Annotated in this window: 60 protein-coding genes, 1 tRNA gene and 2 pseudogenes (2 of these 63 only partly in view); 21 read left to right on the top strand and 42 right to left on the bottom strand. The window is 61.9% G+C overall.

Annotated elements, in window-relative coordinates; genetic code table 11:
* The 7 genes in view from NKH06_RS06025 to cpaB are tightly spaced (at most 57 nt apart) and all read right to left on the bottom strand, a layout consistent with a single transcriptional unit that may run on beyond the window.
* Positions 1–503: the 5' portion of a type II secretion system F family protein gene (locus NKH06_RS06025; protein ID WP_127322803.1), read on the bottom strand. Its footprint begins 460 nt before the window's first position; 503 of the gene's 963 nt are visible here — the first part of the coding sequence; it begins with the start codon at positions 501–503; the stop codon falls past the left edge of the window.
* 1 nt (position 504) lies between these two features.
* Positions 505–1,470, bottom strand: a complete 966-nt coding sequence (locus NKH06_RS06020; protein ID WP_352892506.1) for a type II secretion system F family protein — start codon at positions 1,468–1,470, stop codon at positions 505–507.
* A gap of 4 nt (positions 1,471–1,474) precedes the next feature.
* Positions 1,475–2,899 (bottom strand): TadA family conjugal transfer-associated ATPase, encoded by a 1,425-nt coding sequence (locus NKH06_RS06015; RefSeq protein WP_023810505.1) that lies wholly within the window; start codon positions 2,897–2,899, stop codon positions 1,475–1,477.
* A complete protein-coding gene (locus NKH06_RS06010; protein ID WP_127297210.1) occupies positions 2,896–4,110 on the bottom strand; it encodes a CpaE/TadZ family protein in 1,215 nt (404 codons plus the stop codon). Before NKH06_RS06010 ends, NKH06_RS06015 begins: the two co-directional genes overlap by 4 nt.
* Before the next feature lie 49 nt (positions 4,111–4,159).
* A complete protein-coding gene (locus NKH06_RS06005; RefSeq protein ID WP_128303365.1) occupies positions 4,160–4,429 on the bottom strand; it encodes a hypothetical protein in 270 nt (89 codons plus the stop codon).
* Between the two features lie 4 nt (positions 4,430–4,433).
* Entirely contained in the window at positions 4,434–5,852 is a 1,419-nt protein-coding gene (locus NKH06_RS06000) for a type II and III secretion system protein family protein (protein ID WP_502897886.1), read from the bottom strand.
* Between the two features lie 57 nt (positions 5,853–5,909).
* Positions 5,910–6,836, bottom strand: a complete 927-nt coding sequence (cpaB, locus tag NKH06_RS05995) for a Flp pilus assembly protein CpaB (protein ID WP_352673700.1) — start codon at positions 6,834–6,836, stop codon at positions 5,910–5,912.
* A gap of 229 nt (positions 6,837–7,065) precedes the next feature.
* Here cpaB and parE point away from each other — a divergent pair, with 229 nt between their 5' ends.
* The gene (gene parE, locus NKH06_RS05990; protein ID WP_023810500.1) at positions 7,066–9,123 is read left to right on the top strand and encodes a DNA topoisomerase IV subunit B; all 2,058 of its coding nucleotides are present in this window, start codon (positions 7,066–7,068) and stop codon (positions 9,121–9,123) included.
* A 45-nt stretch (positions 9,124–9,168) separates the two neighbouring features.
* Complete coding sequence (locus NKH06_RS05985) at positions 9,169–11,235, top strand: FUSC family protein (protein ID WP_352796817.1); 2,067 nt, start codon at positions 9,169–9,171, stop codon at positions 11,233–11,235.
* Here NKH06_RS05985 and NKH06_RS05980 read toward each other — a convergent pair.
* A complete protein-coding gene (locus NKH06_RS05980; protein WP_352440240.1) occupies positions 11,232–12,356 on the bottom strand; it encodes a DUF2336 domain-containing protein in 1,125 nt (374 codons plus the stop codon). The two genes, NKH06_RS05985 and NKH06_RS05980, sit on opposite strands and share 4 nt — an antisense overlap.
* 150 nt (positions 12,357–12,506) lie before the next feature.
* Here NKH06_RS05980 and NKH06_RS05975 point away from each other — a divergent pair, with 150 nt between their 5' ends.
* Together NKH06_RS05975 and NKH06_RS05970 are read left to right on the top strand one after the other, a co-directional pair.
* Entirely contained in the window at positions 12,507–12,959 is a 453-nt protein-coding gene (locus NKH06_RS05975; protein WP_352440239.1) for a MaoC family dehydratase, read from the top strand.
* A 3-nt stretch (positions 12,960–12,962) separates the two neighbouring features.
* Positions 12,963–13,844 carry an HpcH/HpaI aldolase/citrate lyase family protein gene (locus NKH06_RS05970; RefSeq protein WP_128303364.1) on the top strand — a complete coding sequence of 294 codons (882 nt, stop codon included), beginning with the start codon at positions 12,963–12,965 and terminating at the stop codon, positions 13,842–13,844.
* Positions 13,845–13,851: 7 nt separating this feature from the next.
* Here the strand turns inward: NKH06_RS05970 and NKH06_RS05965 are convergent.
* Positions 13,852–14,525, bottom strand: a pseudogene (locus NKH06_RS05965) (methyltransferase family protein).
* Between the two features lie 108 nt (positions 14,526–14,633).
* Here NKH06_RS05965 and NKH06_RS05960 point away from each other — a divergent pair.
* Entirely contained in the window at positions 14,634–15,365 is a 732-nt protein-coding gene (locus NKH06_RS05960; RefSeq protein ID WP_352440237.1) for a TetR/AcrR family transcriptional regulator, read from the top strand.
* Here NKH06_RS05960 and NKH06_RS05955 read toward each other — a convergent pair.
* Together NKH06_RS05955 and NKH06_RS05950 are read right to left on the bottom strand one after the other, a co-directional pair.
* Positions 15,362–15,970 carry a flavin reductase family protein gene (locus NKH06_RS05955; protein ID WP_352440236.1) on the bottom strand — a complete coding sequence of 203 codons (609 nt, stop codon included), beginning with the start codon at positions 15,968–15,970 and terminating at the stop codon, positions 15,362–15,364. The two genes, NKH06_RS05960 and NKH06_RS05955, sit on opposite strands and share 4 nt — an antisense overlap.
* Positions 15,971–16,555: a nitroreductase family protein gene (locus NKH06_RS05950; RefSeq protein ID WP_352440235.1), complete on the bottom strand. Its 585-nt coding sequence runs from the start codon at positions 16,553–16,555 to the stop codon at positions 15,971–15,973.
* 158 nt (positions 16,556–16,713) lie between these two features.
* On the opposite strand from NKH06_RS05950, the gene NKH06_RS05945 reads away from it, so the two are divergent.
* Positions 16,714–17,676: an RgsD C-terminal domain-containing protein gene (locus tag NKH06_RS05945; RefSeq protein WP_027036844.1), complete on the top strand. Its 963-nt coding sequence runs from the start codon at positions 16,714–16,716 to the stop codon at positions 17,674–17,676.
* 34 nt (positions 17,677–17,710) lie between these two features.
* On the opposite strand, the gene NKH06_RS05940 is transcribed toward NKH06_RS05945, so the two are convergent.
* The 7 genes from NKH06_RS05940 to NKH06_RS05910 all read right to left on the bottom strand — a co-directional run bounded on the left by NKH06_RS05940 (position 17,711) and on the right by NKH06_RS05910 (position 23,151).
* The gene (locus tag NKH06_RS05940) at positions 17,711–18,007 is read right to left on the bottom strand and encodes a type II toxin-antitoxin system RelE/ParE family toxin (RefSeq protein WP_352892502.1); all 297 of its coding nucleotides are present in this window, start codon (positions 18,005–18,007) and stop codon (positions 17,711–17,713) included.
* Positions 17,997–18,272: a type II toxin-antitoxin system ParD family antitoxin gene (locus tag NKH06_RS05935; protein WP_023810489.1), complete on the bottom strand. Its 276-nt coding sequence runs from the start codon at positions 18,270–18,272 to the stop codon at positions 17,997–17,999. The genes NKH06_RS05940 and NKH06_RS05935 overlap by 11 nt, the downstream gene beginning before the upstream one ends.
* Positions 18,273–18,380: 108 nt before the next feature.
* Complete coding sequence (locus NKH06_RS05930) at positions 18,381–19,319, bottom strand: lysophospholipid acyltransferase family protein (RefSeq protein WP_128303360.1); 939 nt, start codon at positions 19,317–19,319, stop codon at positions 18,381–18,383.
* Between the two features lie 86 nt (positions 19,320–19,405).
* Positions 19,406–21,382 (bottom strand): threonine--tRNA ligase, encoded by a 1,977-nt coding sequence (gene thrS / locus NKH06_RS05925; protein WP_352720254.1) that lies wholly within the window; start codon positions 21,380–21,382, stop codon positions 19,406–19,408.
* A 175-nt stretch (positions 21,383–21,557) separates the two neighbouring features.
* Positions 21,558–22,385 (bottom strand): class D beta-lactamase, encoded by an 828-nt coding sequence (gene blaOXA, locus NKH06_RS05920; RefSeq protein ID WP_352892501.1) that lies wholly within the window; start codon positions 22,383–22,385, stop codon positions 21,558–21,560.
* A gap of 147 nt (positions 22,386–22,532) precedes the next feature.
* Positions 22,533–22,907 (bottom strand): membrane protein insertion efficiency factor YidD, encoded by a 375-nt coding sequence (gene yidD / locus NKH06_RS05915; RefSeq protein WP_023810485.1) that lies wholly within the window; start codon positions 22,905–22,907, stop codon positions 22,533–22,535.
* A gap of 85 nt (positions 22,908–22,992) precedes the next feature.
* A complete protein-coding gene (locus NKH06_RS05910; RefSeq protein ID WP_081734812.1) occupies positions 22,993–23,151 on the bottom strand; it encodes a hypothetical protein in 159 nt (52 codons plus the stop codon).
* Between the two features lie 91 nt (positions 23,152–23,242).
* On the opposite strand from NKH06_RS05910, the gene NKH06_RS05905 reads away from it, so the two are divergent.
* On the top strand, positions 23,243–24,148 hold the full coding sequence (locus tag NKH06_RS05905; RefSeq protein ID WP_023810484.1) for a LysR substrate-binding domain-containing protein: 906 nt from the start codon (positions 23,243–23,245) through the stop codon (positions 24,146–24,148).
* Positions 24,149–24,166: 18 nt separating this feature from the next.
* Here the strand turns inward: NKH06_RS05905 and NKH06_RS05900 are convergent, their stop codons facing one another.
* Positions 24,167–24,604: an iron-sulfur cluster assembly scaffold protein gene (locus NKH06_RS05900; protein ID WP_352630189.1), complete on the bottom strand. Its 438-nt coding sequence runs from the start codon at positions 24,602–24,604 to the stop codon at positions 24,167–24,169.
* A gap of 239 nt (positions 24,605–24,843) precedes the next feature.
* On the opposite strand from NKH06_RS05900, the gene folE reads away from it, so the two are divergent.
* The 3 genes from folE to NKH06_RS05885 all read left to right on the top strand — a co-directional run bounded on the left by folE (position 24,844) and on the right by NKH06_RS05885 (position 27,032).
* On the top strand, positions 24,844–25,479 hold the full coding sequence (folE, locus tag NKH06_RS05895; protein ID WP_023810482.1) for a GTP cyclohydrolase I FolE: 636 nt from the start codon (positions 24,844–24,846) through the stop codon (positions 25,477–25,479).
* A 35-nt stretch (positions 25,480–25,514) separates the two neighbouring features.
* The gene (gene hisI / locus NKH06_RS05890) at positions 25,515–25,976 is read left to right on the top strand and encodes a phosphoribosyl-AMP cyclohydrolase (RefSeq protein ID WP_352440229.1); all 462 of its coding nucleotides are present in this window, start codon (positions 25,515–25,517) and stop codon (positions 25,974–25,976) included.
* An 81-nt stretch (positions 25,977–26,057) separates the two neighbouring features.
* Complete coding sequence (locus NKH06_RS05885; protein ID WP_352440228.1) at positions 26,058–27,032, top strand: patatin family protein; 975 nt, start codon at positions 26,058–26,060, stop codon at positions 27,030–27,032.
* A gap of 7 nt (positions 27,033–27,039) precedes the next feature.
* Here NKH06_RS05885 and recJ read toward each other — a convergent pair whose 3' ends face one another.
* From recJ to NKH06_RS05845, 8 genes are all read right to left on the bottom strand, one after another.
* Positions 27,040–28,824: a single-stranded-DNA-specific exonuclease RecJ gene (gene recJ, locus NKH06_RS05880; RefSeq protein WP_352720258.1), complete on the bottom strand. Its 1,785-nt coding sequence runs from the start codon at positions 28,822–28,824 to the stop codon at positions 27,040–27,042.
* A gap of 180 nt (positions 28,825–29,004) precedes the next feature.
* Positions 29,005–29,238, bottom strand: coding sequence for a DUF6434 domain-containing protein (locus NKH06_RS05875; protein ID WP_023810478.1), 234 nt, complete (start codon positions 29,236–29,238; stop codon positions 29,005–29,007).
* A gap of 73 nt (positions 29,239–29,311) precedes the next feature.
* Positions 29,312–30,295 carry a class II fructose-bisphosphatase gene (gene glpX, locus NKH06_RS05870; RefSeq protein ID WP_352892495.1) on the bottom strand — a complete coding sequence of 328 codons (984 nt, stop codon included), beginning with the start codon at positions 30,293–30,295 and terminating at the stop codon, positions 29,312–29,314.
* A 201-nt stretch (positions 30,296–30,496) separates the two neighbouring features.
* Positions 30,497–30,664, bottom strand: coding sequence for a Thivi_2564 family membrane protein (locus NKH06_RS05865; RefSeq protein ID WP_023810476.1), 168 nt, complete (start codon positions 30,662–30,664; stop codon positions 30,497–30,499).
* Between the two features lie 71 nt (positions 30,665–30,735).
* Positions 30,736–31,092, bottom strand: a complete 357-nt coding sequence (locus NKH06_RS05860; protein ID WP_352440225.1) for a hypothetical protein — start codon at positions 31,090–31,092, stop codon at positions 30,736–30,738.
* A gap of 134 nt (positions 31,093–31,226) precedes the next feature.
* Complete coding sequence (locus tag NKH06_RS05855; protein ID WP_023810474.1) at positions 31,227–32,540, bottom strand: homoserine dehydrogenase; 1,314 nt, start codon at positions 32,538–32,540, stop codon at positions 31,227–31,229.
* 47 nt (positions 32,541–32,587) lie between these two features.
* Positions 32,588–33,805 carry an LL-diaminopimelate aminotransferase gene (locus tag NKH06_RS05850; protein WP_023810473.1) on the bottom strand — a complete coding sequence of 406 codons (1,218 nt, stop codon included), beginning with the start codon at positions 33,803–33,805 and terminating at the stop codon, positions 32,588–32,590.
* 44 nt (positions 33,806–33,849) lie between these two features.
* On the bottom strand, positions 33,850–34,242 hold the full coding sequence (locus NKH06_RS05845; RefSeq protein ID WP_023810472.1) for a hypothetical protein: 393 nt from the start codon (positions 34,240–34,242) through the stop codon (positions 33,850–33,852).
* Positions 34,243–34,339: 97 nt separating this feature from the next.
* Between NKH06_RS05845 and phaC the strand changes: the two genes are divergently transcribed.
* The 4 genes from phaC to NKH06_RS05825 all read left to right on the top strand — a co-directional run bounded on the left by phaC (position 34,340) and on the right by NKH06_RS05825 (position 38,549).
* Positions 34,340–36,175: a class I poly(R)-hydroxyalkanoic acid synthase gene (gene phaC, locus NKH06_RS05840; protein WP_023810471.1), complete on the top strand. Its 1,836-nt coding sequence runs from the start codon at positions 34,340–34,342 to the stop codon at positions 36,173–36,175.
* Between the two features lie 216 nt (positions 36,176–36,391).
* Positions 36,392–37,639 (top strand): YcbK family protein, encoded by a 1,248-nt coding sequence (locus tag NKH06_RS05835; protein WP_023810470.1) that lies wholly within the window; start codon positions 36,392–36,394, stop codon positions 37,637–37,639.
* A 241-nt stretch (positions 37,640–37,880) separates the two neighbouring features.
* Positions 37,881–37,955, top strand: a tRNA-Glu gene (locus NKH06_RS05830).
* A 351-nt stretch (positions 37,956–38,306) separates the two neighbouring features.
* Positions 38,307–38,549, top strand: a complete 243-nt coding sequence (locus NKH06_RS05825; protein ID WP_023810468.1) for a DUF6894 family protein — start codon at positions 38,307–38,309, stop codon at positions 38,547–38,549.
* 155 nt (positions 38,550–38,704) lie between these two features.
* Here NKH06_RS05825 and NKH06_RS05820 read toward each other — a convergent pair.
* Positions 38,705–38,937, bottom strand: a pseudogene (locus tag NKH06_RS05820) (hypothetical protein).
* A gap of 769 nt (positions 38,938–39,706) precedes the next feature.
* Between NKH06_RS05820 and NKH06_RS05815 the strand changes: the two are divergent.
* Complete coding sequence (locus tag NKH06_RS05815; protein WP_352440221.1) at positions 39,707–39,925, top strand: hypothetical protein; 219 nt, start codon at positions 39,707–39,709, stop codon at positions 39,923–39,925.
* Between the two features lie 38 nt (positions 39,926–39,963).
* A complete protein-coding gene (locus tag NKH06_RS05810) occupies positions 39,964–40,263 on the top strand; it encodes a hypothetical protein (protein ID WP_245273186.1) in 300 nt (99 codons plus the stop codon).
* A 492-nt stretch (positions 40,264–40,755) separates the two neighbouring features.
* Here the strand turns inward: NKH06_RS05810 and NKH06_RS05805 are convergent, their stop codons facing one another.
* The 11 genes from NKH06_RS05805 to NKH06_RS05755 form a co-directional block, all read right to left on the bottom strand.
* The gene (locus NKH06_RS05805; protein WP_164892885.1) at positions 40,756–41,583 is read right to left on the bottom strand and encodes a class I SAM-dependent methyltransferase; all 828 of its coding nucleotides are present in this window, start codon (positions 41,581–41,583) and stop codon (positions 40,756–40,758) included.
* A gap of 272 nt (positions 41,584–41,855) precedes the next feature.
* On the bottom strand, positions 41,856–42,155 hold the full coding sequence (locus NKH06_RS05800) for a hypothetical protein (RefSeq protein WP_127297149.1): 300 nt from the start codon (positions 42,153–42,155) through the stop codon (positions 41,856–41,858).
* 451 nt (positions 42,156–42,606) lie between these two features.
* A complete protein-coding gene (locus NKH06_RS05795; RefSeq protein ID WP_023810464.1) occupies positions 42,607–42,909 on the bottom strand; it encodes a DUF1330 domain-containing protein in 303 nt (100 codons plus the stop codon).
* Positions 42,910–43,023: 114 nt separating this feature from the next.
* Positions 43,024–43,266, bottom strand: a complete 243-nt coding sequence (locus NKH06_RS05790) for a hypothetical protein (protein WP_081734816.1) — start codon at positions 43,264–43,266, stop codon at positions 43,024–43,026.
* Positions 43,267–43,660: 394 nt separating this feature from the next.
* Positions 43,661–44,068: a TadE/TadG family type IV pilus assembly protein gene (locus tag NKH06_RS05785; RefSeq protein WP_023810463.1), complete on the bottom strand. Its 408-nt coding sequence runs from the start codon at positions 44,066–44,068 to the stop codon at positions 43,661–43,663.
* Positions 44,058–44,483 (bottom strand): TadE/TadG family type IV pilus assembly protein, encoded by a 426-nt coding sequence (locus NKH06_RS05780; protein ID WP_050592670.1) that lies wholly within the window; start codon positions 44,481–44,483, stop codon positions 44,058–44,060. The genes NKH06_RS05785 and NKH06_RS05780 overlap by 11 nt, the downstream gene beginning before the upstream one ends.
* Before the next feature lie 20 nt (positions 44,484–44,503).
* Entirely contained in the window at positions 44,504–45,697 is a 1,194-nt protein-coding gene (locus NKH06_RS05775) for a pilus assembly protein TadG-related protein (RefSeq protein WP_502914413.1), read from the bottom strand.
* Between the two features lie 327 nt (positions 45,698–46,024).
* Positions 46,025–46,429, bottom strand: a complete 405-nt coding sequence (locus NKH06_RS05770; RefSeq protein ID WP_245486113.1) for a DUF6074 family protein — start codon at positions 46,427–46,429, stop codon at positions 46,025–46,027.
* A 70-nt stretch (positions 46,430–46,499) separates the two neighbouring features.
* Positions 46,500–46,796 (bottom strand): DUF982 domain-containing protein, encoded by a 297-nt coding sequence (locus tag NKH06_RS05765; RefSeq protein ID WP_128303352.1) that lies wholly within the window; start codon positions 46,794–46,796, stop codon positions 46,500–46,502.
* Positions 46,797–46,955: 159 nt separating this feature from the next.
* On the bottom strand, positions 46,956–47,195 hold the full coding sequence (locus NKH06_RS05760; RefSeq protein WP_128303351.1) for a hypothetical protein: 240 nt from the start codon (positions 47,193–47,195) through the stop codon (positions 46,956–46,958).
* A gap of 112 nt (positions 47,196–47,307) precedes the next feature.
* A complete protein-coding gene (locus NKH06_RS05755; RefSeq protein WP_023810457.1) occupies positions 47,308–47,730 on the bottom strand; it encodes a hypothetical protein in 423 nt (140 codons plus the stop codon).
* A 200-nt stretch (positions 47,731–47,930) separates the two neighbouring features.
* Here NKH06_RS05755 and map point away from each other — a divergent pair, with 200 nt between their 5' ends.
* Positions 47,931–48,758 carry a type I methionyl aminopeptidase gene (gene map / locus NKH06_RS05750; RefSeq protein WP_023810456.1) on the top strand — a complete coding sequence of 276 codons (828 nt, stop codon included), beginning with the start codon at positions 47,931–47,933 and terminating at the stop codon, positions 48,756–48,758.
* A gap of 26 nt (positions 48,759–48,784) precedes the next feature.
* Here map and NKH06_RS05745 read toward each other — a convergent pair whose 3' ends face one another.
* Genes NKH06_RS05745 through NKH06_RS05735 form a run of 3 tightly spaced genes read right to left on the bottom strand, consistent with a single transcriptional unit; the run spans position 48,785 to position 51,767 of the window.
* Positions 48,785–50,110, bottom strand: a complete 1,326-nt coding sequence (locus NKH06_RS05745; RefSeq protein WP_352673731.1) for a sensor histidine kinase — start codon at positions 50,108–50,110, stop codon at positions 48,785–48,787.
* Positions 50,107–50,868 carry a response regulator gene (locus NKH06_RS05740; RefSeq protein ID WP_352673733.1) on the bottom strand — a complete coding sequence of 254 codons (762 nt, stop codon included), beginning with the start codon at positions 50,866–50,868 and terminating at the stop codon, positions 50,107–50,109. The genes NKH06_RS05745 and NKH06_RS05740 overlap by 4 nt, the downstream gene beginning before the upstream one ends.
* Before the next feature lie 41 nt (positions 50,869–50,909).
* On the bottom strand, positions 50,910–51,767 hold the full coding sequence (locus NKH06_RS05735) for a MipA/OmpV family protein (RefSeq protein WP_352892484.1): 858 nt from the start codon (positions 51,765–51,767) through the stop codon (positions 50,910–50,912).
* Positions 51,768–52,018: 251 nt separating this feature from the next.
* Here NKH06_RS05735 and radC point away from each other — a divergent pair, with 251 nt between their 5' ends.
* From radC to NKH06_RS05715, 4 genes are all read left to right on the top strand, one after another.
* Positions 52,019–52,780, top strand: a complete 762-nt coding sequence (radC, locus tag NKH06_RS05730) for a RadC family protein (RefSeq protein ID WP_352892482.1) — start codon at positions 52,019–52,021, stop codon at positions 52,778–52,780.
* Positions 52,781–53,036: 256 nt separating this feature from the next.
* Positions 53,037–54,218 (top strand): carbohydrate kinase family protein, encoded by a 1,182-nt coding sequence (locus NKH06_RS05725; protein ID WP_023810451.1) that lies wholly within the window; start codon positions 53,037–53,039, stop codon positions 54,216–54,218.
* 71 nt (positions 54,219–54,289) lie between these two features.
* Complete coding sequence (locus tag NKH06_RS05720) at positions 54,290–55,063, top strand: glutamine amidotransferase (RefSeq protein ID WP_023810450.1); 774 nt, start codon at positions 54,290–54,292, stop codon at positions 55,061–55,063.
* A 28-nt stretch (positions 55,064–55,091) separates the two neighbouring features.
* Positions 55,092–55,762, top strand: partial view of an ATP-binding cassette domain-containing protein gene (locus NKH06_RS05715; RefSeq protein WP_023810449.1) — the 5' portion only. It continues 100 nt past the right edge of the window; 671 of the gene's 771 nt are visible here — the first part of the coding sequence; its start codon is at positions 55,092–55,094; its stop codon lies off the right edge, out of view.

Raw genomic sequence — 55,762 nt, 5'->3', positions numbered from 1 at the left:
CGCACTTTCTGGCTCAGCACCAGGCCGGGCAGGAAATAGCCGGCCGCTCCCGACAGGATGACGAAGGTCCAGCGGCTGGCCATCGTCGCGTCCGGGCTGGCCATCCACCGGTTGAGCACAAACACACCGATTGCCGTGCCGATCATCGCGCTGAACCGGATCAGGAAGAACGTGCCGACAGCACGCGGCTCCATGTAGCCCGCCTGGATGAGCTTCATGCGCAGCCGGGCGACATTTTCCGGATCGCTCCTGGCGTAGAATTCTTGCGCCCGCTTCACCGCCTTCTCGCGCACGACGCCGGTATTCTTCTTCTGCACCGGCTCTGGTTTGGCGGCCACGGGACCGTTGTCGACCCTGAGCCGGCGCATGACCTCGTTGCGGTCGCCCTTCGCCATGACAACAGGCCAGGCAACAGCGGCAGCACCCGCCGCCAGCAGCAGGATGGCCACCGGCATCAACGAGGTCGGTGCAAGCGAGGCGAGGAATTCGATGAAGCCCTGCATGTCAGAACTTGAAATTCGACATCTTGAACATCATCAGATTGCCCAGCATCAGCCAGGTGATAGACCCACCGAGCAGGTACCAGGTTTTCGCCTCGCCCCAGACGTCGCTGTAGAAGCCCGGCATCAGCGCCATGATGGCGGTGAACAGCAACGCCGGCACCGCCGTCAGTATGTAGGCCGACATCCGGCCTTCTGTCGCAATTGCGCGCACCTTGCGGCGCAGTTTGCCGCGCTCGCGGATCGTCGTCGCCAGGCCGTCAAGGATCTCGCGCAGATTGCCGCCCGAACTGGTCTGGATCGAGACAGCGGTGACGAACAGCGGCAGATCCTCCTGGCCGACCCGGTCGAACAGCGAGTTCAACGCCGAAACCAGATCGGAGCCATAGGTCACCTCGTCGGCGATGACGCCGAACTCGGTGCCGATCGGGTCGGGCATCTCGCGCGCCACCATGGCGATCGCCACCGGCACCGGATGGCCGGCCTTCAGGCCACGCGTGATCAGTTCCAGCGCCTCCGGCAATTGCATGCCGAACCGCTTCACCCGGCGCTTGCGCTTGAAGCGCAGCGTGATCACCGGCAGCACCGGCACAAGCACCACAAACAGCACAAGCCCCATCAGCTGCGGCAAGCCGTACCAGATGGCGACCAGGGTCATCGCCATCGCCACGCCGCAGGTGATCATCAGGAATTTCGACAGCGGCATGATCATGCCCGACTGGGTTCGCAAAGCGCGGAACCGATCCAGCGAAAACAGCGGCGTGCCTGCATCGAGGCCGCGTTCCTTGCGCAGTTGGACAAGCACCTGCTCCTGGCTGATCTTGCTTTCCTGCAGTTTCATGCGCCGGTTGATGGCGGTGCGTTTGTCGCTGCGACCGGCATAAAGCAGGTAGCAGGCCTCGGCGATCAGGATGCCGGTCAGCGCGGCCGCGGCATAAACGACATAGATCGCGCTCATTCCACCGAACACTTGGCTACTCCTGCGGCCGGCCGGGTTCGAAATATCGTCCAGGAAACTCGATGCCCATAGCGCGCAGATCCTCAAGGAAGCGCGGCCGGATGCCGGTCGCCTCGTAGTGCCCCAGAATCCTGCCGTCGGCCTCCATGCCGGTGCGCACGAAGCGGAAGATCTCCTGCATCTGGATGACATCTCCTTCCATGCCGGTCACCTCGGCGACACTGGTCACCTTGCGCTTGCCGTCGGACAGGCGCGTCAGCTGAACGATCAGGTCGAGCGCGCTGGCGATCTGGCTGCGGATCGACTGTACCGTCATCGGCATGCCGGTCATGCCAAGCATCTGCTCGAGCCGCGAAATGGCGTCGCGAGGCGTGTTGGCATGAATGGTCGCCATCGACCCTTCGTGGCCGGTGTTCATCGCCTGCAGCATGTCGAAAGCCTCCTCGCCGCGGCACTCGCCGAGAATGACGCGGTCGGGGCGCATGCGCAGTGCGTTCTTGACCAGGTCGCGCTGCTTCAGCTCGCCATGGCCTTCGATGTTGGCCGGCCGCGTCTCCATGCGCGCGACATGCGGCTGCTGCAGCTGGAGTTCGGCCGCGTCCTCGATGGTGATCAGCCGCTCATCTTCCGGAATGAAGGCCGACAGCGCATTGAGCATGGTCGTCTTGCCGGTGCCGGTACCGCCCGAAATGATCGTCGTCTTGCGGGCATGCACGGCCGCCGCCAGCACTTCGGCCATGTTCTGGGTGATGGCGCCGAATTCGACCAGTTTGTGCAGGCCGAGCTTGTTCTTGGAAAACTTGCGGATCGACACCAGCGGCCCATCGACCGCAACCGGGCGGATGGCCGCGTTGAAGCGCGAGCCGTCCAGCATGCGGGCATCGACCATCGGCTGCGATTCGTCTACGCGGCGACCGACCGCGGCGACGATCTTGTTGACGATGCGCAGGAGATGCGCCTCGTCCTTGAACGGAATGTGGACCGGCTGCAGCTTGCCCTTCTTTTCGACAAAGCAGTTCATGTGGCCGTTGATCAGGATGTCGTTGATGTCGGGGTCCTTGAGCAGCGGCTCGAGCGGACCGAGGCCGACCATCTCGTCGACGATGTCGTCGACCAGCGCGTCAAGCTCGACGGTGTTGATCGCCATCCGCTCCTGCTTGGTCTTTTCCGACACGAAATCATGCACTTGCCGGCGCATCTCTTCCTTCGGCAAACGCTCCAGCGCGACAAGATTGATCTCTTCGAGCAGCAGCCTGTGGATACGCACGCGCGCATCGAGCACCTTGTTGGCATTCTTTGCCGGCGCAGTGTCCGGCTTTGCCGGCAAAGCCTTTCGGCTGGTCGGAATGACGACGGCATGATGGGCGACCGGCGTCGTCTCAGGCGCGCGCTGCTGCGGACGCGCATCTCGGTTCTGCAGGGCGGAGAAGCGGCTGGTCATCCGGCTTTCCTCTTCAGCAATCCACGGCCCATACCAAACAGCGAGCGCGATTTCGCGCGGGTTGGGACCGCTTCTTCCGGCAGGATGATCTTCTTCAGGTCGTTGATGACATTGGCGTTCGGATCGATCTCGTGCAGCGGCACGCCGCGATCGACCGCTTCGCGCACCAGCCGGTAGTTGTTGGCGATGCCGCCGACGAAATGCTCGCCGAGAATTTCCTGGACGTCCGCCTGCTTGATGCCGTTGTCGAACATCTTCTGTTCGAAACGGTTGACGATAACGTTCGGCTTCACTTCCTTGCCGGCAGTCTCGTAGACCGCCTGGATCAGCCGCTGCGTGTGGCGCAGGCACGGCACCGTCATTTCCGCGACGATGTAGAGCTTGTTGGAACCGAGCAGCACGGTTTCCGTCCATGGAAACCAGGTGCGTGGCATGTCGATGACGACATTGTCGAAATAGGCCGAAACGAGGTCCAGCATGCGCACCACGACATCAGTCTTGAACGAGCGCATCTCTGCTGGATGCGCCGGTGCCGCCAGCACGCACAGCCCACTGGCATGCTTGGACAGCATCACGTCGAGCAGTTGCCGGTCGAGACGCTCGGGCTGGTTCTCGATCTCGGTGATGTCGAAACGCGGTTCGAGGTCGAGATATTCGGCACAGGCGCCCTGCTGGAAATTGAGATCGACGACGCAGGTCGAGGCGCCGCGCGTCACCGAGTGATGCAGCTGGAAAGCGGTCTGCAGCGCCAGCGTGGTGGTGCCGACGCCGCCCGCGGCAGGCATGAAGGTGTAGATCTGCGACTCGCTGTTTTCCTCGCGCCCGGGTCCCTGCAGTGCCCGCACGACAGAGCGCACCAGATCGGCGGTGGTGATCGGCTTGACCAGGAAATCCGCGACCTTGAGCTGCACGAGAATGCGCACCGCGGCCGCGTTGAACTCCTGGGTGACGACGACGACAGGAACCTTGTCCTCCAGCCGGCGCATGATGCGCTGCAGCGACTCGACCTCCTCCAGCCTTGCCGCATCCATGTCGACGATGATGGCGCCGAAGTCGGCTTCCTGGATCTCGCCGCGCAACTCGGTGACGTTCTTCTCCACTGTCGAGAGCTGTATGATCTCGGAGGCGGAAAACGCGGTGCGCGTGTCCTGCGCAAACGTCCTGTCGGTCGATACGAGCAGGATCTTCCTGGTCTTGATGCCGTTTGCCATTCTGTCAGCCTGTCAGGTCGATCGACCGTTGGATCAGTTGCCCGTGGGATCAATTGGTCGTGCTGGACTGCGACGCCTTGGCGCCGGCCGCCTGATCGGGTGTTACGGCCGCGGCACTGCCTCGTTGGGCCGGCACCAGGAGCCTGGTGTTCTGGACCCCGTATTTCCAGGGATCGACCATCTGCATGACGGTGTTGGCGGCCTGCGCATTTCCGGCGCCGGCCGTCGGCCCTTCGCTGCGCACATAGTCGTCGCTGGTGCAGCCAGCGGTAAAGCCGGCCAGCAGCAAGGCGACGCTCGATCCAAAGACCAGACGCATGGCTTCAATCCTTCGGCAGGTCGAGGAAATGCCCAGCCGAAGCGGCCGCTGCAGGTTGAGTGACGCGGCCGTCTGCCAGCGCCACGGTGCGACCGGTGTCGGCGCCCTTCACTTCCTCGGTGTTGTTGAGAAAATAATCGGCGTTGCTGGCCGGCTGCGTGCCATCTGTCGGCTCGACGAGCTTCTTCGACGGATCGACCGGCTTGACCAGATAGGGCGTTACGATGATGACGAGGTCGGTCTCGCGCCGCTGATAGGATTTCGACGAGAACAGCGCCCCAAGCACCGGCATCTTGCCGAGGCCGGGAATGCGCGACGTGGTGATGTCGTTCTGCGACTGCAGCAATCCGGCGATCATAAAGCTCTGGCCGTTCTTCAGGTCGACCGATGTCCTGGCACGGCGCACGATGAAACCGGGCACCGAAATGCTGCCTATGTTGTAGGAGGCAGACGCGTCGATCGAGGAGACTTCCGGCGCGATGTCCAGGCTGACCAGCCCGTCCTTCAGAACCGTCGGCGTGAAATCCAGGCTGACGCCGTACTTCTTGTAGCTGACCGAGATCTTGCCGTCGTCCTCGGAGACCGGGATCGGGAACTCGCCGCCGGCGAGGAAGCTCGCCGTCTGGCCGGACCGGGCGATCAGGTTCGGCTCGGCCAGCCGCCGCGCCAAACCGCGCTCTTCCAGCGCTTTGATGGCGATATCGATGGAGACGCCATTCGACAGCAGCTTGCCGATGATCTCGCCTGTTCCCGCGCCCTGTATCGATCCGGCCGGCAGCGTGACGTCGCGGCCACCCATGCCATAGGCGAAGTTGGCGGCGTATTTGGCGCCGAGATCCTGGCCCGCCTGGCGGTTGATTTCGACAAAGCGGACGTTGAGCTGGACCTGCTGCGACGACGAGATGTTGACCGAGTTGATCACCTCTTCAGTGCCGGAAAAGCGCGTCGCGATCTTGTTTGCCTTTTCGGCGGCGACCGCGTCATCGGCCTCGCCCGACAGCACGACCCGGCCATTGGCCGATCCGACCTTGATCCTGGCATCCGGCACGCTGGCGCGAATGGTGCTGGCCAGTTGGTCGGTGTCGAGCGTCACCTCGATGTCGACAGTGCCGACAAGCTGCTTTTTCTCATCGAACAGGGCAATGCCGGTGGTGCCGAGATTGTTGCCGAGCACATAGAAGGATTTGTCGGTCAGCGGATTGACGTTGGCGATCTCCGGATCGCCGATGACGATCTGGTAGAAGGCGGCACTGGTCATGATCGTCTTCGGCTTGCCCTTGGCGACCTTGATTGACGCATTCTTGGTCGACGACACATAGACGATCTCGTTGTCAGCCCTCGCCGAGGCGCCGAAGGCCAGCATCGCGGCAGCAGCCAGCGAAGACGCGACAGCCGCCGCACGCAAAACGCGCAACCGCCCCATGACCCGATATGTGAACAGCCCGAACATTGTCCCGTCCCTCACCCAGTCCCCACTGGCTTATTTCTGGTCCCGCGAAGGAACCTGGTATTCCTCGGCCTTTGTGCCGCGCGTTACGATGACCGTCTTGAACTTCGGCTTCTCCGGCTCTTTCACCACGGCATCGAACAGCGAGCCGGCAGCGGCCTGCACGTTCGAGGCGGCCGATCCACCGAACGAAGAGATGGTGGTGACGCCGCCCTTGCCGTCGCCGCCTTCGCTGGCCGAGCGCAGCGACAGCGACAGCGTACCGACAGTGCGGGCCAGCGCCACTTTCTGCGCGCCGTCGGTCGTCACCTCGATGGTCACCGAATTGGAAATCTGCGGCGTCGTCTGGCGCTCGTCGGCACCTTGCCCGACGCTCAGCACCTTGGCATCGGCAACGACAATCTCGGAGGTGACCGTCGATCCGGCCGCACCCTGTGCATTCTTGGCCACTTCCTGAATTTCGCCGGCATCGCGCGTCAGCACGACATCAACGCGGTCGCCCGGTGTGACGAAGCCGCCGACACCTGCTATCTCGTCGGTGCGGATGGTGACCGCCCGCATTCCGGGCGTCATCATGTTGGAGAGTGTCGCGCGGCCGTTCGGACCGGACAGCTTGGTCAGCAGTACCGGTTCGTTGACCTCGATCGGCGACAGCACCACGCGGCTGCCATCGGCAAGCAACGCATTGATGGTGGTGAAGGCGCCCTGCGGCACGGCCTCTTGCGACCACGGGATTTCGCTGAGCTGCGCGCGGTCGAGCGCCATGCCGTAGCGCAATGGGGCATTCGCCACCACGATGGTCTTGAACTCGACCTTCGGCACGACAGCTGCCGGAATAGACGACGTCTTCTCTTCGGAATCGGCCTTGGCCTGGCTTTTGACCCAGAAATCCGCGGCAAAGATCGAGATCGCCCCGAAAACGGCGGCGATGCCGATCATCGATATGGCCTTGCCCCTCACGCCGAAACCCCTGATGCCCGCAGTTTCTTGTTTTGTTGGGCTTAACCCTAGGCGGCATTGTTAAAGAATCAGGAATCCTGCACCGCGGTATCGGACCTATTTCCGCCGGCTTGGTTATCGAATGGTTTTGGAGTAAGAGGGGCCATATCCCCGAACGGAACAGGAACCTCGGTCGCTTGGCGCTGAAAAGCGTGGCAGTATCGCGAGGTGATTCGCAGCATCGGACTCTATGGCAGGCATGGACGATCTTTTCGGCAATGACGACAACAAGCCGCAGCCGGTTCGCGCGCCAGCGCGCCCTGCGGATCCACTGGTGGTGCAAGCCACCAAGCGTCCTGCCTCGACCAAGGACGGCAGCGAGGGCTATAGCGCCGCCGACATCGAGGTGCTGGAAGGGCTGGAGCCGGTGCGCCGACGGCCAGGCATGTATATCGGCGGCACCGACGACAAGGCGATGCACCATCTGTTCGCCGAGGTCATCGACAATTCGATGGACGAAGCGGTGGCCGGCCATGCCACCTTCATCGATGTCGAGCTCTCGGCCGATGGCTATCTCGCCGTGACCGACAATGGCCGCGGCATCCCGATCGATCCGCACCCGAAGTTCAAGAAGCCGGCGCTTGAAGTGATCATGACGACGCTGCATTCGGGCGGCAAGTTCGACTCCAAGGTTTACGAGACATCAGGCGGCCTGCATGGCGTCGGCGTGTCCGTGGTCAACGCGCTGTCGGACCATCTCGAGGTCGAGGTCGCGCGGGGACGGCAACTCTATCGGCAAAAATTCTCGCGCGGCGTTCCCGTGACCGGGCTGGAACAGTTGGGCGAGGTCCACAACCGGCGCGGCACAAAGATCCGCTTCCACCCCGACGAGCAGATTTTCGGCAAGGGCGCGGCGTTCGAACCGGCGCGGCTCTACCGCATGACGCGCTCGAAAGCCTATCTGTTCGGTGGTGTCGAGATCCGCTGGACCTGCGATCCGTCGCTGATCAAGGAAAAGGACCAGACACCGGCCAAGGCGGAATTCCATTTTCCCGGCGGCCTGAAGGACTATCTCAAGGCATCGCTCGGCGACGACTTCCAGGTGACGCGCGAAATCTTCGCCGGCAAGAGCGAGAAACAAGGCGGCCATGGGTCGCTGGAATGGGCGGTGACCTGGTTCGGCGGCGACGGCTTCATCAATTCCTACTGCAACACCATCCCGACCGGCGAAGGCGGCACACACGAGGCCGGCTTCCGCAACGTGCTGACGCGGGGCCTGCGCGCCTATGCCGATCTCGTCGGCAACAAGCGCGCCTCGATCGTCACCTCGGAAGACGTCATGATCTCGGCGGCGGGCATGCTGTCGGTGTTCATCCGCGAGCCGGAATTCGTCGGCCAGACCAAGGACAGGCTGGCGACGATCGAGGCGATCCGCATCGTCGAGACCGCGATCCGCGACCCGTTCGACCATTGGCTGGCCGACAATCCGCAGGAAGCCTCGAAGCTGCTCGAATGGGTGATCGCACGCGCCGACGAGCGCGTGCGCCGGCGCCAGGAAAAGGAAGTGTCGCGCAAGAGCGCGGTGCGCAAATTGCGGCTGCCGGGCAAGCTCGCCGACTGTACGCAGAATGCCGCGGCCGGCGCTGAACTGTTCATCGTCGAAGGCGACTCGGCCGGCGGCTCGGCCAAGCAGGCGCGCGATCGCGCCAGCCAAGCGGTGTTGCCATTGCGCGGAAAAATCCTCAACGTTGCCAGCGCCGGCAACGACAAGCTTGCCGGCAACCAGCAGATCTCGGACCTGATCCAGGCGCTCGGCTGCGGCACGCGGTCGAAATACCGCGACGAGGATTTGCGCTACGATCGCGTGATCATCATGACCGACGCCGACGTCGACGGCGCCCACATCGCCTCGCTGCTGATCACCTTCTTCTACCAGGAGATGCCGGCACTGGTGCGTGGTGGCCACCTCTATCTGGCGGTACCGCCGCTTTACTCGATCAGGCAAGGCGGCAAGGTCGCCTATGCCCGGGATGACGCGCACAAGGACGAGCTTATGCGCACCGAATTTACCGGGCGCGGCAAGGTCGAGCTTGGCCGCTTCAAGGGTCTGGGCGAGATGATGGCGGCCCAACTCAAGGAAACCACCATGGATCCGAGGAAGCGCACGCTGCTTCGGATCGATGTGATCGACGCCGAGGCGGCGACCAAGGACGCCGTCGATGCATTGATGGGCACCAAGCCGGAGGCCCGCTTCCGCTTCATCCAGGAACGCGCCGAATTCGCCGAGACGGAAGTGCTGGATATCTAGCCACCAGCCGGTCCATAACAAGGCTCCAGTTGCGGAGACGAGCATGTGACCTGGGCGCGGCTGAAAGGCTATTTCGAGACGAGTTTAGCCGGCTTGACGCAACCGACGCGTTCGGACTGGATTTTCTCGTTGCGCACTGTTTCGGCTGGCCTGATCGCTCTGCTAGCCGCCTATGCGCTGAAGCTCGACCATCCGCAATGGGCCATGATGACGGTGTTCATCGTCGCCCAGCCGGTTGCCGGCATGGTACTGGCGAAGGGCTTCTACCGGCTGCTCGGCACGCTGGTCGGCGGCATCGCCGCGATCGGCATCACCACCGTTTGCGGCACCAACCCCTGGGTGCTGGTAACGGTGCTTGCCGTCTGGATCGGCATCTGCACCTTCGTCTCGTCGCTGCTGCGCAATCCGGAAGCCTATGGCGCCGCCCTCGCGGGCTACACCGCAATGATCATCGGCCTGCCCGCTTTCGGACAGCCGCATCTCGTCGTCGACCTCGCGGTCGCGCGCTGTGCCGAGATCGTGCTTGGCATTGTCTGCGCCGGCCTGACCAGCCGCCTGATCCTGCCAAAACTGGCCAGCGACGCCATCGTCTCGCGCCTGAAACGCTGCATCCTTGATCTTGCCACCTATGCCGGCGGTGCGTTCTCCGGCGGCGACCCGGGAACGCTGTCCGCGCTGCACCGAAAGCTGATCACTGATGCCCAGACGCTCGGCGAGACGCGCGCCTATGCCAGGCTCGAAGCGCCAAGCTTCGCGCCGCGCGCCCATCCAGTCCGGCGCACCATCGGACAGCTGCTCTCCGCGCTCTCGGCGGCACGCGCGCTGCATTCGCACGCCGCCCCGAAGAATGCGGCGCTCATTCCGGTGCGCTCGGAATTACAATCGCTGGTCAGCGAGCTGGCGACCAAGCCCGGCGCGCTGGACGATACGGCGCTGTGGGTGGCTCGGCTCGATGCGATTGCCGGAAACGCCCGGCAAATGCCCGATACCTCGACCGACCAGGGCAACGACAGGATCGGCACTATCACCCGCCTGACCATCGCCGCCGATTTCGCCGATGCGCTCAAGCAGGTGCTGCGCGGCCTCGACGCCCTGCGCGCGCCTGCCACACGTCCGGCCCGGGGCAGCAGGCAGCCTGCGCTGGTGGTGCATCGCGATTACGCCGGCGCATCGCGTAACGCCTTGCGTGCTGCCCTTGCCACGCTGCTGGTCGCGGCCTTCTGGCTGACGACGAAATGGTCGGAAGCGGCCGGTACGGTCATTCTCGTTGCTGTCGTATCGAGCCTGTTTGCTGCTCGCCCCGACCCTGTGCAGGTCGCCTGGGGTTTCTTCAAGGGAACGCTTCTGGCGCTGCCGTTTGCCTTTCTCGTCGGCCAGATCGCATTGCCTGCCCTGCCCGGCTTCGGCTGGTTCATGCTGTTTGTCGTGCCCATCCTTGTACCGACGGCGCTGGCCATGGCCAATCCACGCTATGTCGGCGTGGCGACGGCCTTCGCCATCAACTTCCTTGCCTTCCTGAGCCCGCACCAGGCGATGACCTACGATCCCGGACCCTTCTTCGCCGGTTCGGCGTCGATCCTGGTCGGCATCCTGCTGGCGATCGGTGTCTTCATCGTCGTGCTGCCCGCCGATCCGTGGCTCGCGGCCAACCGCATCGTGCGCGCCATGCGCGAGGATCTGGCGCGGCTTTGCCTGCATGAGCGCGTGCCGAGACGTTCGGCCTTCGAGAGCCTCGCCTACGACCGCATCAACCAGCTGATGCCGCTGGTGCAGAATGCCGGTCAGAAGGGCGATGCGGTTCTGGGCGGCGGAGTCGCCGCCGTCACCGTCGGCCTGGAGGTCCTTCGGCTGCGCGATGCAAGCCAAAGCCATGCCATTCCATCCGAGACCGCGCTTTCGATCGCCAACTTCCTGAGGGGACTGGCGCGCGAACTGCTTTTCCGCGCCCCCAGCGATCCGCAGACCTCGACCGTCGCCGTCGCCCGGCAGTACGCAGCGAACATCGCCGAGCGAAACGGCACCAGCGAATTGCTGCAGATCGCGGCATCGCTGCGCATCATCGCCGCCGCGATGGAGGATTTCCCCGACTTTTTCGCGAGGGATAAAGGTTAAGCTGCCGCTATCGCCAGCGCGTGGCCTCGCGCGTTCTCGCGCAGCGCATCGAGATGGATCGACTTGATCAAGGCGGCAAGATCGCCTTCGGCGGATTGCCCACCCACTTCCTTGAGCATCAGCCAGCTGACCTCCTGCACACCGGCGATGCGCTTGCCGTTGGCAACCTCGCGCCAGATCTTCAGCGCACGCAGGATGATGGCATGGGTGACTGCGGCGAGTCCGGCGCTGCGGAACAGCGCCTGCAAGGCCACGTCGTGCCCACCGGCCAGCAGCGCCCTTACCCTTTGTTCGGACTGCTGGCTGAGCGCGACCAGCGCCGAGCCGAAGAAATCCACCTTGCCATGCGCGATGGTGCGGATCAGAAAGCTCGCGGTAAGGTCGCCACGCAGCCTGAGATGCTCGATCAGGGCCGCATGTTCTTCCTGGCGCGTGCCTTCGATCAGCGTCACGGAAGCCTTAACGCAGGCGTCGCGCATGACGCGGTCGGCTCGCGCCGCGCCCATCATCGCCATCACCAGTGGCGACGTTTTCAACATTTCGCCAAGCTTGACGAGCAGCATATGCCGGCAGTCGGCCGGCAGCCTGATATCCGATATCAGCGCCTCGCGCACCAACGGCAGGTGCCCATGCCGTTCGGCCATGCGGCGGAAGCTGAGCGAGGCGATGTCGGCGCCGCTGTTGGCGAGCAGCACGGCGCAGGCGTCCGCCTCGCCGATCTCGGCGATGGCCGCCGACAGCGCCATCGAGACGAGTGGCCGGTCGGCGATCAATTTCTGTGTCGCCTTCGGACTTGAAGCCACGCGGTTGATCAGGTCGGCGTCGGTGAGCAGCGGCGAGCGCGCCAACACCACGCCGGCGACTTCCGGCTGGTCGGAGGCCAGCACGCTGATGATCTGCATTGGCGCGTGGTGGCTCATCGACAGCGCCTCGGCCATCGCCAGCCGCACCTTCGACGAGGCATCGTCGAGCAACAGCGTCAGCGCCGCCTCGGCGGCGCAACGGTCCTCGAAAGGCAATTCGGAATTGATATAGGCCCGGGCCAGAGCGCTCGCCGCCGCGGCGCGCTCCGACACCCTGGCCGTGTAGATCCATTTCAGGAAATGCGAAACAACAACCATGCCCGCCTGCTTACGCCCCTTGTCAGAAGCTTCTGACCCCACTGACGACCGTAGGCAGAATTGGTTTACGAACCGTTCACCATGTTCATTAACTGGCTTGCGAGGCTGATTTGCAGCGCCTATCACCGTCAAGCACCTGAGGAGAAAGAAATGGCCGGGCTTTATCTCCAAGAGTTCGTTGTCGGCCATGTCTTCCAGCACACGCTGCGCAAGACCATTACCGAAAGCGACAACATGCTGTTTTCGGTAATGACGCTGAACCCGCAGCCGCTGCACATCGACTTCGATTTCGCCGCCAAGAGCGAATGGGGCAAGCCGCTGGTCAACTCGCTGTTCACGCTCGGCCTGATGATCGGCATTTCGGTCAATGACATCACAGTCGGCACTACGGTCGCCAATCTCGGCATGAAGGAGACCGTGTTTCCGCATCCGGTCTTCCATGGCGACACCATTCGCGTTGAGACGACAGTCATCTCGGTGCGCGAGTCCAGGTCGAAACCCGATCGCGGCATCGTCGAATTCGAGCATCGCGCCTACAACCAGCATGGCGATCTCGTCGCCAAATGCACCAGGCAAGCGATGATGCTGAAGAAGGCGATCTGACGCATGCGTTCGCTGCTGTTCATCCCTGGCGATTCCCAGAGGAAACTGGAAAAGGGTTTTGGTGTCGGCGCCGACGTGGTCATCGTCGACCTCGAGGATTCCGTGGCACCGCACAACAAGGCGCTGGCACGCGAGGTGGCGGCGCGCTTCATCCTGGAACGCAGGGCGCAAACCGGTTCAGCCATCTATGTCAGGGTCAACGACCTGTCGACCGCGCTGACGGACGACGATCTCGCCGCACTGGTTCCAGCGAAACCCGACGGCATCATGCTGCCCAAGTCGAACAGCGGCCAGGATGTGCAGCACCTGTCGGCAAAGCTCAGGGTGCGCGAGGCCGAAAACGGCTTGGCCGACGGCGCGATCAAGATCCTGCCGATCATCACAGAAACGCCGGCAGGCGTGCTGGCGGCTGCGACCTATGCCGGGACAAGCGCGCGGCTTGCCGGCCTCACCTGGGGCGCTGAAGACCTGTCGGCGGCGATCGGCGCGCGCAGCGCCCGCGACGAGCATGGCCGCTACACGGACGTGTTCCGTCACGCTCGCACCATGACCATACTTGCCGCCGGTGCGGCGGAGGTCGAGGCGATCGACACCGTCTTCCCGAATTTTCGCGACATGGCGGCCTTCGAAGCGGAATGCACCGAGGCCGAGCGCGATGGCTTCACCGGCAAGATGGCGATCCACCCCGATCAGGTGCCGGTCATCAACGCCGCCTTCACGCCGTCGGTCGACGCCGTGAGACAATCGGCGGCAATCGTTGCCGCGTTCGCGGCAGCGGGAAGTCCCGGCGTCGTCAGCATCGACGGCAGGATGTTCGACCGCCCGCACCTGCGGCTAGCCGAGCGGCTGCTGGCGCGGGCAAAGGCGGCAGGTGTTTCCGCCTGAGCGCCTGCTACCAGACCAATGGGATCAGGCGGTAACGGACCCGGGCCACATAGTCGTCATAGCCGCGCAGGCCGGTGCGAAGCGTCTTCTCTTCAATGAAGGTGCGGATGGCCAGGAGAACGACGATCACGAGTACCGACGCCAGCCCCCACCAGGAACCAAGCAGAAGTGCCGTGCCGGCGAAGAAGAGGATGGCGCCGGCGTACATCGGATGGCGGACGTAGCTGTAAGGCCCCGTGGAGATCACATGTTGTCCGCGTTCATCCTGGATCCTCACCACCGGCGCCGCGAAACTGTTCTCCAGCATCGTCAGATAGCAGATCCAGATTCCGAGCAGCAGGACGAGCGCGCCGACCACCTGCACCCAGACGGGAACCACGGACCAGCCGAAACGGACGTCGAACCCCATGAATATCTGCGAACCAAAGATGGCGAACAGTAGTATGGACAGCAGGACCTTGTCGGCCGTGTCCTGATTCTTCTGGATGGGAGAACTCAGCCGCTCATTCATCAGGCCGGGATCGCGCCTTGCCAGCGCCACGCCCAAGGTGAGACTGAGCCCCACCATCCCCACCAGATAGACCCAGGCCCCCGGCCAGTGCAGCGTGCCGCCGACAGGAAGAGCAAGGCGCCCATGGCGCCAAACCAGACGAATGTTTGAAGGACCAATTTCGCGATCATGATCGGCCTTTCATGATATCCGCTCACTTGCGCTGGCAATTTTAGACCATCGGTCTACCATACCGACCGACGGTCTGTAATTCAAGCGAGCTGTGCAGAAGGTTCATCATGCCCCGTGTCATCAAGCATCCAGAGTTCAGGCGAGAAGAACTTCTGGACCATGCCCAGACGCTTTTTCTGACGCAGGGCTATGACAAAGCGAGCCTCAACGACGTGATTGCGTCCGCCGGCGTCTCCAAGGGCGCCTTCTATCACTACTTCCCCTCCAAGGAGGCTCTTCTGGAAGCCTTGGCCGATCGCTTTGCAAGACAGGCACTGGCTGGCGTGCAAGACATAATCGACGATCCGGGCCTAGACCCGCTTGACCGCCTGAATGGCCTGCTCAGCCAGTCGCGGCGGGCCAAGATCGAGACCGCGCCGGAAGCTTGGACTCTTTTCGAGACGATGTTTCGGCCTGAGAATCTGGTGCTTTTCCACCGTATCAATCTGGCCGCCAGCGCGTCGTTTTCACCTCTGCTGGTCAAGATCATCAGGCAAGGGATCGAAGACACCACTTTCAGGACCTTCGATCCGGAAGGTGTCGCCGACATCGTCATGCAGTTCGGCATGGCCACGCATGACGTCGTTGCCAAGGCAATTGCCGGGGGCAGCGACGCCGACATGGAGATCGCGATCGAGGCCCTGGAGAAACGCGTCAGGCTCTACGAGATCGCTCTCGACCGCATACTGGGCCTGCCCGATGGAAGCATCCGGATCGGCGAGCCCGGCTATGTGCGCACCGTCATGACGGCCAGGCGGCGAAAGAGTGCCGGCAAGGCGCTGGCCAAGCCTGATATCTAGTCCTTGTCCCAGCGCGGCCGGCGCATCGAAAACACCTGGTCGACGCTGGCATAGTCCATATAGCCGAGACGAGCGACATTGCCGGCCTTGGTGATGTCGAACAGGCCGTCTGTCAGGAAGGCGTCGTCGATGTGCACGCCGACCACCTCACCGGCAACAATCACAGCGCTTGTCGGCGATCCGTCCAGCGCCTTTGGCCGAAAAACTTCCGTCACCCGGCATTCGAGCGCAGCCGGCGCTGCCGCCACGCGCGGCGGCGCGACGAGGCGCGACGGCGCCATGGCGAGATCGGCATAGGCGAACTCATTGACGCCGCGCGGTGCGTTGACCGATGTGCGGTTCATCTTGTCGGCAAGATCGCGGCTGACCAGATTGGCGACGAACTCACCGGTCTCCTGCGCGAAAGAGGCGCTGTCCTTCTCGCCCTCGGAGGAGAACCAGACAATGAACGGCCGTGTCGAAACGGCATTGAAGAAGGAGTATGGAGCAAGGTTGATCTCACCGGCTCCGTTCAGCGTCGAAATCCAGCCGATCGGACGCGGCGCCACGATCGCCTTCGATGGATCGTGCGGCAGGCCGTGGCCCTTTGAGGGTTCGTAGAACATTCAGCCCGCCCACCGCCCCGAATAGTCGCCGTAAAGCTTTGCCGGATCGGGCCGCGGCCGCTCCGGCGCCGGGCCGGCATAGGAGCCGATATGGATGAAGCCGACGACGCGCTCCTGCGGCGCCAGCCCCAGCAGCGCCCTGCCCTCCGGTACATCCGAATACCAGTTGCTGATCATGTTGGTGCCATAGCCCAGCGCATTCGCTGCTATCATCAGGTTCATCGCCGCCATGCCGCCCGACAGGAACATTTCCCATTGCGGGATTTTTGGATTCTCCCGGGGGACAGATACGACGCCGATCACCAGCGGCGCGCGTGAGAACCGCGCCAGTTCCTGATTGCGGCGGCCTTCCGGCAATGGGCCCTCCCGCTGCTCTGCAAGCGCTGCCAGTTGCCTGCCGATCTCGACGCGGGCGTCGCCACGGTAGACGATGAAGCGCCAGGGCTCCAATCGGCCATGGTCGGGCACCCGCGAGGCAGCAGTGATCATCGTCGCGATCTCCGCATCGCTCGGCGCCGGCTGCTTCAGATCGGGGATCGGAGCGGAGTTTCGGGTCAGCAGGAAATCGATGATCGGCGACGCCATGGGCGCAAGTCTCCTGAACATTCTGTTTTGAGCTGAAGCGCACCATCGGGAATTCGGCGGCTCGGGCATTGGCGCGGGATACGCCGGACGGAAGAGAGTCGTATCGATCGGACTCTTAAGCCTTGAAATTGCCACCGCCATGGGCTTCAACGCAAGGCATGTTTGAGGGGACTGTCCGTCTTTTCCTGATCTGGCTCGGTGCCCTGCTGTTGATGGCGCCGGTTTCGTTCGCCATGGCGCAGAACGTCGACGGTGTCAGCGACCTGAAGCTTCCGGGAATTTCGAGCTACGCGACGCCGAAAGGCGAGACGTCACTGGCACTAAGCGGCGGCGGCGCCATCACGCTGTCCGCCCAGTTGACCGACAAGGGTTCCGACATCACGCGCGGCATCGTCTGGCGGGTCTTCAAGCCCGAAGCCGTCAACGGCAAATTGCCGATGGTCGCCTCCTCCCATGGCGGCACCGCCGTCTTCCAGCTCGAGCCTGGCAGCTATCTGGTTCACGCCTCCTACGGCCGGGCCGGCGCCACCAAGCGCATCACTGTCGGCAAGGACGCCAAGCGCGAAAGCCTCGTGCTCGACGCCGGTGGCCTCAAGCTCGACGCCGTGCTGTCCGGCGGCGTGCGCATTCCACCGAAGAAGCTGCGCTTTTCGATTTACGAGGGCACCGCCGAGGCCAATGGCGACCGCGCGCTGATCATTCCCGATGTCGAGCCTAACAGCGTCGTGCGGCTCAACGCCGGCATCTACCATGTCGTCTCGACCTATGGCGCGGTCAACGCGGTCATCCGCTCCGACATCCGTGTCGAGGCCGGCAAGCTGACCGAAGCGACCGTCGAGCACCACGCCGCCGAGATCACGATGAAGCTGGTGCGCGAAACCGGCGGCGAGGCGATCGCCGATACCTCCTGGTCGCTGCTCAATGAGTCCGGCGATCCGATCAAGGAAACTGTCGGCGCCTTCGCCTCTATGGTGCTGGCCGAGGGCGACTACACCATCATCGCCAAGAACCGCGACCGCATCTACCAGAAGGATTTTACGGTCGTGGCCGGGCAGAACCAGGAAATCGAGGTTCTGGCCACCGAGGCCGCGGCGATGGATCCCGAAGAAGGTGCTGATTAGACCAGACTGCAGTTCGCAATCCCTACCAGAGGAATCAGGTGTCTGCTTCATCCTCTGAACCGCCGTAGAGCACACGCAGGATGACCACGGTGTCACCGTTGACCCGGAAAACGATAAATACGCGGCGTTCAAAACCGACGATGCGGACGCCGGGGCCAACAGCGTCGCGCACGGTCCCGCGCTCCGGGAAGGTGGACAGCGCCATACACGCGGCCTCTATGCGGTTGACATAGTCGCCGGCACGCCGATTCCCGCTGTCGTTTTCGATGTAATTGTAGATGGCGAAGAGGTCGGCTTGAGCCGCTGGCCTGAAGACGACCTTATGCGTCACGCTTAGAGGCCTTCATGCGGTCCGCATGATGGGCGCGCAACGCTTTGAAGACGTCTTCTGCCGGGATGTCCGGACGCGGGTCGTCAAGGGCTTCCTGGACCTTGGCGTGCATAACAGCGGTGATGATCTGCTCCTCGCGATCGAGGGCGCGTAGCGCCGCGCGCATGACTTCGCTGGCGGAATCGTAGGCGCCCGAGGCCAGACGTGCGTCGACGCTGCTCTGCTGGCGGCCGAGGGTCACGGTGATTGGTTTGCTGGTTCTCATGGCAAGTTCGTTTCTTGCCTCCTTATAGCACCGCAACGTTACAGTGTCATACTATTTTCTGAACGGACGGTCGAGTCTCGGCCCCTCGTGAGCCGGACGTTTGTTGCCTCAAGCAGCCAGCTTGGTCCGCGCCGGCAGGAACGGAATCCGGCGGCGCCTCACGACTGGCGCAAGGTCGAACACGCCGCGATAAAGGCGGTCGAGCAACGCCTTGCGGTCGCGCAATGGCTCCAGTTCGCTCCAGCTCAGCATCTTGCCGACACGCACGTCGATCGCCTTGCCGGACAACCGCGCGAATTCGTGGATGAGCAGCGACGTGCGCAATGTCACCGAGGCCTTGCCGATGAATTTCGCCACCCGGCCGTCGCTCTCAGCCATGTTCATCGGGCCGCTGACCAGATGGAACAGCCTGCCGTTCTGCCCGGAAAAATGCATCGGGATGACCGACGCTTTGGCCTCCTGGACGAGACGGGCCGCAAACATCTTCCACGGCAGGTCGCGCGCCCGGCCAAAACCTTTTGGCGCGGTGGCGACACCGCCGGCCGGAAACACCACGATGGTGACGCCCTCCTTCAGCAGCCGCACCGCTTCATGGCGCACGGCCATGTTGTTCTTCAGCGCGTCCTTGGTCTCGGAAAAGTCGATCGGCAGCGAGTAGGGCTCCATCTCGCGGATCTTGAGCAGGTCCTTGTGGATCATCACCCGGAACGGCCGTCCGAGCTGCTCGGCCAGCGACAGCACGGCAATGCCGTCACCGATGCCGAACGGATGATTGGCGACGATCACCAGCGGCGTATCAGGCAATTGCGCTGGCGGCCACTGATCTGCCGTCCGCACGCGGACGTCGATCAGGTCGAGCATGCGGCTGAACACACGCTCGCCGGTCGGCACGACCTGACGGCGCCAAAAATCGTAAAGCGCGGTGTAGCGGTCGCGGCCCGACAGGCCTTCGATCGAATGGATGAACCAGCGCGTCAGCGCCGGCTGGCGCGGATTGGCATAGGAAAGCTCGGGAAAGGGTCGTTCGCGCGATTTCAGCTTGAGCATAGGGGTTCGTTACAAGGTCGGCGTGACAAGGATATGAAAATGGCGGTGGATCGCTCCACCGCCATTTGGCCGAAAAACTATGCCGATCAGGCAGCGCGTTTGCGCCTGCGGTCGGGCGTGACGGCTTCTTCGGCCAATTGCGCGATCGCCTGGTCAAGGCCAAGCGATTCCTGGTCGCGTGAGCCCAGCCGGCGCATGTTGACCGTCTGCTCTTCCGCCTCGCGCTTGCCGCAGACGAGGATGACCGGAACCTTGGCCAGCGAGTGTTCGCGGACCTTGTAGTTGATCTTCTCGTTGCGCAAATCCGCTTCCGCCAACAGCCCGGCGGCCTTCAGCTTTGCCACCACTTCGGTCGCATAGCCGTCGGCATCCGAGGTGATCGTCGCCACCACCACCTGCAGCGGCGCGAACCACAGCGGGAAATGGCCGGAATAGTTCTCGATCAGGATGCCGAGGAAGCGCTCCATCGAACCGCAGATGGCGCGGTGCACCATCACAGGCTGCTTCTTCTCGGAATCGGAGCCGATATAGAAGGCGCCGAACCGTTCCGGCAGGTTGAAGTCGACCTGCGTCGTGCCGCACTGCCATTCGCGGCCGATAGCATCCTTGAGCACATATTCGAATTTCGGTCCGTAGAAGGCGCCCTCGCCCGGATTGATCGAGGTCTTGATGCGATTGCCGGATCGTGTCCTGATCGTCTCCAGCACGCTCCCCATGATCGCCTCGGCATGATCCCAGGCTTCGTCGGTGCCGACGCGTTTGTCGGGCCGCGTCGAAAGCTTGACGCTGATTTCGTCAAAACCGAAATCGGCATAGGTCGACAGGATCAAATCGTTGATGCGCAGGCACTCCGCAGCCAGCTGCTCCTCGGTGCAGAAGATGTGCGCATCGTCCTGCGTGAAGCCGCGCACACGCATCAGCCCGTGCAGCGCGCCCGACGGCTCGTAGCGATGCACATTGCCGAATTCCGCAAGCTTCACGGGTAGATCGCGATAGGACTTCAACCCATGCTTGAAAATCTGCACATGGCCCGGACAGTTCATCGGCTTCAACGCGAAGACCCGGTCGTCATCGGTGTCGTCGCCGGCGACCGTCACCTTGAACATGGCGTCGCGATACCAGCCCCAATGGCCTGACGTCTCCCACAGGCTCTTGTCGAGCACCTGCGGCGCGTTGACCTCCTGATAGCCCTGCTCATCGAGGCGGCGGCGCATGTAGTTGACCAAGTTCTGGAACATCTTCCAGCCCTTGGCATGCCAGAAGACGACGCCCGGTCCCTCTTCCTGGAAATGGAACAGGTCCATCTCGCGGCCGATCTTCCTATGGTCGCGCTTCTCGGCCTCCTCCAGCATCATCTGGTAGGCTTCGAGCTGCGCCTGGTCGGCCCAGGCCGTGCCGTAGATGCGGGTCAGCATCGGGTTGTTCGAATCCCCGCGCCAATAGGCGCCGGCCACCTTCATGAGTTTGAAGGCATTGCCGATCTGCCCGGTCGAGGCCATGTGCGGGCCACGGCAGAGGTCGAACCAGTCGCCCTGCGCATAGATCTTGAGATTCTGATCCTCAGGAATGGCGTCGATCAGCTCCAGCTTGTAGCGCTCGCCCTTGTCGGCAAAGACTTTTTTCGCCCTGTCGCGCGACCAGACTTCCCTGGTGAACGGCTTGTTGCGCGCGATGATCTCGCGCATCTTCTTCTCGATCACCGGAAAATCGTCAGGCGTGAACGGCTCGTTACGGGCGAAGTCGTAGTAGAACCCGTTCTCGATCACCGGCCCGATGGTCACCTGCGTTCCCGGCCACAATTCCTGCACGGCTTCCGCCAGCACATGGGCCGCGTCGTGGCGGATCAGCTCCAGCGCGCGCGGGTCGTCGCGGGTGACGATCTCGACCTTGCCGGACTTGCCGAGCGGATCGCTGAGATCGCGAACGGTGCCGTCGATCGCATAGGCGACCGCCTTCTTGGCCAGCGATTTCGAGATCGATTCGGCGAGGCCAGCACCGGTCATCGCCGCGTCGTATTCGCGGACGGAGCCATCGGGAAATGTCAGGGAAACGGAATTCAGCATATATATCTCCTATCCAGTCCCGCAAACGAGCGCGGGTGGTTGAAATGCATGTCGCCCAAAAGTGTATGGCGGTTTTGGGTTACGATATGCATAGGGAAAAGCCGGATGCGTCCGGCAGCGGCTGTCTTTTATGGACAGATTCCGCCTCCGTAAAGCCCGGCTCAAATGTCAGCGTTCATTTGATGAGGAGCGGCAGGTCCTTCAGGAACGCGGCGCGGGTCTTGAGGCCCTTGGGCATGTCGGTGCGGTTGGTCTCGACGACAAGCCGCGCAAAGACGATCTGGCGGCCATCCTTTTGCGCCCAGCCGACGAACCAGCCGAGCGAACGCTTGTCCTGAACCTTGTCGACGTCGTTGCGCAGCCTGGTGCTTCCGGTCTTGCCTTGCACCGTCCAGCCTCCGGCCTGGAAGGTCGGGATGATGGCTGATGTCATGTCGTAAGCCCTGGCCGAGACAGGCAGCTTGCGGGCCAGCAGCTTGCGCAGGAATTCGACCTGCTCGACCGGCGTGATCTTGAGCGAGGAATTCACCCAGGACTTGGTCAAACCATCATTCTTGCCGGGATTGCCGGAAACATCGGCGTTGCCGTAGTCGAATTTCGAGACATAACCGGCAAAACTCCCAGACCCAAGCCGGCGGGTGATTTCCCGGGAAAACCACAGGATCGAATCCCGCTCCCAGACCACCGGATCGACGGTCTTCTGATCCCGCTTCACCGCGTTGAATTCAGGCTTGTAATCCCAGCTCGGCGTGTGCTCGTCGCTCAGGATCCCGCTGTCATAGCCGATCAGCGACAACGGCACCTTGAACGTCGAAGCCGGGCTGAACCGCTCGTCGCACACCCCGTCCTCGTAGAGCGCCTTGCCGCTCGCCGCATCGGCGATCACCGTGCACTGCACGTCCCCCAGCGGCGCCGATTGCGCGCGCAGCGGAAATCCCAGCAGCCAGGCGAGCAGGAACAGTATCCCGGCAAAGATGAAGGGAAGACGGTCGAAATTGCGCATTTTCTGCTCGCTCCAGAAGGGGGTTCGGGAGCGGCTTAGCGAGGTCTCTTGTCTCGATTTTGTCTCAAATGCGCAGTCTTTGTGCAGGCTGTTGTTAACCCTACCGGATCGTAAACGGGCAGAGCCGGCGGGACCTGACTGACGCGATCACCCCTGCGCTTCGCCGCGCTTGCTGCCGATCCGCCAGTACCGCCATGGCGTGAACCAGACATAACGATCCTCCAGCACCTCCGGCACGAGGTCTATGCCATGCGTGCCGAATGGCCCGCAGCGCAGCATCCGGAAAAATCCCATCCAACCGCCCGCCCACAGGCCATGGCGGGCGATCGCCTCATGGGCATATTCCGAACAGGTCGGCAGATGCCGGCAGGAATTGCCGACAAAGCCCGACAATGTCAGCTGGTAGAGGCGCACGAGCGACGTGCCGAGGAGACGGCCCGGCGTCTTGCGCCATGGACCGGGCCAGTTACGGCCGCGTTTCGGCGGCCGGGCGATATGCGCATGCCCATGCTGGTCGCGCACCACAGTCTCCGTTTCGCGTTTCCCACGCGATAGATGTGGGCTTCTACTGGAGAACGCAATCCCCGCGCCCTGCATGGCCCCACCGTCACGGACGGAAACGACGAAACGGCTGCCAGTCAGCCGAAGCCACCCACCGGCCACGACTGGTCGGCTCTTCGTAACGCTTTTCATGCTGTCTTCTGTCACGCCATTGAAACGTTGCGATCCGCATGACATCGCCAAAGATGCTCAGCAACTGGATCATGGTCGGTCTCCTTTGATGCGATTAGACGGCCGCTGGCCTTCGCCTTCAAACGAGTATAATTTCCACTTCGGATAATCCTGGGTTATGCGAAATGAAGCGTGGGCGCCTGCCGCTGACGGCATTGAGGAGCTTCGAGGCGGCGGGCCGGCATCTGAGCTTCAGCCGGGCCGCCGAGGAGCTTTTCGTCTCACAGGCGGCGATCAGCCGGCAGATCCGGGAACTCGAAATCTTCCTGCGCCAACCCTTATTCGAACGTCACCATCGCCGTGTCGAACTGACCGACACCGGACGGCGTCTGCTGGATCAGCTTGTCAGAAGTTTCGACGCTATCGATACCTTGCTTGGAGAACTGGTGGCGACACCGGCGCAGTCCGTGGTCCGTGTCAGTGTCGAGCCGTCGCTTGCATCCGTGTGGCTGGTGCCACGGCTCAACCGGTTTCGCCAATTGCGGCCTGACATCGACATCTCGCTCGAGGTCGATCCAAGGCTGATCGAGTTCCGCAGCGATCAGCCGGAGCTTGCCTTGCGCTTCAGCGCACATGCCACCGCGTGGCCGCGCAGCGAAGCCGAGCAACTTGCTTCGACAGTCGACTCACCTGTTCTGTCGCCGGCGCTGCTTGCCTCGGGCCCCGCCCTCGAGAAGCCGATCGATCTTGGTCGCTACACGCTTTTGCACGAGGAGAACCGCCAGGGCTGGGCGCGCTGGTTCGAAGCGGCCGGCGTGCCCGCCGACGCCGTGCCGGCGCGCGGGCCGATGCTGGCGGATGCGTCGCTTTCAAAGCAGGCCGCCTTGCTCGGACATGGCGTTGCACTGGGCGATCTCTTGCAGATCGGCGGAGAAGTCGCGTCCGGCGCGCTGGTCAAGCCGTTCGACATCGACGTCGCATCCGGCGCCTATTGGCTGGTGGCCAGAAGCTTGCGCGATCTGTCGGAGCCGGCCGCCGCGTTCGCGGACTGGGTACGCGGCGAATTTGCCGAAAGCAGACGTGCATTGTAAACGGTCGGTTGCCGGCCCTCAGGCTTCGGCGCGCTTCTCGATCTGGCCGATGGCGTCGACCACGGCGTCGAAAGTCAGCATGGTCGAGGCATGACGGGCCTTGTAATCGCGCACCGGCTCCAGATATCTGAGGTCCGCGAAGCGACCGTCCGGCGGGGCGCCATTTTCCTTGAGCATCTTCAGCATGGTGTCGCGCACCGCGCGCAATTCCTCGGCGCTCGCGCCGACGACATGTTGCGCCATGATCGATGACGACGCCTGGCCGAGCGCGCAGGCCTTCACATCATGGGCAAAGTCCGTGACCACGCCGTCCTGCATCTTGAGGTCGACGGTGACCGTGGAACCGCATAGCTTGGAGTGCGCCTTGGCGGTTGCGTCAGGATGATCGAGCCGGCCGATGCGGCCAATGTTCCCGGCAAAACCGAGAATTTTCGCGTTGTAGACCTCGTTTATCATTATTTTCCAATCCGTCGCCGCCAAGCGAACAGCGATTGCCGCTGTCGTGTCTTCCTTTCGCTCGCTATGACCTTATATAATGGTGGCAGTCCGGTATCGACAAGAAGACGAAAGCCAATGTCCTTGCCGGGAAGTTCACGCCGCTTACGGGGCTGGAAACGGGGCGAGTTTCCGACACCGAAAGGTCGTGGTCCGTTCAACTCGTTCCTCCGCCGAGAGGGACTACGGGAGACGCCTTTATGGATGCCGTCATCAAGAAGCTCATGCCACAGTCAGCCTATATGGAAAAGCCGGTCACCGACCGGCCGAGCGAAGCCGAAGTCGAAGCCGCCGTGCGCACGCTTTTGCGCTGGACCGGCGACAATCCGGACCGCGAGGGGCTGGTCGACACGCCGAAGCGGGTGGCAAAGGCCTACCGCGAAATGTTCGGTGGCTACGACATGTGCCCGGCCGACGAGCTCGGCCGCACCTTCGAGGAGGTCGCCGGCTACGATGATCTGGTCATCGTCAAGGACATAACATTCCATTCACATTGCGAGCACCATATGGTGCCGATCATCGGCAAGGCGCATGTCGGCTATCTTCCGGACGGCAAGGTCGTCGGCCTGTCCAAGATCGCCCGCGTCGTCGATATCTTCGCCCACCGCCTGCAGACCCAGGAGGCGCTGACGGCGCAGATCGCCGGCGTCATCCAGGACGTGCTCAATCCACGCGGCGTCGCCGTCATGATCGAGGCCGAGCACATGTGCATGGCCATGCGCGGCATCCGCAAGCAGGGTTCAACCACGCTGACCTCGACCTTCACCGGCGTTTTCAAGGACACGCCCGAAGAGCAGGTCCGTTTCGTCACCATGGTGCGCGGCGGCGGGGTCTGATCGGCCCTCGCCGGCCATCAAAACAAGGACCGGCGATGTCGGCACTGGAATTTCCAAAAGCTCCGTCAGACAAGAAAGCGCTTGAGGAAGGCGCGGTGTTTTCGCCGCGCTTCGATGCAGCCGGGCTGGTTACGGTCATCGTGACAGACGCCGCGGACGGCATGCTGTTGATGGTTGCGCATATGAATGCGCAAGCACTGGCACTGACACTGGAGACCGGCATAGCCCACTACTGGTCGCGCTCGCGCGACGCACTTTGGAAAAAGGGCGAAACATCAGGCAATTTTCAGCATGTCGTCGAGATGCTCACGGATTGTGACCAGGATGCCATATGGTTGCGCGTCAAAGTGTTGGGCCACGACGCAACCTGTCACACTGGCCGGCGTTCATGCTTTTATCGGACGGTGGGGCTGATCGATGGCAAGGGGACGCTTGCCGACGACGGCAGCAAGCCGCTGTTCGATGCGGAAAAAACGTATCGGAAACCACTAGCTTGAACCTTCTGCCTGACACCGACCACACAGATTCATCATTTCGATACGGCCCGCTCGTATAGTAGCCGTGGGACAAGGGAGATCATGATGCTCGAGTGGGCGTCATTGCGTAACAGACCAGATGTAAGGGAGGCCAACGGCCTGTCCTCGTCAGGCGGCGCGTCCGAAACGAACTCCCAGAAGAAAACAGGCATTTCGCTCGCCTTGGGTGGCGGTTGCGCCCGCGGCTGGGCGCATATAGGCGTGCTGCGCGCGCTCGACGAAGCCGGCATCGAAGTATCGATGATCGCCGGCACCTCGATCGGCGCGCTGGTCGGCGGCTGCTATCTCGCCGGCAAACTGGACGAACTGGAAGAATTCGCCCGCAGCCTGACCAAGCGCCGCATCTTCGGCCTGCTCGATCTCAATTTGCGCGGCAGCGGCCTGTTCGGCGGCATGAAGCTCGATGCAAGGCTGCGCGAGCACATGGCCGGCATTCGTTTCGAGGACCTGACCAAGCCGTTCGTGGCGGTCACCTCCGAAATCCGCACCGGCCACGAAATCTGGCTGTCGAGCGGCTCATTGATCACCGCCATGCGCGCCTCCTATGCGCTTCCCGGCGTGTTCGAGCCGGTGAATTGCAATGGCCGCGTGCTGGTCGACGGCGCGCTGGTCAACCCCGTACCGGTTTCGGTCTGCCGCGCGTACGAGCAGCCGCTCGTCGTGGCGGTCAACCTTCACTATGATCTGTTCGGCCGTGCCGCGGTGATAAAACACAGCGCCGGCGAACTGGTCATCGAAAAGGACGCACCAAGGCCCGGCAAGGTCGACGCCGAGCACCAGTCGCATCAGACGCGGCTCGGCATTACCGGCGTCATGGTCGAGGCCTTCAACATCATCCAGGACCGCATTTCGCGTGCCAGGCTTGCCGGCGACCCGCCCGATATGTCGCTGCAGCCGAAGCTCAGCCATATCGGCCTGACCGAGTTCCACCGCGCCGACGAGGCGATCAACATCGGCTATCAGGCGACGATGGCCCAGATCGGCGAGTTGACCCGGCTGCAGACCGTTCTCGCCTGATCAAAACCTACGCACGCGCCGCATCGGTGATGCGAAACTGCACGGTGCGGTTGCCGTTCCAGTAATTTCCCGACAGCGAACCGGCGACGTGGATCGTCTTGCCCCGGTTCTTGAACAGAAATTCGCCAAGCGCGGTATCGACGGCGCGAAAGGCGATCGCCTGGATGCGGCCGCCGCTTTCCGATTGCAGCTCCACGCGGATGTGGTTGGTGCCGACCGGCCGCGCATCGGCTAGTCGGTGGCGCGGCAGCGCGAAAACGGGGGCAGCGTGCCCGGCACCGAAGGGTCCGGCCTTTTCCAGCGCGTCAAGCAGGCTGAGCGTCGCGCCTTCAGCGGCAAGCGCACCGTCTATGGCCAGGCTTTCCTCGCCCTGCAGGCGGAACACGTCGGCTGCCGCCCGCTCTTCGAAAAACGCCCTGAGCTCACCAAGCTTCGCCCGCTCCACGGTGATGCCCGCCGCCATGCCATGGCCGCCGCCCTTGACGATCAGCCCCGCAACGGCCGCCTCGCGCACCAGCCGGCCGAGGTCGAAACCCGAGACCGAGCGGCCCGAACCGGTGCCGATGCCCACAGTGTTGAAGGCGATGGCGAAGGCCGGCCGGCGGGCGTGGTCCTTCAATCGCGAAGCGAGCAGGCCGACAATACCCGGATGCCAGCTGTTGTTGGCGGTGACGACGATAGCCGGGCCATTGCCGCCGGCAAGCTCTGCATCGGCCTCGGCGCGCGCCGCCGCGAGCATCTCCTGCTCCATCAACTGCCGTTCCTGGTTGAGCCGGTCGAGCGTCTCGGCAATGGTGCGCGCCTCGACCGGGTCGTCGGTCGCAAGCAGCCGGCTGCCAAGTGCGGCATCGCCGATGCGTCCGCCGGCATTGATGCGCGGCCCGATCAGATAGGCCAGATGGAAAGTGCTGATCGGCTCGCCGATGCGCGACACCCGTGCCAGCGCCGCCAGCCCTTCGTTCTTCTGCTGGCGCGCCATCTGCAGCCCTTTGACCACGAAGGCTCGGTTGACGCCGGTCAGCGGCACCACGTCACAGACTGTGGCCAAGGCGACGATATCAAGCAGCGAAAGCAGGTCCGGCGGTGTGGCATCGGCCATGCGGCCGCGCAGGATTCTCGCCGTCTGCACTAGGGCGAGGAAGACCACACCGGCGGCACAGAGATGGCCTTGCCCGGAAAGGTCGTCCTCGCGATTGGGATTGACCACGGCAATTGCCGCCGGCAAGGCACCGCCGACCTGATGGTGGTCGAGCACCACGACATCGGCCCCGGCCTCGTTGGCGGCATCGACTGAAACGGCGCTGTTGGTGCCGCAATCGACGGTGACGATCAGTGTCGCGCCGCGCGAAACCAGTTCGCGCATGGCCTCGGGATTGGGACCATAGCCCTCGAAGATGCGATCCGGGATATAGATTTCCGACGGCACCGAGAAATGCGCGAGGAACCGCTTCAGCAAGGCCGACGAGGCGGCGCCGTCGACATCATAGTCGCCGAAGATCGCCACCTTTTCCCTGGCCATTACTGCGGCGGCGATGCGGGCCGCCGCCCTGTCCATGTCGGTCAGCGATGCCGGATCCGGCAGAAGATCGCGGATCGTCGGGTCGAGAAACCGCTCGGTCTGTTCGGCGGTGACACCACGGCCGGCAAGCACCCGCGCGACGATGTCGGGCACGCCATGGCCTTGCGCGATGGCGAGCGCAATCATGTCCTGGCGTTCTGTCAGCCGATGTTCCCAGGAAACCCCTGATACCGACTGCCTGACATCGAGGAAGAGGCGTTTTTCGCCGGTCATACGCTTTGCCAACTCATCGTTGGCCGCACGACAATGCATGCCGCCCATAAGTGCGCAGCGGTTTTGAGGCCACGACCTGCATTGGCAACAATTTCAAGCGCGTCACGTTCACGCGACGCTCTATAGGCCAAAGGCGGGCAAAGCCATGCGATTCACGGGTGTGCGCCGTCCCGGAATAGGTCAAGAAAACTGCGCTTTCCGCTTTTCAGCCTGTCGCCTAAGCCATTCGTCGGCCGCATCGCCCATCGTCTTTTCCACACCGTCCTTGAGCCAGGCCATGAAAGGCCGGTCGAACATGAATGCGTTGCCGCATTCCCGGATGAGAAAGCGACGCACATTCTGGGTGTTGCGATAGGACTTTGTGATGGCGGTGGCACGCGAAATCGGATCCGCATGCCAGTCGAACGGTTTCATCGTCAAATCCCTGCAGCCATCATCGGATGCGCCCGAATGGCTAACAATTGCAAGGCGGCTTCGCAAGCGAGCGTCAGAACTTATCCAGATCCTGATGGCGGGCCTTGATCTCGCGCACCGTCCGCGACGACGAGCGCAGCACGATCGTGTGGGTGGTGATGTAATTGTGGCCGAACTTGACGCCAGCCAGCATGTTGCCGTCGGTGACACCGGTGGCCGCGAACAACACATCGCCGCGCGCCATGTCCTCCGTCCGATAGACCCGTTTCGGATTGGAAATACCCATCTTTGCCGCGCGAGCAACCTTTTCCGCCGTGTCGAGGATCAGTCTGCCCTGCATCTGGCCGCCGGTGCAGCGCAGCGCGGCAGCGGCCAGCACGCCCTCGGGTGCTCCGCCAGTGCCCAGATAAATATCGATGCCGGTTTTTTCCGGGTCCGTGGTGTGGATGACGCCGGCGACATCGCCATCGCCGATCAGCCGGATCGCGGCCCCCGTGGCGCGCACGGCATCGATCAGCTTGGCATGGCGCGGCCGGTCGAGAATGCAGGTGGTGATTTCCGATACAGCGACGCCCTTGGCCCGAGCGAGGCTGGCGATGTTCTCAGCCGCCGAGGCATCGATGTCGATGACGCCGTCCGCATAGCCCGGACCGATGGCGATCTTGTCCATGTAGACGTCGGGCGCGAACAGCAGGCTGCCCTTTTCGGCGATCGCGATGACCGCGAGTGCATTGGGCAGGTTCTTGGCGCAAATCGTCGTGCCTTCGAGCGGATCGAGCGCGATATCGACGGCCGGACCTTTGCCAGTGCCGACTTCCTCGCCGATGTAGAGCATCGGCGCCTCATCCCGTTCGCCTTCGCCGATCACCACCGTGCCCTTGATGGAAAGCCGGTTGAGCTCCTGGCGCATGGCATCCACGGCTACCTGGTCGGCCGTCTTTTCGTCGCCGCGCCCGCGCAGCCTGGCGGCCGCGACGGCGGCTCGTTCGGTGACGCGCACCAGTTCCATGGTGAGTATCCGGTCAAGGCCGGCGACGATGTTCTGGGCCACATTCATCTGGTGATTTCCTCGTTGCCAATGCGGCCCCCCGCCTGAGGCGGGCCTGTTTTGTCAAACGAGCATGACAACGGCAAGACCTGCGGAAGATTTATCGAATAGTCAGCAATATCAATCGATTAAAACGCATTTTTGAAACAAGGCCAGCCGGCCGCAATGAACCGGGCCGGCCTTGAAAGGCGAAAGTTAGACTCTTCGGCGCTAGAAAACCGCAAGATATTTGAGCAGCGAAATGATGCCGATTATGAGGACGATAACCTGCACGATCTGCCTCATCCGGCCGTCGAGCGGCAGGCGCTGAACAAGATAGAGAACGAGGATGATGACGAGGAATGTGATCAGGATGCTGATCAAGGCGGATGAAGCCACAGTGCCCTCCTTAAAAATGATGTGCTGAAACAAGGAAACGAGCCGGCAAACCCGGCCCTATCGCGCCGTGGTCAATACCAGCGGCGCGACGTATCGTTCGTCGACTGACCTATGGCAAAACCGGCCATAAAGCCGAGCAAACCGATCACGCCGACCAGGGCAGTCGTCGTACCGGGGTTTTCGCGCGCTACTTCCGAGACGGACTGAGCTTGGCTGCGCAACTGCTGTGCGGTTCGCGACGCGCGGTTCGCCGCCGTGTCGTAGAACTCGGACGCCTGTTCGCTGGCGTCATCGAGCATTTCCGCGCCCCGCGCCGAAATGCTCTTGTTGATCTTGGTGATCTCCCGGCGCAAATCGGCGATCTGCTTTTCCAGCGTCTTCTGGATGTCGTCGATATTAGGGGTGTCGGGCTTGTTGGTATCGGCCATGAAGCGGTTCCTCTGGTTGCTGACCAAGAGAACGGCGACGACACCAATTCGTTCCCGTGTGGCGGCTGTCCCCACCAGACCGGACCTCAATGCCTGCGGGATCCCTGTCCCGCAGGGGGCCTATCGGGCAAAAGCTACCCTGCCCGCTCGATGCGGATGACCTGCGGCTTGTCGGTCAGATGGCCATCCTTGGTGATGCCATCGACGGCCTTGCGCACGGCGGCCTCGGTCGTCTCGTGGGTGACGAGGATCACCGTTTTTTGTGCCGCCGCTTCGCCGTTGACCGCGTGCTGGACGATCGATTCCAGCGAAATATCGCTGTCGGCCATGCGCTTGGCTATTGCCGCGAACACACCGATGCGGTCATGCACGGTCAGCCGGATGAAGTAGCCGCCGGCATGGCTGCGCATCTGCGCCTTCTTGTAGGGTTTCAGCTCCTTCGCCGGCCGTCCGAAGACCGGACCATGCTGGAATCCTGGCCGGCTCTTGGCGATGTCGGCGATGTCGCCGATGACGGCCGAGGCGGTGGCGTTGCCGCCGGCACCGGGGCCTGATAGCAGCAGTTCGCCCAGAATGTCGGTCTCGATCGCCACCGCATTGGTGACGCCATGCACCTGCGCGATGACCGATGCGGTCGGCACCATCGTCGGATGCACGCGCTGCTCGATGCCGCTCTCGGTGCGCTGGGCGACACCCAGCAACTTGATCCGGTAGCCAAGATCGGCGGCCGCGCGGATGTCGGCCTGGGTGATGTTGGAGATGCCCTCCATGTAGATGTCATTGGCGGCGATCCTGGTGCCAAAGGCAAGGCTGGTCAGGATCGACAGCTTGTGCGCGGTGTCGTGGCCCTCGATGTCGAAGGTCGGATCGGCTTCGGCATAGCCCAGCCGCTGCGCGTCCTTCAGGCAAGCATCAAACGAGATGCCCTCGGCCTCCATGCGCGTCAGGATGTAGTTGCAGGTGCCGTTGAGGATGCCGAACACGCGGGTGACCGAATTGCCGGCCATCGCCTCGCGCATGGTCTTGATGACGGGAATGCCGCCCGCCACTGCCGCCTCGTAGTTGAGCAGCACGCCCTTCTTCTCGGCGATTTCGGCCAGCGCAACGCCATGCTTGGCCAGCAGCGCCTTGTTGGCAGTGACGACATGACGGCCGGCTTCGAGTGCCGCTTTCACCGATGAGCGCGACGGACCCTCGTCGCCGCCGATCAGTTCGACGAACACGTCGATTTCGGCGGTCTGCGCCATCTTGACCGGATCGTCGAACCACTCTGCCGAGCTGAGATCGACGCCGCGATCGCGCTTCGGGTCACGCGCCGAGATGGCGGTGACGATGACGTCGCGGCCGCACTGGCGGGTCAGTTCCACCGCCTTGTCGCGCAGCACGCGCGCCACCGACGCGCCAACGGTGCCGAGGCCGGCAATTCCAACACGCAATGCTTCAGCCATATCCGGCGACGTCCCTCAAAATTCGATCGAAATCGTCTGCGGCAAGCTTACCGATGAGCGGAGAGCGGCACGACATTGTTGGGCTGCTTGGCGCTGGTCGACAAGAAGCGCTTGATGTTGCGCGCCGCCTGCCGGATCCTGTGCTCGTTCTCGACCAGAGCGACGCGCACGAATTCGTCGCCATGCTCGCCGAAGCCAACACCCGGCGCCACGGCCACGTCGGCATGTTCGATGAGCAGCTTGGAGAATTCGAGCGAGCCGAGATGTCGGAACGGCTCCGGGATTGGCGCCCAGGCGAACATCGATGCCGCCGGTGCCGGAATGGTCCAGCCAGCGCGGCCGAAGGCATCGACCATCACGTCGCGGCGCTTGTGATAGATATCGCGCACCTCGGCGATGTCGGCGCCGTCGCCGTTGAGCGCGTGTGCCGCCGCCACCTGGATCGGCGTGAAGGCGCCGTAATCGAGGTAGGATTTCACCCGCGTCAGCGCCGAGATCAGCCGCTCGTTGCCGACGGCAAAGCCCATCCGCCAACCGGGCATGGAGAAGGTCTTCGACATGGAGGTGAATTCGACGCAAACGTCGATCGCGCCAGGCACCTGCAGCACCGAAGGCGGCGGATTGCCGTCGAAATAGATCTCCGAATAGGCAAGGTCGGACAGGATGATGATGTCGTTCTTCTTGGCGAAGGCGACCACATCCTTGTAGAAATCGAGCGAGGCGACCAGCGCCGTCGGGTTCGACGGATAGTTGAGGATCAGCGCCAGCGGCTTCGGGATCGAATGTTTGACCCCGCGCTCGAGCGCCGGGATGAAGCCGTCGTCCGGCTCCACCTGCAGCGAGCGGATGACGCCACCCGACATGATGAAGCCGAAGGCATGGATCGGATAGGTCGGGTTCGGGCACAGGATCACGTCGCCGGGCGCCGTGATCGCCTGCGCCATGTTGGCGAAGCCTTCCTTGGAGCCAAGCGTGGCCACCACTTGCGTGTCGGGGTTGAGCTTCACGCCGAAGCGCCTGCCATAGTAGGCGGCCTGGGCGCGACGCAGGCCCGGAATGCCACGCGACGAGGAATAGCGATGCGTGCGCGGGTCGCGCACGACCTCGCACAATTTGTCGACGATAGCCTTGGGCGTCGGCAGGTCCGGATTGCCCATGCCGAGGTCGATGATGTCGGCGCCACGCGATCGGGCGCTGGCCTTCAGCCGGTTGACCTGCTCGAACACGTAAGGCGGAAGCCGGCGAACCTTGTGAAATTCTTCCATGGCAGTTCCAGACAGCGAAGGGGTGTTGGGCGCGCGCTATATACTTATTTGCAGGTAGGGTCGAGGGTGGGGTCGCATTTGGCTTCGATCTGCCTCAGCGTTTCGTCGCCATGCTTCTTGGCCAGATCCGTCAGCGCCGCCTGGTTGGCGACCTTCGGGCCGCCGCCCTTTGCCGCCTGCGCATTCTCATCCGCCTTCAATTGCGCGAGCTTGGCGTTCTTCTCGGCTTCGGTGAACTGCGACGCCGCCACTTGCGGCTTGATGTTCAGGTTCGGAAAGGTGCCGGTATCCTTCGGCCCCGCACCCGCAGCGACAGGCGTCGGGCCATTCGTGTTGGTGCTCGAGCACCCGGCAATCCCGATGAGGACGATCGCCACGCCGATGCGGCAAAAACGTCCGGCACCGAAAAAAACAGTCTCGCCAATATTAATCGTCATATTGTTTCCCTGGCAGCCGAGGTAGAGCGAGATTGGCCCGGTCGGATGTCCCATGTTAATATGTCAAGAAAAGGCCTCGGGAGGAACCCCGCCAACCATGTCCAAAACACCCGATTCGGGCAAAGCGGAAGATGACGAGCCTTCGACCGTCGAGCAATATCTGGTGAAGGACCCGGAACGCTTCGCCCTGAACATGGCGCGCATGATCGAGCAGGCCGGCAAGGCAGCTTCCGCCTGGGCTGAGCCGCGCGAAAAAGGCGACGTGCGCGACCATGTCGCCGAGCCCGTTGTCGATATGGTGAAGACCTTTTCCAAGCTCAGCGAATACTGGCTTGCCGATCCGCAGCGCGCGCTGGAAGCGCAGACGCGGTTGTTCTCCGGCTATATGACGGTCTGGGCCAACGCCATTCAGCGCACCAGCAACGCCGCGCAAGACACCGAGGACGCGGTCAAGCCGGAGCGCGGGGACAAGCGCTTCCTCGACCCGGAATGGGGCCGCAATGCCTTCTTCGATTTCCTCAAGCAGGCCTATCTCGTCACCTCGCGCTGGGCGGCCGATCTGGTCGAGCACGCCGAAGGTCTGGACGAGCACACCCGCCACAAGGCCGGCTTTTACGTCAAGCAGGTGTCCAACGCCATCTCGCCGTCGAATTTCATCCTGACCAATCCGGAACTGTTCCGTGAAACCGTCGCCTCGAACGGCGAAAACCTGGTGCGCGGCATGAAGATGCTGGCCGAGGACATCGCCGCCGGCAAGGGCGACCTGAAGCTGCGGCAGGCCGACTACTCCCCCTTCGAGATCGGCAGGAACATCGCCACCACTCCCGGCAAGGTGGTCGGCCGCAGCGACGTCGCCGAAATCATCCAGTACGACCCGGCCACCGAGACGGTGCTCAAGCGGCCCCTGCTGATCTGCCCGCCATGGATCAACAAATTCTACATCCTCGATCTGAACCCGCAGAAATCCTTCATTCGCTGGGCGGTTGAACAGGGCCACACCGTGTTCGTCATCTCCTGGATCAATCCGGACGAGCGCCACGGCACCAAGAGCTGGGAAGCCTATATCCGCGAGGGTCTGCAATATGGCCTCGACACGGTCGAGAAGGCCACCGGCGAACGCGACGTCAACGCGATCGGCTATTGCGTCGGCGGCACGCTTTTGGCGGCGGCACTGGCGCTGATGGCGCAAGAGGGCGACGACCGCATAAAATCGGCTACGTTCTTCACCACGCAGGTCGACTTCACCCATGCCGGCGACCTGAAAGTGTTCGTCGACGAAGAACAGGTCGCCGCTGTGGAAAAGTCGATGAGCGAAAAAGGCTATCTCGACGGCACCAAGATGGCGACCGCCTTCAACATGCTGCGCTCAGGCGACCTGATCTGGCCCTATGTCGTCAACAACTACATGCGCGGCAAGGATCCCCTGCCCTTCGACCTGCTCTACTGGAATGCAGATTCCACCCGCATGGCGGCGGCCAATCACTCTTTCTACCTGCGCAACTGCTATCTCGAGAACAACCTTTCGCAAGGCACGATGGAACTGGCGGGCCATACGGTCTCGCTCGGCGACATCACCATCCCGGTCTACAACCTCGCCTCCAAGGAAGATCACATCGCGCCGGCGCTTTCGGTGTTCCTCGGCTCGAAATATTTCGGCGGCACAGTCGAGTATGTGATGGCCGGATCGGGCCATATCGCCGGTGTCGTCAATCCGCCGGCATCCAACAAATACCAGTATTGGACCGGGGGTATGCCGACGGGCGACTTCAGCCAGTGGATAGCCAATGCCACCGACCATCCAGGATCCTGGTGGCCGCACTGGCAAGACTGGATAGAGGCCAAGGACAACACGCGCGTGCCTGCCCGCAAACCGGGCAAGCATATGAAAACCTTGGGTGATGCTCCCGGCACCTATGTGAAAGTACGTGTGTAACGGACTGTAATGTGTGGTGAGTTGACGGACCGCCAAAAGCGGGCGAAATGGTGTCGTCAACCATCAAGCGGCCGTAATTCGGCAATCACCGCAAAAATACTTTCAGGCTTGCGGATTTGACACAGGTCTCGTTTCCGGATCGGAGACAAAGGTCACCCTGGCATCGACGCATGCGTGTGGCGCCAAGGATATACCGACCGGACATCGAGGGGGAATTTGACTTTGAAATCAGCAGGATGGAGCCTCGCAAAGGGAGAACGCCGCGCCATTGTGGCAGCGCTCTGCTCCTTGCTTCTGGCCTCCTGCACTTCGGCTGGCGACCCGACAATGTCGGTCGGAATGCCCGGTTACAATGCCACCGCATCGGACATAAACGCGGCCTCCAGCGGCAAGGCGATCGCCTCCGATTCGTCTGATATCACGACCGAGCAGACGACGGTGATGACGGCAAGCGATACGGCGCTGCCTGAAAAAGTCGCCTACGTGCCTATGTCCAAACCGGGAGCTGCCTTTCCGCTGACCACGCCGGCGGGCGCCGAAACCATCGTTGGAAACACGCCGCAATCGCTGACGCAGCAGGCACAGACCGCGCGCCAAACCGACGCGGTCGCCCAGCAGATTGCCGCGGTCGACGGCGACGTGGCGGCGCCGAAGCCCGCTGCCGTTCCGGCCATGAACAACCCGGTCTATGTGACAGCTGGCGAGATGCCGCAGGCCGAAGCACCAAAGAAGAAAGGCTTCCTCGCCTCGATGTTTGGCGCAACGCCAGCCTCGGCGACACCAGCCCCCATCATCAGCAACGCCCGGACGGGCGAGCAGCCCCCGGCGCAGGCAAAAGCGGCGCCAGCAGCGGCAAAGCCGATCATCACGCTTGCCTCGGCCAGTTCCACGGCCAAGCCGGTGCAGCTGGCTTCGCTCGGCGGCGATACCGGCCACGTCACTGGCAGCGATGCCCTGCCCGGCGTGCGCCAAACGGCCCTGTTCGAGATCAAGCGCAAGTCCGGCCTCGATGACGAAAGCGACGTCGACCTCAACGAGGATGAGGGGCCAATCGGCGGCTCCTATCAGGTTGCGTCAGCCGCCGGCATGGCCCGGTTGGCGCCCAACGGGCTGCTCAAGCAGAACGAGAGCGTCGACGTGGCCTGCCTGAAGCCGTCGCTGGTGCGTGTGCTGAAGACGATCGAAGGCCACTACGGCCGCAAGATGACGGTGACGTCAGGCTATCGCGACCCGGCCCGCAACCGGCGCGCCAACGGCGCCAAAAATTCGCTGCACATGTATTGCGCCGCCGCCGACATCCAGGTGCCCGGCGTTTCGAAATGGGAACTGGCGAGCTACATCAGAAGCATGCCCGGCCGCGGCGGCGTCGGCACCTACTGCCACACAGAATCGGTTCACGTCGACGTCGGCCCCGAGCGCGACTGGAACTGGCGCTGCCGCCGGCGCAGCGGCGGTGACGGCTAGCGCGGATCTGAGATCGGCTGGCGGCCAAGATCGTTCCGTTGGGCATCCCGAATATCGGATTGGCCGAAGCCTTCCCAACTTCATCATTCCGGAGCAGAGCGATGCGGCGTCCCCGCTAATCGTCAAGCTCGCCAACTTCGGGAAATCGTTGATTTGGCAGGCCCGGAAAAAAGTTGTCCAAGGTGGCACCTGACGGGTTGCCGGTTGCGCACAACGCCAGTATAAGCCGCTTCGTCTGAGCGCGCCCATCGTCTAGCGGTTAGGACACCGCCCTTTCACGGCGGTAACAGGGGTTCGATTCCCCTTGGGCGTACCAGATCTTTCAACGACTTAGCCGAATCTGTACCCCATTCGTCACATAAGCGTCGAATAAACGCAGCGAATTTCAGCGGACGTTCGCGCACAAACCGAATCAACGTGACTGAGAAAAGCCCGCCACCGTGAGGTAGCGGGCCAAACGCGACAGTTCAGGCTGCGCCGCCTTCCGAAGCGTTGACCGCCTCTTCCAATACTTCTTCCGGTAGGAACGACCAGAGCAGCGCGTCAATGTCCTCATGCTTGGTCCGCGAATATGTCGGGTGCGAGCAGATCGAAGTTGGCTTGGTGGACTGGATAACCAGCAAGTAGCAACAAGGAAACCTTTTTCGGGGTTAGGAATTAAGGCCATATGGCCCGCTTCTTCTTTGATCTAACGGACGATGGCGAAGTGTTTCCCGACCCTGAAGGCACCGAGCTTAAAAGCCGGAAAGCCGCTGAAGATGAGGCAGCAACAGCGTTACTCGAAATAGCCAAAGACCAGATGCCGGAAACTTTCAGGAAAGTTGCCATCCGTGTCCGCGACCACACCAGCAAGCCGCTATTCACCGTGAAGGTCACGTTCGAGTGGGTGCGTGAGCTGCCCGATGGATGAGGACATCGCCTTAGAGCTATTCATTATGGCGGCGCACCGACGCCAGCGACATGCGGTCGCTGAGGCAGACAACATGCTTTCGGCCATCGCGGAGACGCGCCGCACAATCGCAGAGTCGCGCAAGCTGCTAGAAGGACTAACCGACACGTCAGGCCTTAAGTGGGTAGCACCGGCCCAGTAGTGTTCCACCGGATGAACTCGACTTCCCTTCCGGTCACATCCCGCACGGCTTTCAAAAGCACCTCATGTAAGACGCGTGTCTGTCTGTAGTGGTCGCAGAGCGGCGATATGAACGGCTTGACGATGCTCAGGTGCAGCGCTTCCGCTGCCACCAGAAAGCGCTCGATTCAACCTGTGATAACTGCTTGGAAGGTTTCGATCGGGCCATTTGTGCGAACTCCGTTTGAGGGGATCGCCGCAACGGAAGGATTATATTCCTCATCGCCATCGGGCTGGCAAGCGACCGTAGTCGGCCCGATCAAGCAGCCGAGCATCGAGCGCGAGCATCAGCGGCTAAAGCGACCTAGCACCCGGATCGACCTTTCTTGATTTGTGAAGCCTTGGCTTCGGCAGCAAGGCGTTGTTCTCGAAGTCGGGCAGTTTTTGTATCTCGCGCCTCTCTCTCGGCCGCGTTAGCAATCTTTGCCTCACGGTCTGCGCGCTCCAACCGGTCTTTGTCGACGCTCCGCTGGGACAGTTTGGCCTCCTGCAGAAGAACCTTCAATTTACAGTTTGCTAAAATGTTCCCATCAATTTTGTCGCCCTGAGGGAGCAGTGACGGCCTTCCGATGTTCTGCTCCGCCAGGGGAACCGAGCGCGATCCAAACCTCCTTTTCGGAGCGTGTTCCAGTGGGTCCGCCCCCACTGGCGGGCAGAGGCGGACCCGGCCGGGGCTTGGAGCCTCGGCCCGGCAGCGGGGGACGCTGCCGCCATTTCCAACCCGCCTCGACATATCAGGTTCCGCTAATACATAAAAAAGCCCCCACCGTTCGGCAGCGGGCCAAACCTTGGATGGAAATCAGATCACCAGCAGGGTTCGAACATTGGCCAATTCACCGGTCCTGTCCCGTGCCACTGAATGACGAAGCATCCTTATGGGCCGGAACTTTGATGCAATAGCGAAGTTCGAGAGGAGATATTTTCGCAGCAGGCACGCAATGAACGGGATCGTAAACGACATCCTGGCCGAGGTGGCAGAGATACTTCCGTCGCTATCACCGGACGAAAAAGATTTGCTGCCGAAACTGCCAGTCGACGCGCCCAATTTTCCCAACGACCTGGAACCGGTGATTCGAGCGGAGAGGCCACCCCCGGAGCAGAAAGCAGAAACCGCAGACCGTCACTGCGACGGGAAGCCGCCTCAAGGCGAAGCCTGATGTCGGACGACGGGCGGAACCGAGTTCGGGAAGGCGCGTTGCTCACCAGCGCCACGTCACGAAAGGCCGGAGCAATGGCGGACAATCTATCTCGCAGGCAAGAACAGCGTGGCACGCGAAGACTCATGGCGTGGGGCGTGGCGGTTATCGCCGTCCTTTTTCTAGGCCTGATAGCATTCTTTGTACTCACGCCTTTATCGAACGGCTCTTGGCAGACGGCACCGTTCAAGCGTGCTCCTGAGCAAAACCAGGGCGGTAATGCGCCAGCGGACACGTCACCCAGCCCAGGCGTGAAAAAAGACCCTCAGGAAAATACTGAAATGCCCGAGCAGCAGTAGTGGGGTTGGGAACAAATCCGCACCGGTCTGGAAAACTTTTTTCGGGCTGCCGGGCGATTTTAACAAAGAACCCGCCCGCCGACCTTTCCCGCGCGGACCTTCTGGTAATGCTCCTACGAGCGGCCCTGATGCTCCGAAACGTAACCCAGCGCTTGACCCGAGGGTCCAAGAGCCCCTGTCGGGCGTGGCGGAAGAAATGGGGCTCAGGAGGGCGGACCATCCGAACGATAGTGGGCGATTGGCTGTCGCTAATGCGTATCTGCCGGTTCCGCATGCATTGGACGAGGACAGCACTGTGGAAGGAAACGCATGATCAACGCACCATGAGCGCGAGTGACCCTGAGATTGACTGTCAGGAGGCGATGGGCCGGCTTTCAGGTCATCGTGGGCTGAATGCTGGAGGGCCGATATCCCGCACGAGCGCCGCCCGTGACATCAAGCGGCGGCTCGGCGAGGAAAGCGACGTAGAAGGCATAGGCATGATCATGGTGCTTACATTCGTCGCGACCAGGCACCCACCTCATATCGGCCGACCACCACGCTTGCGCTTGCATAAACCTCTGCGCGAATTCGATCTTGAAGCGTCTCGGGACCGAGTTCTGAAGCTGTGATAACGCCCATCTGCTCCATGACCGGAGCCATGATCGCTGCGAGATCGGAGATCAGATCAATGCCGCTCAGACTGTCTGATCCACCTCCGGCTAGAGCACTTACCGCCATGCTAGGGGCCGGCAGCCCGGCTTTGAGGAAGGTCGAATGGAGTTGCAGGCCCATGTTTGGGTTGGTCCCTACCCGACGAAATGTCTCAACGATACATCGAAAGCAGTTGTCGTAGGTCGGGACGGAGGGAAATGAGGCAGCGCCGGTCCAATCGACTTCGTGGAATACTATCACGCCGCCGGGAGCAAGATGCCGCGCAACGCCCCTCAACATTTCGACGGGATCGGGCGAGAACATTAATACGTATCGGCCCACGATAGCGTCGAACGATACATCGAAAGTGAAGGTGGCAGGATCACATTGGTGGAAGATTACATTCTCCAAACCACGTTGCGCGGCTCTCGCCCGAGCAGCGTCAAGAGCCTCCGCCGACCTGTCAGAGCCGATGACAAGACCTGTGGGTCCGACAACATCAGCCGCGAGAAAGGCGACATCCCCGGCGCCGCTCCCCACGTCAAGGACATGCATTCCCGCTCGGAGACCAGCTCGCCGCAGGTAATTCCGTGTCATCGGGTCAACCAATGTCGCCTGCGTCGCAAGCCTTTTCAGTTCTCTTTCCGAATGCCCCAGTTCGTATTCGTGCTGACGTTCGCTTGTCATACTGGTGTCCCCCCGGATGAAAAAGCACAACAAGTTAGAGCTCGAATGCAGGCCCTTGGCGCACTCTAAAGCCGAGCGGCTCATCTGCACTTTAGAGATGTCTAACATAAATGGCGGCTGAAAGGGTGTCTAGGCGCATCCTCATTGGACCTCCCAGAAGTCCTTCAGCGAGGCGAACCCGCCTTGGCGGCCTAGCACGACAGGCTTTTCGAAAGCGGCTACATCCTGAGAATCGACCGCTATGCATCAACCTGGGACAGTCCAAAGGCAGGTCAGCAGCCTTCCGTGGTCTTTTTCATCTGACCAGGAGCAGCCGAGTTAGCATCGGTGTCCTGTTGACCTGGGGCGGCCTGCTTGGCGCTGCCAGTTTGTTGACCCGGAGCGCAGTCCTTGGCGGAGTTCGAGTTCGTTCCACTCGTGGTGGTCGAATCCGTGCCCTGATCGGTCGTAGTGCTCGGCATGGTCTTGGTTGTCGAGGTCGACGATCCGCCTGTGGTCGTGTCGGTCGATTGCGCAAATGCGAGGCCAGTTGACAGTGCCATAATGGCTGAAGCGAAAAGAACCTGTTTCATGATCAACTCCATTTCGGAATGTCCCTTTGGTACCGAACTTCGCTGCGGCACGACGGTTCCAAGAAAAATGGGCAATCCAGAGGTCCGCACCTGGGATTGCCCTATGGCCCGCCACTGGGAAGCTCTCTGCCGTTATCTTCAACGAAGACCTGTCTTCCGCGATCACACCATAGGCTAACGCGGTCACACGGGTCATAATCCTGCTACAAAGTGGTCGATTCCTCAGGGATGTAGCCGCTCCAAGAGCCCGCCGCAGGTCGCCCCCGTGGCGGGCTTTTCAATTGCACGGTCGAGTTGGGTTCTCGGCACTGCGATGATGAGAAAGCCCCGCAGTGGTGGTAAGCCCGTATTTATTGCCTGGTTTCCCGGCTTTAAACAGCTGACTTCGCGGTGTGCGGATTCGGGCAAAAGCCGGATTCTGCCTGATGAAGGCGGAGCCGAGTCACCACTGTCAAACAGTGGGTGTTGCGATCCCCTCAAGCGCAATTATCCTGGTGTTGGCGCAACGCTTACGGATTTCGATAAGGCGCGCGTATTCCGGCGAATTGTACCAGCCCATCAATGACGTCATGTCGGGAAATTCGATAATAACCAAACGGTGTGGCTCCCAATCACCTTCCAAAACCTTGGTCGCACCGCCACGACCTAGATATTTCCCACCATAACGCTCCTCGGTGGCCGGCACATCCCGCCGGTATTCCTCGAACACGGCAGCGTCCTTTATGTCTACATCCGCGATCAGATAGGCGGCCATTTGCGCATCCTTCTTCTCAACGGCGCCCGACCCTTGCGTTCCACTCCCAGGGGGCGGCGCCCGTCGGTCAAGACGACTCTCTTCAGCGCTTCAACCGGCATTCGCCATGCGAAGTCAAAAGCCTGTTACAATCCACGGGTTGGAGTCGTATCCGAGGCGCGGCTCTGCCTTTGCGCCGCTATCTTGCGATTTGGCGGTTCCGGTGACACCGCAGTCCAGATTTGGAACGGGCTTCTTGGCTGACGGGTTGGTGGAACACAAGGCGGCGGCATCACTGACCGCCACCTTCTTTTCCTTGGCATCAGCGACACCAGTCGCAGCGAAAACCACAGCCGCGCAAAATACAGCCACTCTCATTGGAACCCCCTTTATTGCACCCGATAGATGGTCCGACATGACGTAACGTCATCTCAATATTAGCACTAATGAATATATTATCTAGCCCCTTGCCATCAAAAGCAGGCTGAGAGCCAGGCTTGCAGCGCGACCGCCAAAACCGGTGCCGATCTGGACACCAGCCGGCATGAGTCGCATTCTGCTCGTGGGGAAGGATGTGGATCGACAAAACACAGGGGCTGATCAGGCCAAACGCTAGCGGGACCGGACCCTGCGCGGCCGCCGGAGGCGTCTGTCGCATAACGTCGTGTCGTGGGCGCTGATCCTGATGGCGATAACCATTCTCGGTGGTCTAATCGCGCTCAAGGCGTACAAGTAAGCAGAGCCCCAGCACGCGAAGCTATCAGGCCACAGCCTAGCCGCTGCCAAGCAGCGGCACGGTAACGGTTGTCGCGTAGTTGATGGGGAAGGAACTGAAGTAGGGAAAGTCGATGACGAAGGCATAGGCCGCGGTCAGATGCGCCATGCGGAAGCCGCCGCTCACCGGGTCGATGGCGATGGTGACGTTCACGTCCTTAAACCCCAAGGCCTGCAATTTCTGCGTGGCGATCGATTGAATGTCGGCCTGGGTCAGCGTGTTCTTAAGCTGCAGCGAGCGCGCTGACGTCTCCAGCGTATAGCGAACACTGGAGACCGAGTGCATCGACCAGCCAAAAGCGAAGATCCCGAACAGCAGCATGACGAGGAAGGGGGCGATTAGCGCGAACTCCAGCCCGGCCCCGCCCGATCGATCCTGCCGGAACGCGCTTACCCTAGCGGACACGGATCATCTCCTGGTGACCGATTACAGTGGAAGTGGCAAATGGGCCGAAGGCAATTGGCGGCACCCAGGTGCCCGATGCCTGTATCTGGACATAGACCGCCGGCACCTTCGGCCCACTGCACATGGTGGACACGTCGACCACCGTCGCCCCGCACATACGGATGCGGCTTAGCGTGACCTGACCGTCCTCCGGCCGATTTTCCCAGCTCGCAATGGCAAGAGCTTGGGTCGCCGCATCATCGGTCGATCCGCTCATGACCAGGTTCGCGGCGGTCTTCACACCGGCGCGCATCGACAGTGAACTCGTTACGTAGGACCAGCCGTCCAGAATACCAAGCAGCACCAGGCACAGAATGGGCAGCACCATCGCGAACTCGACCGCCGCAACGCCCGAATCATCGCCAAGGTTCGGCATCGATCGGCGCCCCACGGAGGCTACTCTACCAGCGCCACGGACTGCGCCGCCGGAATGTCGCGCATCCCGAGGCTCTTGCAATCCTGGTTGACGGTCGCGCTGCCGGACCATTGAATTGTGTTGGCGACCACCTGAGTGCAGCCGCTGTTGCCCGAGAAGTTGCCGAGATAATTGACCTGTTGCTTAGGAAAATAGAGCGCGCCGGTCAAAAGCGAGTCCGCCGTGCCGTTGAAGGTGCTCTGGGCCGCGGTCCCCGTCCTGTCGCCATAAAACAGCACCCCGGAATAGGTGCCTGAAGTCGGCGCGCTGAGCTTCACGGAGGCGTTGCCGTTCATGCTGACGGTGTTGCTGCCTTGCATGAAGATGGTAACCCCGGTGCCCAAAATGACCGCACCCGCGTTGATCTTCAAATTGCCCTGCACGACATAGACGCCGGGAGACAGCGTGATGGTGCCGTTAAGGTTCATGCCACCGCAATAGGTCCCGGGCTGGATTGTCTGCGTCGTCTTGTTGCCGTTAATATTCTTGCACGGGTTGCTGGCCCCAGGCGTTGGCAGGTCGGCAAATGGATCGGCGGCAGGCAGTGCCTGGGTGATCGGGGCCTCGCAGACGGTGGTGACGGGATTGCTGAGGGAGACGCCGCCCGCCGATATCAGGCAATCCACCTGGAGGGCCGCCGAGCCCTGAAGCTTGATGGCGTCCGGGGCGTTCGAATTGGACATGATGACGCAGTGTGTGACCTTCACGCTGGTATTGCCGGAAAACAGTACAGCCTGTGGGGCGACCGGATCGAGCGCTTCCATGCAGGCCTTCGAGCCATCGATGATAAGTGCGACCGCCCTCGCCTGCTCGGGAACCGGGGTCTGCGTGAAGATCAAGGTGAACATCCGGTCGAGGTTTTGGCGGACTATGACCTCGACCGCTTTCTTCGCCGTGTTCGGTCCGGACGCCGGCGGCGTATTGACGACGATGGTGCCCGAGCCCAACCCGTTCGTCGCGGCCGACTGGGTCGCGGCCGCGACGATTGTCGGCTTGTTGGAACCCGAGATCTGTTCGAGCGCACCGGCATAGGCGGCGGCATCGGCCGTCGCCTGCAATTTCAGGCTGTTGTAGTACCAATAGGAGGTCTCGACACCGAAGCCTGCGCCGCCGACAACGACCGGCAAGGTCAGAGCAAAAATGGTGGCGACGTTAGCGCCCGTGCTCCGGCGCATGGCGTCCATTACAAGCCGAACACGGGTGAAGCTACTCAAGGCCATGGTTTAAATTAGAAAGCACGCATAGATGAACGAATGGCTAAAAAGTTCGTTGCATTTTTGAGCAGTGGTCCATTGGCTTCAAAAAAGAAGTGTTTCGCTGGCTGACCAACGCGCAAGCGCATCGATGTCTCAGAGTGGGCCACCCCTCAAGGCCGGCGGGAAATTGCCGGATTCGCAGCCGAGACCGCGCGAACAACGACCGGGTCTCCGAAAAACACACCGGAGTAAGTGTATTTACAAATTACTGATGCATGTGTGGAGGATGGAGGTTCAGGATTTGCTTCAAGCGGAAAGAATTGGCATCGACTCCGAGGCCGTATCAGCCAACATCTCTCGCTGCACGGCCAGGAAAAACCTGCGCACTTCATCGCCGGCTGCTGTTCTGTCCCTGCCGGATCCGACCACAAGATCGAGCAACTCCGACGCCTTGGCTCTCCAGAACGAGGTGGCGGTCTCGCCATGCAGGTTGCCGAGCTTGGCGGCAACCTCTCTAACCAAGAATACCTGACGGTCGATCGGGAATGCACGGACTTTTTCTGGGGACATCTTCCAAACCATGAGACTGACGCAACGAATCACCATCGCCAACAAGCAATGGCGTAGCCGGGAAGGTGGAAACGGAAGCTTAACGGCGCTGACGTAGGTGCTGCGGTCGTCGGGGACGAAAGGGCGCAGCCCTACGCTCACGACATCGCCGCGTGCGTTCAAACGCGATCGTTGACGTAGGAATCGGGGCAGGCGAAACGGGCGACGGCCCTCAGGCCTGGAGCGCCCTCGCCTCACCGCCGCGCTTGCGCGGCGTCATCATGTCCCTGGCCATCAGTCCACTGGCGCGGCAAAACGCCATGAACGCCCGGCAGGCATCCTCGGTCTTGACCACCTCCACCGTGGCGCCAAAGCAGGCGTTGAACGCTTTCTGATAGATCGGGCCCTGACGGCGCGCAGGCCAGTCCTGGAGAAAATCGAGCGCCTGTTCGACGCCATAGATCTCCTCGACTGGCAGACCGGATCCAGGCGCTATGCGCACCGGCACCTCGAATTGCAGTCTATCCATTTCCTGTCTCCCGAACGGCGTCGCCGAGGCAACGCCGTTCGTCGTCAAAAGTTGCTTTGACCGGCTTTTGGCTCAGAAATGTGTCGTCACTTGGGTCGCGGGCCGCCACATCGCGCCAAAGAAATCGCGCATCCGAGATCTGTCCTGGGTGCCATATGCTCACTGGTTCGCCGAATCCGTCTCCGCGTCGAAGGCCATGCGAATGGCGGTGATCAGTACAAATACCGTCGGCACGGCGAAGATGCCGCCGAGAACAAGGGCCGCCGTCGCTGACAGGCCGAGCGTCTCGGCAACCGCCCAATAGACGGTTCCGATGCAGATGAGCGCCTGGACGGAGAGGAACATGGCAGCCGAGGCCGCGCGCGACAGGGTTTTGAAAGTCTTGATGCGTTGTTGCATTGAAATAATCCGGAAATGACGCGCCGCGCGACCGCTGCGCGGCCGACAGCCGCCGCACGATCACGACGCAACAGGAATAACGAATGAGGTAAAGGGTACGGTCCTGGACCGCTCAGGCCGTGATGGTCGGCGGTGCGCGCGGCTGATTGGTGCTCGCCCCGGGAACCGGAGCGGCCCCATATCCCGAAACCATCGCTCTTTGCGATGTCCGTTCGGCCCAAAGAAAAACAGCGTCGGGGACCGGAAGCGCGGGATGGCCGCCGGCGAACTTGACCAGGAGCGGACGGCCGGCACGAACTTCCAGCGCTTGCGCCTTGCCGGTGACACGCAGCAGCGCCGCCACCTCGCCCGACCGCTCGACACCGACACTGGCACCGCTTGGCGCAGACCCCGCAAAGCCTGACGCCGCCGGCAGGCCGAAGCACAGCATCGCCAGCAGCACCATGCCCATCAGGCATGAGCACGCTGCCGTCAGCGGCGCTTCAGGCCATCCGGTTTGCCTGGCCGCCGCGAAGGGACGCGATCTCGAAAACATCACCCGCCCTAACGCACCATGGCCAGAAAGGGAAGCAAACCGGGCAAAAACCGGCAAGACATCGCCCATGCGAGGCAAATATCCGGAAGCGCGCGGCCGCATCAGACAGTTCTTCCTTGAACCTTTTGCCCTCAAGTGCCAAATCTGGGGAAATTTTCACGCTGGCTCTCCTGCAGAGCCCTACCCGCTACACGGACAAAATGGTCACCTATCTCGACGCCGCCACGGCCCCGCTCAGAAATACCGGCCAGATCCGCCTCTATGGCGAGGACGGCTTTGCCGGCATGCGCAAGGCATGCGATCTCACCGCACGCTGCCTCGACGAGCTGGTGCCGATGGTCCAGCCCGGCGTCACCACCGAAGCAATAGACCGCTTCGTCTTCGAATTCGGCATGGACCACGGCGCGCTGCCGGCGACGCTCAACTATCGCGGCTACACGAAATCGTCCTGCACCTCGATCAACCATGTCGTCTGCCATGGCATTCCCGACAACAAGCCGCTCAAGGATGGTGACATCGTCAACATCGACGTCACCTACATCCTCGACGGCTGGCACGGCGATTCTTCGCGCATGTATCCGGTCGGCACGATCAAGCGCGCCGCCGAGCGGCTGCTCGAAGTCACGCATGAATGCCTGATGCGCGGCATTGCGGCGGTCAGGCCGGGAGCCCGCACCGGCGCCATCGGCGCCGCCATCCAGACCTTTGCCGAAGGCGAGCGCTGCTCGGTGGTGCGCGACTTCTGCGGCCACGGCGTCGGCCAGCTTTTCCATGACGCGCCGAACATCCTGCATTACGGCAGCGCCAATGAAGGCGTCGAGATGCGGCCAGGCATGATCTTCACCATCGAGCCGATGATCAATCTGGGCAGGCCGCATGTGAAGGTTCTGTCGGACGGCTGGACCGCGGTGACGCGCGACCGCTCGCTGTCGGCGCAGTACGAGCACACGATCGGCGTGACCGACACAGGGTGCGAGATTTTCACGCTGTCGCTCCAAAAGCTCGATCGCCCCGGCCTGCCGGCTTAGAGCGCATCTACCCGGCAGGAGGCCGTCTATGCCGACTGCAAATCCGCGGCATTCGGCAGGTCGATGGTGACGACCAGTCCGCTGGGCTGGTTGTCCTCCAATTCGATCCTGCCGCCGTGACCCTGGACGATGTCGGCAACGATCGAGAGGCCCAGACCGAAGCCATGCTTCGATGCAATGCCGCGCGACGCATCTTCCTTGAAGAATGGTTCGAAAACACGAGCACGTACCGTCATCGGAATACCCGGCCCGTCGTCCCCTACCGTGATGCGCGCCGCCGTGCCGGTCGCCGTCAATGCGACCGTGACGTTGCCAGCGAATTTGACCCCGTTGTCGCAGAGATTGGCGATCGCACGCGCCAATGCATTGGGCTTGCACCAGCCCAGGAGCCGGTCCGGCCCGGAATATGAGACAGGAAATCCGACATCGGAGAATTCGGCGCAGACGGTTTGCAGAACGCTGGCAATGTCGGCGCGCTGCAGCTTCTCCGTCGAAACATCGTTGCGCAGATAGGTCAGGGTCTCGTCGATCAAGATTTCGATGTGCTGGACATCGGACAGGATTGCGGTTCGGATTGGGCCATCATCCATACGCTCGGCGCGAAGCCGCAGCCGCGTCAACGGCGTGCGCAGATCATGACTGACGCTGCGCAACATGCGCGTGCGATTTTCGATCATCGTGCGGATGCGCGTCCTCATCCTGTTCAGGGCGCGCGCCAAGCCCACCATTTCAATGGAACCGTGTTCGACGAAGAGCTGTTCGCCATTCTCGATCTCGGCCGAACCGACTGCTGCCGAGATGCGCTTCAATGGATCCGTCACGGCCCAAACCGCAAACAGCCAGATCAGCACGGGCAAGGCGACGAAAGCCATGAACCTGTAGAACGAGGCACGGACGAGGCCCGATGTCAGCCAGGAATCGGGCATGCCGAAATGGGCCAGGACGTCCTGCTGGTCCAGGTCGATGACAAACGCGTATCGGCCGCCGATCCTTAGCCAGCGTCCATCAACCGTCCCCCTGTCGATTCGCAAAAGCCATTCGACACTTCGCCATTGCAGATAGGACTGGGGAATGCCGCGTATCTGCTCCTTGGGCAATATCTCGAAATCAAAGCCGGCCCGCGTTGCTGTCGCCAGAATTGCCCCACGCGCCTCCGCCGGCGTTTCTTGCAACAAGGCAGCAACAACGGCCGCACGCCTTGCGTTATCTTCCGCGGCGGGAAGGTCGACGTTCTCCATGAAACTCTCGACGACCGAACCGACGAACATGATCACGATCACCGCGATGAAAATGATCGCCACAAACTGCCCACGCACGGACTGTGGCAAGAAACGGCGGATGAAACCCTTCATGCTTCCTCCACCGTCGCGGTGAAGATGTAGCCACCCAACCGAACGGTCCTCAAAAGCACCGGATCGCGCGCATCCTTTTCGATCTTCCTGCGGATTCGACTGATATGGACATCGACGCTACGCTCGATAGGCCCCGCGAGCCCGGCATGGGTTACGCCCAGAAGCTCCTCGCGAGAGAGAACCCGTCCTGCATTGCGACAAAACGCAAGCAACAGGTCGAATTCATGCGTCGTGGTCGTAACCCGCGCATTGTTGGGGTCATGCAATTGCCGTCGTATGGGATCGAGGCGCCAGCCGTTGAAACGAAGCACCTTCGACCAGTCCCGCTCGTCTGGAGTATAGGCTGTACGGCGCAGCAGCGCCCGTATCCTGGCCGTCAGTTCGCGCGCGCTGAACGGTTTCGTCACATAGTCGTCCGCGCCGATTTCCAGCCCGAAGATGCGGTCGATTTCCTCACCGAGCGCGGTCAGCATCAGGATCGGAATGTTGGTTCCGGCACGAAGACGGCGACAGATGTTGAGACCGTTTTCGCCCGGCAGCATGACATCGAGCACGATGAGATCGAATTTCTGGTTGCGAAGCGCGGCATTCATCTGGACGCCGCTCTCGGCAATTTCCACGATCATGCCGTTGTCGGTGAGCGTCTCGCCCAGCATGCGTGCGATCTCAAGATCGTCTTCGACAATGAGGATGCGCGAACCTTGCCTTGCCGACCTGCATTCGGCGCTCAAATCGCTTTGGTGCCGTTGCTGTGCCATTCCGGAGTTTGTCTAGCCTGCATTTGGTGCCTGGGTAGGCGTCAGAACCGATATCCGACGAGAAGCATCCCAGAAGGCTGGATCTTTTCGACGACAACAGGGCTGTCGGCAGCGTCACCCAAGAGAACGCCGACCCCCGCTTCGCCGCGCACCATCCAGTTCTCGTCGAGCATATATGTGGCGGAAATCGAAAAATCGGCGCGCTTCAAACCGGCGCCGGCATCATAGCGCGCCAGCCCCGAGCGAGCCGATTGTTCGGGCGTGACGCCAAAATAGGCCTGCATGTAATTTTCGTCGGCAAAGACGGCGGACGCGCTGGCGCCGATCATCAACGATTGAGACAGAGGCCGGGTCACCTCGATCCCCACCCTGCCCTCCAGGCCATCGCTGCCGCCGATGGTCTTGTCCAGCTGCGCGAATATTTCGGCTGGACCGAACTTCGCCGCTGCCTTCACGCCGACCGTCGCGCCCATGTCGACATCCCCCAAGCCGCGCAGATGGTCGGAGTCGTCTTCCTTGCGGCCCATCTCATAGCCAAGCCGCGCGCTGAACGCGAACGGTCCTTGTTCATAAACGGCAATGTTGGCACCTGTCGGGTCGATCGTCACCGTGTCGAGGAATGTCGCCGTGACGAAAGGCACGGGCATGATCTTGAACTCATCGCTGCCCTCGTATTTGGGGACAATGATGGCGCCGCCGCCGAGCACGACATGCCAGTCGGACAGTTTCTGTTCGAAGCGCGCGAAACGGGAAGGCTCGGGCGGCAGGGTAAAATCATCGGAATTCACCGCAATGGCGTCTGCCGCCAGCGCGCCCTCCGAATGCGTCGAAAGCAGGATTGCCATGGCCGCGAGAGATGCCCGGCCGGCAAATAGTCCAGAGTCGATTTTGGCGAACATGCGCGCTCCAGTATAACGAGGCCACGAGCCTCCGATGGCGCCAACATGTCAGGTGAAAGTGGCCGCATGCGTTAAGTGATGTTAAGTTTTGTTGCGCAATCGTGGTTTCATCTTGCCGTATAGGGAAGCCATAGACTGACAGCGGGAGCTGCCACGATCTGCCGTGGATCGTCTCGCGATCGGGGAACAGAACTGTTTCAATCCCGGCCAGAACGGTTCTAATGTCTGCGCTGGAGCAATGTGGGCGGTGTATGGGGAACACAAACGACGACGACGAGCGGAGTTTCTTCTCCGAAGCGCCGATGCGGCCTGCGGCGAAAGCCAAGGCGACGCTCGACGAAAAGCCGCATTACCTCGGCCATCGCGACCGCTTGCGCGAGCGCTTTGCCCTGGCGGGGCCGGATGCCCTGCCCGATTACGAACTTCTGGAACTTCTGCTCTTTCGCCTGATCCCTCGTGCCGACACCAAACCGGCGGCCAAGGCGCTGCTGGCACGCTTCGGCACGCTGGCCGAAGTGCTCGGGGCGCCGGTTGGCCTCCTGCAGGAAGTCAAGGGCATTGGCCCTGCGGTGGCGCTCGATCTCAAGATCGTCGCGGCAACCGCGCAGCGCATGGCGCGCGGAGAGGTGCAGAGTCGCGAAGTCCTCTCGTCCTGGACACAGCTTCTTGCCTATTGCCGGTCGGTCATGGCCTTCGAGGCGCGCGAGCAGTTCCGCATCCTGTTCCTCGACAAGAAGAACGCGCTGATCGCCGACGAGGTTCAGCAGACAGGCACCGTCGACCATACGCCCGTCTACCCGCGCGAGGTGGTCAGGCGCGCCCTCGAACTCTCGGCCACCGCCATCATCCTGGTCCACAATCACCCGTCAGGCGACCCCACACCCTCACGAGCCGATATCGACATGACGAAGGAGATCATCGAGGCGGGCAAGCGGCTGGGCATCGCGGTGCACGACCACATCATCATCGGGCGCAAGGGATACGCCAGCATGAAGGGCCTGTTGCTGATCTGACGGGCCGGGGGCATGCCACGACCGTCCGATCAAGCCCGGGCGATCGAATGAAGTGCAGGAAATTCGCTTGCACAATCTTTTGCCAAAAAATTTGAAAATTGTTCAATCTTGGAAAGAGGAGCCCAGTATCCGCTCTATTTCTGGATTAATCTTCCAATCTATAAGAATTCTCTCTTTGATTTTTAGAAGATAATTCCGTTGAGGCATCGCATTTTCGCTGCTACCGTTTTGAAACGCTTCAATTGGAACTCCGCCATTGCAACGCAAGCGCCCGACCATAGCGGATGTCGCACGAACCGCCGGTGTCTCCATCGGCACGGTGTCGAACTTCATCAATGGAACGGCCAGCCTGAGGGAAGGCACGCGCGACCGCATCGAGAAGGCGGTTGCCGCGCTGATGTATCGGCCGAGCTCCTTTGCGCGCTCACTGCCGGGCCGCGCACCACGCAGGCCAAAGAATCTCGACCATCTGCCAAGACTTCTGGTCGCCGGTAGGGTGAGTGTCGACTTCCTGTGCCGCGTCGACGTGCTGCCGCATCGCGACGACCGGATCACCGCCAGCCACATCGACAAGGCGTTGGGTGGCCCCGCGGCCAATCTCGCGGTTGCCGCCGCCGGCATCGGAGCTCCCTACGCGCTGGACGTTGAGCTGGCGACAGCGGTCGGCCAGGATCCAGAGAGCGATTGGGCGCTCGGCGCGCTTTCGAAATTGGGGGTCCACGCCTTGCCGATCCGCAACACGCCCAACAACCGCCTCTCCCAGGCGATCGTGATCATCGAGCGCAACGGCAGCCGGACGATCATCAGCGAACCGTTCGAGCTTGGCGAGGTCGACCTGACAGCCAATCTGGATATCCAGCCCGAGCAACGTTCGGCCTGCCTTCATATCGAAGGCTTTCACTACGAGACGATGACCGCGTCCATCGCGCGCTTTCATCAGGCGGGCTGGAAGGTGAGCCTGCATTCGGCCGGTCTTCCCAAAAGCGTCCGCACGCCGGAAACCTTCTCGCAGATGGTCAAACAGATCGATCTGACCTTCATCAACGATGTGATGATACGGGAGATCTTCGACTTTCGCAGCCGCATGGCGACGACGATCGAAGAGGTGCGGCTGATGCTGTCACGCATCAAACAACGGGGAACGGTCGTGCTCACCCTCGGCGAGTTCGGCGCCGTCGTTTTTCCGGCGAATGGCGGTCCGCAGATCGAGGTGCCGGCGCTGCCGGTCAATCGCGTCGACGCGACGGGCGCCGGCGACAGCTTTGCCGGCATCTTCCTTGCCCTTTGGCTGCATGGCGCGTCGCTGGGCGACGCCGCGCGCTATGCGGCAATCGGGGCGAGCCTGACGACAACGGTCGAAGGCGCGCAGGGTTACATCGCAGACTTTGCCACGCTGAAGGCTGCGGCCCTGGCGAACAATGCCGTGATAGCCAGTTAAAACAATGGCTTATCGACGTTCGACCTGGCGCGGAAAACCGCATCAACCGACGAAATCAGGAGAGTATGATCATGGCGAAAACAAAAGTCCTTCTTGTCGGCGAAAGCTGGGTGAGTTCGGCGACCCACTACAAGGGGTTCGACCAGTTCGGCAGCGTCACCTTTCACCTGGGCGCAACACCCCTGGTGGACGCTTTGAAGGGCAGCGAATTCGATCTCGACTACATGCCCGCCCACGAGGCCGTCGAGAAGCTGCCTTTCACCATGGAAGGGCTGTCGCAATACAGGGCGATCATCCTGTCCGACATTGGCGCGAATTCGCTCCTGCTCCACCCCGATGTCTGGCTGCACGGCAAAACGGTTCCCAACCGGCTCAAGCTCCTGCGCGACTGGACGCTGGCCGGCGGCGGCCTGATCATGATCGGCGGCTATTTCAGCTTCCAGGGCATTGACGGCAAGGCGCGCTGGCATCGCACGGCGGTCGAGGAGGCGCTGCCGGTGACCTGCCTTCCCAATGATGACCGGCTCGAAATTCCGGAGGGCTTTCGTCCTGAGATCACTGGTTCCAGAGACCACCCGCTTTTTGCCGGCATCGAGGGCGAATGGCCGCTGCTGCTCGGTGCCAACGAGGTCATCGCCCGTGATCGCGACGATGTCGAGGTCCTGGCGCGGCTGCCGCAGGACCAGGGCGGTCATCCCCTGCTGGTCACCGGGCGCCATGGCGAAGGGCGTACGCTGGTCTGGACGTCGGACATCGGTCCTCACTGGCTGCCGAACAGTTTTGTCGAATGGCCTGGCTACGCGAGGCTTTGGACCAACGTGCTGCGCTGGGTCAGCAACGCCTAGCCGATCCGCAATCGTCGGGGAACCCGTCATGACAGAGCCCTTTCTTGTCGCCAGAAACATCGCCAAGCGCTTCGGCGCTCTGACCGCGCTGGCAAATGTCGATCTGGAGATCCGCTCCGGCGAGGTGCTGGCGCTTCTCGGCGATAATGGCGCCGGCAAATCGACCTTCATCAAGATCCTGGCAGGCGCTCATCCGCCCAGTGGTGGGGAGCTTGTGATCGAGGGCAATCCGGTCGCCTTTCACTCGCCCAAGGATGCCGCGGCATCGGGGATCGCGACGATCTTTCAGGAACTGGCGCTTTCGGAGAACCTGTCGATCGCAGAAAACGTCTTTCTCGGCCGTGAATTGAAACGCTCCATTTTGGGCATTCCGTTCCTGAAGCGCAAAGAAATGCGCCAGCGCGTCGACGGCCTGCTGAAGGAGCTCGATGCTCATATTTCCGATCCAGAAGCGCCCGTAGGCAGCCTGTCGGGCGGCCAACGTCAGGCCGTCGCAATCTGCCGGGCGCTCAATCTGAATGCCAGGCTGGTCATCATGGATGAGCCGACCGCGGCCCTTGCCGTTGCCGAAACGCGCAAGGTCCTGGCACTGACACGGCGGCTTGCCGCGCGCGGCTGTGCCGTTGTGCTCATCAGCCACAACATTTCCGAGGTCTTCGAGGTCGCCGACCGCATCGTGGTGTTCCGGCGCGGCCGCAA

Origin of the sequence: Mesorhizobium sp. M1342 (genome assembly GCF_040317955.1) — a bacterium.
Lineage (GTDB): Bacteria > Pseudomonadota > Alphaproteobacteria > Rhizobiales > Rhizobiaceae > Mesorhizobium.
This window is presented reverse-complemented; position numbering and strand designations above follow the sequence as displayed.

Coding starts and splice junctions, on each gene's coding strand:
- NKH06_RS05950 (WP_352440235.1), bottom strand. CDS start 16,555: ATGGCGTCGCCGATCATCGATTTCCTGCTGACCCGAAACTCCGCTCCG.
- NKH06_RS05800 (WP_127297149.1), bottom strand. CDS start 42,155: ATGAAACAGGTTCTTTTCGCTTCAGCCATTATGGCACTGTCAACTGGC.
- NKH06_RS05845 (WP_023810472.1), bottom strand. CDS start 34,242: ATGACGATTAATATTGGCGAGACTGTTTTTTTCGGTGCCGGACGTTTT.
- NKH06_RS05720 (WP_023810450.1), top strand. CDS start 54,290: ATGGCGAAAACAAAAGTCCTTCTTGTCGGCGAAAGCTGGGTGAGTTCG.
- NKH06_RS05775 (WP_502914413.1), bottom strand. CDS start 45,697: ATGCGCCGGAGCACGGGCGCTAACGTCGCCACCATTTTTGCTCTGACC.
- thrS (WP_352720254.1), bottom strand. CDS start 21,382: ATGCTGAATTCCGTTTCCCTGACATTTCCCGATGGCTCCGTCCGCGAA.
- NKH06_RS05975 (WP_352440239.1), top strand. CDS start 12,507: ATGGCCGGGCTTTATCTCCAAGAGTTCGTTGTCGGCCATGTCTTCCAG.
- blaOXA (WP_352892501.1), bottom strand. CDS start 22,385: ATGCGCAATTTCGACCGTCTTCCCTTCATCTTTGCCGGGATACTGTTC.
- phaC (WP_023810471.1), top strand. CDS start 34,340: ATGTCCAAAACACCCGATTCGGGCAAAGCGGAAGATGACGAGCCTTCG.
- NKH06_RS05855 (WP_023810474.1), bottom strand. CDS start 32,540: ATGGCTGAAGCATTGCGTGTTGGAATTGCCGGCCTCGGCACCGTTGGC.
- NKH06_RS05945 (WP_027036844.1), top strand. CDS start 16,714: ATGTTTGAGGGGACTGTCCGTCTTTTCCTGATCTGGCTCGGTGCCCTG.
- NKH06_RS05780 (WP_050592670.1), bottom strand. CDS start 44,483: ATGCCGAACCTTGGCGATGATTCGGGCGTTGCGGCGGTCGAGTTCGCG.
- NKH06_RS05745 (WP_352673731.1), bottom strand. CDS start 50,110: ATGAAGGGTTTCATCCGCCGTTTCTTGCCACAGTCCGTGCGTGGGCAG.
- NKH06_RS05740 (WP_352673733.1), bottom strand. CDS start 50,868: ATGGCACAGCAACGGCACCAAAGCGATTTGAGCGCCGAATGCAGGTCG.
- NKH06_RS05795 (WP_023810464.1), bottom strand. CDS start 42,909: ATGGCCGCCTATCTGATCGCGGATGTAGACATAAAGGACGCTGCCGTG.
- NKH06_RS05875 (WP_023810478.1), bottom strand. CDS start 29,238: ATGAAACCGTTCGACTGGCATGCGGATCCGATTTCGCGTGCCACCGCC.
- NKH06_RS05860 (WP_352440225.1), bottom strand. CDS start 31,092: ATGGCCGATACCAACAAGCCCGACACCCCTAATATCGACGACATCCAG.
- NKH06_RS05765 (WP_128303352.1), bottom strand. CDS start 46,796: ATGGATAGACTGCAATTCGAGGTGCCGGTGCGCATAGCGCCTGGATCC.
- NKH06_RS05935 (WP_023810489.1), bottom strand. CDS start 18,272: ATGAGAACCAGCAAACCAATCACCGTGACCCTCGGCCGCCAGCAGAGC.
- map (WP_023810456.1), top strand. CDS start 47,931: ATGGTCACCTATCTCGACGCCGCCACGGCCCCGCTCAGAAATACCGGC.
- NKH06_RS05955 (WP_352440236.1), bottom strand. CDS start 15,970: ATGTTCTACGAACCCTCAAAGGGCCACGGCCTGCCGCACGATCCATCG.
- parE (WP_023810500.1), top strand. CDS start 7,066: ATGGCAGGCATGGACGATCTTTTCGGCAATGACGACAACAAGCCGCAG.
- NKH06_RS05960 (WP_352440237.1), top strand. CDS start 14,634: ATGCCCCGTGTCATCAAGCATCCAGAGTTCAGGCGAGAAGAACTTCTG.
- recJ (WP_352720258.1), bottom strand. CDS start 28,824: ATGACCGGCGAAAAACGCCTCTTCCTCGATGTCAGGCAGTCGGTATCA.
- NKH06_RS05885 (WP_352440228.1), top strand. CDS start 26,058: ATGATGCTCGAGTGGGCGTCATTGCGTAACAGACCAGATGTAAGGGAG.
- NKH06_RS06015 (WP_023810505.1), bottom strand. CDS start 2,899: ATGACCAGCCGCTTCTCCGCCCTGCAGAACCGAGATGCGCGTCCGCAG.
- NKH06_RS05900 (WP_352630189.1), bottom strand. CDS start 24,604: ATGATAAACGAGGTCTACAACGCGAAAATTCTCGGTTTTGCCGGGAAC.
- NKH06_RS05850 (WP_023810473.1), bottom strand. CDS start 33,805: ATGGAAGAATTTCACAAGGTTCGCCGGCTTCCGCCTTACGTGTTCGAG.
- NKH06_RS05970 (WP_128303364.1), top strand. CDS start 12,963: ATGCGTTCGCTGCTGTTCATCCCTGGCGATTCCCAGAGGAAACTGGAA.
- radC (WP_352892482.1), top strand. CDS start 52,019: ATGGGGAACACAAACGACGACGACGAGCGGAGTTTCTTCTCCGAAGCG.
- NKH06_RS06000 (WP_502897886.1), bottom strand. CDS start 5,852: ATGGGGCGGTTGCGCGTTTTGCGTGCGGCGGCTGTCGCGTCTTCGCTG.
- NKH06_RS05790 (WP_081734816.1), bottom strand. CDS start 43,266: ATGAGAGTGGCTGTATTTTGCGCGGCTGTGGTTTTCGCTGCGACTGGT.
- NKH06_RS06010 (WP_127297210.1), bottom strand. CDS start 4,110: ATGGCAAACGGCATCAAGACCAGGAAGATCCTGCTCGTATCGACCGAC.
- NKH06_RS05980 (WP_352440240.1), bottom strand. CDS start 12,356: ATGGTTGTTGTTTCGCATTTCCTGAAATGGATCTACACGGCCAGGGTG.
- NKH06_RS05910 (WP_081734812.1), bottom strand. CDS start 23,151: ATGATCCAGTTGCTGAGCATCTTTGGCGATGTCATGCGGATCGCAACG.
- NKH06_RS06005 (WP_128303365.1), bottom strand. CDS start 4,429: ATGCGTCTGGTCTTTGGATCGAGCGTCGCCTTGCTGCTGGCCGGCTTT.
- NKH06_RS05825 (WP_023810468.1), top strand. CDS start 38,307: ATGGCCCGCTTCTTCTTTGATCTAACGGACGATGGCGAAGTGTTTCCC.
- NKH06_RS05930 (WP_128303360.1), bottom strand. CDS start 19,319: ATGCTCAAGCTGAAATCGCGCGAACGACCCTTTCCCGAGCTTTCCTAT.
- NKH06_RS05735 (WP_352892484.1), bottom strand. CDS start 51,767: ATGTTCGCCAAAATCGACTCTGGACTATTTGCCGGCCGGGCATCTCTC.
- NKH06_RS05815 (WP_352440221.1), top strand. CDS start 39,707: ATGAACGGGATCGTAAACGACATCCTGGCCGAGGTGGCAGAGATACTT.
- hisI (WP_352440229.1), top strand. CDS start 25,515: ATGTCGGCACTGGAATTTCCAAAAGCTCCGTCAGACAAGAAAGCGCTT.
- NKH06_RS05760 (WP_128303351.1), bottom strand. CDS start 47,195: ATGCAACAACGCATCAAGACTTTCAAAACCCTGTCGCGCGCGGCCTCG.
- NKH06_RS05755 (WP_023810457.1), bottom strand. CDS start 47,730: ATGTTTTCGAGATCGCGTCCCTTCGCGGCGGCCAGGCAAACCGGATGG.
- glpX (WP_352892495.1), bottom strand. CDS start 30,295: ATGAATGTGGCCCAGAACATCGTCGCCGGCCTTGACCGGATACTCACC.
- NKH06_RS05905 (WP_023810484.1), top strand. CDS start 23,243: ATGAAGCGTGGGCGCCTGCCGCTGACGGCATTGAGGAGCTTCGAGGCG.
- folE (WP_023810482.1), top strand. CDS start 24,844: ATGGATGCCGTCATCAAGAAGCTCATGCCACAGTCAGCCTATATGGAA.
- NKH06_RS05805 (WP_164892885.1), bottom strand. CDS start 41,583: ATGACAAGCGAACGTCAGCACGAATACGAACTGGGGCATTCGGAAAGA.